Below are 57,671 nucleotides of genomic sequence, written 5' to 3' on the forward strand. Positions count from 1 at the left end.
TGCCGATGATGCCCGGAGTTCCCGAACGTCGCAGCCACGACTACGTCCGCGCCGGCACCACCACCCTCTTCGCGGCCCTCGAGATCGCCACCGGCGCGGGTCGAGGCTTCGTGCTCTGCTTCAGCAGGCGTCGTCGAGAACGGCGGCGATCTGATCGAGTACGTGGTGGGGCGGCGTGTAGGGGACGCGCAGATGGTGGAGGAGTGTGGCGTCTGCCGCGAAGCGTGGGCCTGCCGCGAGTGCGACCCCGTTTCGTTCTGCTCGTTCGACGACCGTGTCGGCGAGGGTGGTGGTCAGCTGAAGCCACAGGGTGAGCCCGCCAGGCGGGAGGGTGAAGTGCCAACGGTCCTTGCTGCCAGTGACGAGCAGGTTGCTGAGGTGGTCTCGCTGCTGCCGCAGCTCATGCCTGCGCCGATTGAGCACCGGTTCCAGGTCGCCGAGCAGTTCGGCTGCGACGAGCTGCTGCATGGGGGGCGGGGACAGTGGTCCGGCCAGAGGATGGGCCTGCAGTTTCCTGATGAGTGAGGCGGAGGCTCGGATCCAGCCGATGCGCAATCCGCTCCAGATGGACTTGCTTGTTGAACCCATCAGCAGTGCTCCGCGCATACGAGGGATGGGCACAGGCCGGTCGGCGAGATCGAGGTCGCGCATGGTCTCGTCCACCACGAGGGTCACCTGATGTTCGGTCGCAAGCCGGCTCACGGTCCGGCGGGCGTCCGGGGACATCAGCGCTCCAGTCGGATTGTGGAAGTCGGGCACCAGGTACGCGAGGTTCCCGCGCGCGGCGGCGAAGGCGTCCCGCAGTTGGTCCAGGTCCCAGCCCGAGGTGGTGACCCGGCAGCCGACCAGCCTCGTTCCGGTTGCCCGCAGGGCCCGGAGCGCATCGAAATACGTGGGGATCTCCACCACCGCCACGCGAGGCCGGAAATGCGCCGCGAGGAGGGTCAGTGCGGCTCTGGCGCCGTTGGTGACAAGGATCTGCTCGGGTCGTGTCGCGGTGCCCTCACGGCTGTACCGGGCAGCGATCGCGGTGCGCAGTTCCGTTATGCCCGGGCCGGGCTCACCGTGCTCAGCCAGCAGGGGTCCCGCCCGCTCGACCGCTCGCTTCGTCGCCTCCAGGTAGAGCTCCTGGGGCGCGGCGGGAACGGCGCGGCGCAGGTCTATCAGATCCCCGGCCTCGCCCGTTGCCGAGAGAGGGGCGAGGCGTTGTGCGGCCACGGCGGGGAGCTGCAAGGTGCTGGCGCTGCCGTGCCGGGTGCGGACCCATCCGGCATCGCGCAGCCGATCCAGGGCGGCCGTCACCGTGCCACGGCTCACGCCCAGAGCCGCAGCCAAACGGCGCTCGGCGGGCAGCTCGCTCCCGGCACGGACACGGCCATCGAGCAGCGCTGCCCGTACCGCGTCAGCCAGCGCTGTACTGAGCGGTGCCTTGGTACTCCGCCATGGGCCCACGGCCCGCACCAGCTGGTCGTCTCCTATCCGCACTGGTCCAGTTTCCCACAATTGGACCAAAAATCGGAGCAGTGGGTTCCATACAGTCGTGACCACACGACGAAGGAGACGTAGCATGCACCCGCTACTTGCCGCCGACCGCGACGGACTGCCGCTCCTGTTGGAGACTGTTCGTCAACACGCTGTCGGCCTGCTCAAAGAAATCTCCGAACGGGAGGTCGTCCCCTCAGCGTCGCTGCCGGATCCGGACCCCCTGCCCGCACAGGGGGCAGGGCTCCAGGCAGCGGTGGACGATTTTGCCGCCCGTTGGGAGCCGGCCCTCTCAGCAAGCGCCGGACCGCGCTATCTGGGATTTGTCACCGGGGGCGTGACGCCGGCCGCGCTGGCCGGCGACTGGTTGACCGCGACCTGGGACCAGAACGCGATGTCCTCCCTGGACGGGGCCGGACAGCACCTGGAGCGAGAGACGATCGGCTGGCTGCGGACCCTGTTCAGCCTCTCCGAAGACCACCACGGGACCTTTGTCAGCGGCGCCACCATGTCCAACACCGTCGGCCTCGCCATCGCCCGCGAATGGCTCGGAGAACAGCAGGGCATCTCACCGGCTGAGCATGGTGTGGGTGCGCTCGGGTCCGTACGGGTACTGTCAGGGGCCGTGCACTCCAGCGTGGCCAAGGGGTTGTCGATGCTGGGTCTGGGACGTCAGGCCCTCGTACGCGTGCCTACACGCACCGGGCGGGAAGCGGTCGACCTGGCGGCCCTGGAGCGTGCGCTCGCCGAAGGCGAGGGCGACGGCCCGTGCATCGTGGTCGCCAACGCAGGTACGGTCAACACCGTTGACTTCGATGACCTGCGCGGCATCGCCGCGCTGCGCGAGCGCTACTCGTTCTGGCTGCACGTGGACGCGGCCTTCGGCGCCTTTGCTGCGCTGTCCCCCGAACACGCCCACTTGGTGGACGGTCTCGACCTGGCCGACTCGATCTGCATCGATCTGCACAAGTGGCTGAACGTTCCCTACGACAGCGCCGTGCAGTTCACTCGCCGCCCCGACCTGCAGACGCGCGTTTTCCAGAACGCGGCGGCCTACCTCGGCCCGCTCGGGGACACCCCCGACATGGCCCACCTCACCCCGGAGAATTCCCGCCGGCTGCGCGCTCTTGCGGCATGGTTCACACTGCGGGCCTACGGCCGGGACGGCCAGCGCGAGATCACCGAAAGGTGCGTCGACTGCGCCCGTACGCTGGGCGACGCCGTCGAGAGCGCACCAGGCCTGCGGCTCCTGGCACCGGTCCGCCTGAATGTCGTCTGCTTCACCCTCGCCGACAACCCCACCACCGAACGGCTTGCCGCACTCGCCGAGCAGCTAGCCGCCGATGCCTTCCTCACCCCCACTGTCCTCGACGGCGTGCCCGCGCTGCGGGCTGCCTTCAGTAACTGGCGGACCACCGAAGCCGACGCGCGGCGGGTGGCTGCGGCATTGCACGCCGCACTGCCAGCGTTGTGAGGCAACTCCACATCCCGGCCCGACGCTCTCCGCCAAGCGCTGGTCCGGGGTGCACCGCATGGAAGATCACACTCAAAGGACGCCACCACTTATAACGAGCTGGTGCGTGATAGCGGGTGAGGTGTGTTTCTCCCGGTCGTGGCTGTTGTCAGCCGGTGGTGCGGTCGGAGACGAGGCTGGCGATAGCTCGGTAGGTGGCGGGCAGGGTCTCGCGTCGGTGGGTCCAGCGCGTCAGTTGTTTCCAGCGTTTGTGGTCGGCGAGGGCGTGTTCGACGGTGATGCGTTTCGAGGAGTGTCGGTGGCGGGCTCGCCGACGGGCTTCGAGGACCTCGGGCGGGCTGATCCTGTTGCCCTTTCTCGGCGGTGTCACCGCCTGTCCTGGGTGATCACGACGGAGCCCGAGATAGCCGTCGTCCAGAAGGACCTCGACATCGGGAAAGTGCTGGAAACAGATCCCGATACCTTCGTTGCGTGCGGCGGTCGCGTCATGCATCCGCCCAGGTCGCAGGGCATCGACCCATAAAGTGCGGCCCAGGTGGTCGGCGATGACGGTGGCCTTCATCGTGTTCTGTTTCTTCTTGCCGGAGACGAACGCTCGCCGCCCGCCGCGGCCGGCAGGCGGCCGAGGGACCTGGATCTCGGTGGCGTCCAGCCGCAGCTCGATGCCCTCGGCCTGGGCATAAGCGAAGACATCCGGCAGTGTCCGAAGACGCAGGCCGGGGCTGTCCGGGACCGCGCACCCCCGTTCGGCCAGGAGCGTGCGCACCTCTCCGATCGCGCGGGTGACGGTGGAACGGTCGACGCCGAACAGCAGTCCCAGCACCGAGTGCGGCAGGTCGTGCCGCAAATGGATCAGCGTGGCCACCAGCCGGTCGACGAACACCAGTTGGTGGCGGGCGCCGGCCCCTTCAGCCCGCTTCCGGACCCCACCTCGCGCGGCATGGCGACGACCCTCGACCCCGGCCTGCCACGGCACGGCCAACTCCTCGACCAGGCAAGCAAGATGACGCCGAGAGAGCCCCGTGAACAGCCGATGCGCCAACACCGACCGATTGACCGTGATCGCCACAGCCGGATCATGCCACCTGCCTGGCACGACACCTCACCCGCTATCACGCACCTGTGCCTCCACGATCACATGATCATCCGTGGGTGGTGCGTTGATCCCTTGAGGGTGCCATCGTTTGCCGACAGGCGGGCGACTCGTCCAATGAACCCGTGCAATCCGGGGGTTCGAGGTGGCGCGAATCCAATCAGGTCCGATGAGGATTGCTGACAGGGTTTGACGACAGACAGGATCCGATCCTCCGTATGGAAGGGGCCCACGAGTGGCGAACCTGGTCTACAACTGGGTCTCGACCGACCAGCAGTCCACCGCCCGGCAGAACCTCGTCCTGGACGAGGCCGGGATCGAAGACCCGGTCGTCTTCGAGGAGGACCCCGGCACCTCCAGCCGCCTCCACCCGCTCCAGCGCCCGAAGTTCCGCGAACTGCTCACCTACGCGCGGCCGGGCGACACCGTGCACATCTCCGAGATGTTCCGCCTCGTACGCGGCACCGGGCACATCCTCGACGTGCTCGACGTCCTCCACCGCGACCGTCTCGCCCTGCGCATCCACGACGGCGCGTTCTCCGCGATGGACCTCACTGCCCGCCACCCGCGCACCGGCGAGCTGCTGTCCACCGTGAAGTTCATGGTGCAGACCCTCGCCGCCGCCGGCGAACTCCAGCGCGACCTCCAGCGTGAGCTGACCTACGACGGACTGCGCGCCGCCGAGGCCAAGGGCAGCAAGAGCGGACGCCGCCCCGCCGTGGCGGCCGCGAAGACCGCCGACGTGCGCACCGCGTACCTGGAAGGCCGCTCCATCGCCGCCCTCGCCCGCGACCACCGGGTCAGCCGCGGCGCCATCCGCACAGCCGTCGCCGACCTCCTGCCCGACCACACCGCCATCGAGGAGGACGCCCCCGCCCCGGAGCTGCCGGTCACCCTCGACATGCCGGGCAAGGTCGCCGACTACCTCCGCACCACCGAGCTGGAGCCCGACGAACGAGCCGCGCTCGACCAGGGGGCGACCGTACGGCGCGGCCAGGGCTACACGCTGCGTGTGACCGCCGTCCCCGCGGTGCACCACCAGCTCCTCGCCCGGTGCCAGCCGCTCGACGGCACCCAGGGCATCCCAGCGGTACCAGCTCAGCGCAAGGCCCGCCGCGAGTACGAGAACCGGGTCAGCGCACTCACACCCTGACCATGATCGTTCTCGGCGCCAACCGCTGTACCGCTGTTCCCCGAGACCGGCTACCAGACCTGCTCCGCTCCGCGCTCGCCACACTCGAACCCGCACTTGACGCCGTCGAAGAACAGGCACAACAGCGCTTGCGCCAGTGAATCCGTTCCGCTGGTGGCTCTGACGTCGCGGTGGGTCCGGCGTGAGCCGCAGTGCCGTCAACGATCGGCGGCAGCGTTCCATAGGTGGTCCCCGTTTCAACACCGGGCACAGACGGCATCGCCGCAGGTCGATTTGTTTCATCGGTCGTTTCCTTCCTGTTGACCGGTGAAACGCATTCCTGAAACGATCCCGGCGTGATCACCGACCCGTACCGGCTCGTCGAGTCGCACGTCTGCCCGATGTCCACCTGCCAGGCCCCGGCGGGCTCTCCATGCCGCACCACCTCCGGCAAGGTCGCACTCAAGTACCACACCGCCCGCTTCCAACTCGTCCCCGCGCTGCGCTCGGAACTGCACGTCGCCACCCCGGCCGTACGCCATCCCGGCTCCGTCTGGACGGCCCTGCCGATGCAGAAGCTCGCCGCGCCGGCCGTGCCGATGGAAGTCCGGCTCGCTTACGCCCGCATCTCGACCCGGACGCAGGAAATCCAGTCCCAGGTCGACGCCCTCGAAGCCTCCGGTGTACACCGGCTGTTCCAGGAACAGATCAGCACCCGGGTCCGCGAGCGCCCCGAAATGAAGGCGGCCCTGGCGGCGGCCCGCGAATACCGCTCTCTGGGAGCGAAGGTCACCCTCGTGGTGCACGAGATGAAGCGTCTGGGTCGCGGCGCCCTAGAACTGCTGAAGGTCGCCGAGGAACTGCGGGGCGCGGAAATCGAGTTGGAGTTCCTCACCGGCCCCCTCGCCGGGAAGCACGACCCGTCCGGCCACGGGGCCGCCCTGTTCGCCTTCTTCGCCGCCATGGCCGAGTCCGAACGCGACTACATCCGCGACAAGACCCTCGAAGGACAGGAGACCGCCCGCAAGAACGGCAAGGCCATCGGTGGCGTCAAGGTCTCCGACGAGGACATGCTCGCCACCGCCCTGCGCCTGCGCGACGACGAACGCCTCTCGCTGCGCGAGATCGCCTCCCGCCTCGTTATCCGCACCGGCAAGAAGCGTGGCCAGCGCCCAGCGCCGGCCACCGTCATGCGCATGCTGCGCGAACACGACGAGCAGACAGCCACAGCCACTCTGGATCCCACAGCCTGACCTGGGGATCAGTCCTTAGCGTTGCTTTTTCGGCGAGAACTACTGGAACCCCGTCGAACACGCTGGCCCTCGCGATTCTGGCCGAGCACGGTCGCGCCATGAAGGTCCGTAACACCGCCCGGACAAGCGCAAAGTACCCCGGTTCCCGCTGGACCGAGATAGAAGGCCCCCGGCTCCTATCTCTGGCCCAAGGTGCAAAGTAGCGATCAGGGCTTCGTGGCCGTGGTCTTCTTGGGTTGGCGGGGCACGGTCTTGGCCTTGTCGAGGTGCCCGTACACCGTCGACCGCGGCACTCCGAACAGGTCGGCGATCTGCTGGACGGTCTTCTCGCGGGCGTCGTAGAGCTGCTGGGCGAGTGCGGCCTGTTCTGGGCTGAGGCGGGGGCGCCGGCCGCCGACGCGGCCGCGGGCCCGGGCGGAGGCGAGGCCGTCCATTGTGTTGGCCACGATCAGCTCGCGCTGGAGCTCTGCGAGTACCGACAGCATGCCGAACATCGCGCGGCCCTCCACGGTGGAGGTGTCGATACCCTGCTCGATGACGTGCAGGCCGATGCCGCGCTCGCGCAGGTTCGCGCCGAGGGTGACCAAGTGCAGGACGGACCGGGAGAGCCGGTCGAGCCGGGTGATCTTCAGCATGTCGCCGGGCCGCAGCAACTGCAGGACGAGTCCGAGCTTCGGGCGGGACGCCTTCGCGCCACTTGCGGTGTCGACGTGGATGTCGTTGCGGTCCACTCCGTGCCGCAGCAGTGCGTCGATCTGATGATCGGGGTTCTGGTCCGCAGTGGACACACGCGCGTAGCCGATGAGCATGTGCCGGAATCTACCTGACGGACCGTTCTCCGACATTGAATTCCGACGCGAGTTGCCGACACTTCCCACTTGCGGGTTCGTGATCGCAGTGCCGAGTGTCGGCAGACGGTCGTTTTCCGACACCGATGAGGCGACCATCCGATCATCGACAATTCGCCCTGCCGGATGCAACCAGCGGTCCAAGATGGTCTGCATTTGGGGCTGGTAGCACGTTCGTTCGCGGCATCTCAACCAGCCGCAGCCGAGGGGGTCCGGTCAGTACGTGTGGTCGGCGGTGACGTCGGCCGACAGGTCCAGGGCCTTTTCGGCGTCGGTGCCGCGGATGGTCAGCAGGGTCTGAGAGAGGGCGTCGACGACGGTGAGGTGGGCCAGGCGGGAGGCGACAGTCTCGAGTCCGAAAATGAGGTCCTGGCCGCCCGCGACCAGCGTGCAGGTGCTGGTGTTGCTCAGCGGGGAGTTGGCGTAGCTGGTCAGGGCGATGACGTCGGCTCCTGCTGCGCGGGCCCGGCGGGCGGCGTCGACCGTGCTGCGGGTGGAGCCGGTGTGGCTGATGGCCAGGCAGGCGCCGGACCTGGGCAGCAGGCCTGCGGAGAGCTGTGCGGTGATCGCGTCGGAGGGCGCATCGACGGCGCAGCCCAGCGCGCGCAGTCGGTAGGCGGCGTCCGCAGCCACGGCGCCGGACAGTCCCGCCCCGACGACCAAGACGCGTGGTGCCTGGTGGAGTGTCCTGGCCGCGGTGCGTAGTTCGTCCAGGGAGAGGGTGGAGGCCAGTCCGTCCAAGGCTTCCATCGCGGCTCGCACCGTATCGGCGAGCGCACGGGCGGCAGGGTCCAGATCGCGGGAGGGGCGCGGATTCGGGGCCTGGCGGGCCGCGGCGATCTTCAGTTCCTGGTATCCGCGGAAGCCCAGGCGCTGGCAGGCGCGGACGACGGATGAGGGTGCAGTCCCGGCGAGGACGGCAACATCGCTGACGCTGAGATGCACCAGTTCGGCGCCCTTGTCGAGGAGGACCTGGGCGACGCGGACCTCGGCGTCACGGAGTTGCGGCAGGTGTGCGCGGATGTGTGCCGCAAGCTGCTGGCCCGATGTGGAATGCGATTCCATGACCTAATAGTATCAGGGAATCACATTCCATGAGGGTGAGGAGGGCGTCGATGTCCTTGGCCATGTCGCCGATGACAGGTGCGGCGGCCGTGCCTGCGGTGGTGCTCGCCGCGGCACTGCTGCATGCGGTGTGGAACGCGCTGGCGCACGGAGCCAAGGACCAACTGGCAGTCTTCGTGCTGATGAACCTTGCCGCGACTGGGTGTGCCGCCGTCGTGGCGTGCTTCACCCCAATACCGGATGCGAGGGCTTGGCCGTTCCTCGCCACCTCAGCCGCCCTGCAAGTCACCTACCAAATGCTGCTCCTGCAGGCGTACCGACTCGGCGACTTCGGCCAGATGTACCCGATCGCCCGCGGCACCTCGCCCCTGCTCGTGGCGCTGGTCTCCACAACCGCACTCGGCCAGCCACTGCCCGCCGAGGAAGCCCTCGGCGTGCTGGTGATCTCTCTCGGCCTACTCGGTCTGGCGCTGGCCGACGGCCTACCCGGCCGCGCACAGCTGCCGGCGCTGGCGACCGCCCTGGGCACCGGCGTGATGATCGCCTCCTACACACTCGTCGACGGCAGCGGAGTGCGGCAGTCGTCGACGGCGGTCACCGGCTACATCGCCTGGCTCTTCCTGTGCCAGGGTCCGGTGCTGCCGCTGCTCGCCTGGGTGCTGCGAGGCCGCTCCCTAGCCGCTCGGCTCAGGCCAGAACGCCGGCGTGGCCTGATCGGAGGGCTGCTGTCCCTGCTGGCCTACGGACTCGTGGTGTGGGCGCAAGATCGTGGCAATCTGGCCACGATCGCGGCCCTACGCGAAACCAGCATCATCTTCGCCGCGCTGATCGGTTTGGTGATATTCCGCGAGCCCTTCGGGCGCCGACGACTCACGGCCGGCGCCGTGGTGGTGGCCGGTATCGCCGTCCTGGAACTCACCCACCCCTGACAGCCGTCCCGACCCCCGCCGCCACCTTGATGTGGACTGCTGCACTGTGCACTGTGGTGGCTCTCATCGCTGCACCTGTGACAGCCAGATGAGGGCGCCATACCTTCAGCCCGCCGGAGCTGCAGCTGAGCCGTCCCAAGCCGAACGCTGACCCGGCACAGTAGGCAGCGGCAGGTCGAGCCGCTTGTTCATATCGAGGTGGAATGTGCCGTAGGGGTTGATGTTCGACCAGAACAAAGCAGTCAAGCCGCGTCGGTCCTCGTCGCTGAGTCTGTCCGCCCAGGCCGGTTCGGCGAGGACTTGCTGAAGCAGCAGCGTATTCACGTACACGAGGGCGGACTGGAGCAGGTGCAGGGCGAGCATCGAGGTCTCGGCGTGCTCCTTGTCCGGGCCGGTCAGGGCGCCATCCTTGCCGTAGTGCAAAACGGTGTTCGCCGAGTTCCAGTTCTCCACGACCTGGAGCCCGCCGTGGATCTCCCGGCGCAGGCCGGGGCTGGCGAGGTAGTCGCAGGCGAAGACCGTGCGGACCGCGCGGCCCAGTTCTTCGAGCGCGGCGTAGGTGGGGTGTTTGGGGCCGCCGCGGGTGAAGCGCCGCAGCACCTGCTCGGCCTCTGCCGTGCCGAGCCGGAGCGCGGTGGCGTACTTGACCATCTGGTCGTACTGCTGCTCGATCAGCTCCCACCGGATCGGGCGCGTCAGCGAGGCTCCGAGGGCGGGCCAGCCGGGCGGGGTGTCGTCCGGGCGGTACAGGCGGATGCTGCCGATGTTCTTCAGCCGGGGCAGCAGCCGGAAGTTCAGCAGCTCAGTGAAGGCGAACCCGACCACGCTGGCGCCATGCGTGTCGACGTAGTTCGACTCGATCTCTGCATCTGTGCAGTGCCGCAGCAGGCCCTCGATCATGGCCGCAACCTCGGAGGAGGAACAGCTCTTGAGTTGGGAGTAGATGCAGACGTTCTTCCGTTCCACGTGCCAGTAGATCATCACGCCGTTGCCGCCGTAGCGGGCGTGGTACTCGGTCATGAAGTTCGAGGACCAGGACCCGAACTTCTTCGAGTCCGACGCGCACGCGGTGCCCTGGCCCCACCATGTGGTGTCGCGGGCGGTGAAGGTGGCGTTCACCAGCTTCGTCAAAGCGGCGCGCAGGTTATCGACGGTGATGAAGTGCCGGCGGATGTGCCGCAGCGCTGCCTCGCTCTCGCCGTGCTCGCCGGTCGCCACGATCGCGCGGATGCCCATGTTCGTCCCCAGCGCAAACAAGGCCAGTAGCAGACGGCGTTGCAGGGTGGGACGGTCGATGCGCTCGTACGCGGCCACCGAGGAGAACTCGCCGGTGAAGCCGGTGAGGAAGTCGGCGTTCTTCAGCACGTCCAGCAGATCGAGCACGCCCCATCGGCGTACGACCTCGTCTTTGAGGGCCTGGAGCCCGGTGGGCTCGTCCAGCGGCTCCAGCTTCGGGACGGTGATCCAAGGCTCGCCCTTGCGGGTGGTGACCTTCACCCCGCCCGCCGAGCCGTCCGCAAGCGCGCCGGACAGCCGGTCCAGGCCGTCCGTCATCCGCCGCTTCAACCCGGTGACGAACTCCTTGGGGTCCTCGGGCTGGCGGATCGCGGCGTAGTGCACGGTGCGGGTGGCCTCGAAGTCGACGGGCAGGTCGTCTTCCGGGTTGCGCCACCGGGCCGCGCCCTCGACATAGATCTCGCGCCGCCGGATCGCGTCCCGCAGCGCCACCAGCACGCACAGCTCGTAGGGGATGCGCTCGATGCGACCCTTGTCGTCGACGACTGCCTCGCGCCAGTCCTTGCGTACGACGCCGTCCATCGGCACCACATCACCGGCGTCGTAGAAGCGGGTCTTGCCGTCGACGTCGGCGTACTTGGCCAGCAGCGCGAGCGCGTCCATTACCGGACGATAGGCAGTGTTGTTGCACTTGAAGCCCAGCGTGTTCAGCAGCGGCGGCAGCATCTGCCGGTAGTACGAGCTGTACGAGGAGCGGAGCATGGTGCGGACCTTGGCCTTGAACGCCTTCTCGTTCGCCTTGGCCTCCGCAACCAGGTCACGCAGCGTCTTCTCACCCACCACCGGATACAGCACCGTGCGCACGGTCCCCTCCGGCTGGCCCACCGCCGCATCGGCGAGCCGGAAGAGGATGCCCTCCTTGCCTCTCACCTTCTTCAGCTCCGCTGTCAGCTGGCGTTCCACCCGCCGCTCGGCACGGGCGTTGATCTTGTGGACCAGTGCGACGAGCAGTTCCACAAGGGCATCGGTGATCTCCGCCTGACGGGACGCGCACAGCGCGGCCAACAGCGTAGTCCGCACGTCCTCTCCCGCGTCCCGGAAGTCCGAGGGGTACATCCTGATCGCCCGCGCCCGCCAGGCGGCCACCAACTTCTCCGAGTAGTCCGCGAACAGCCCCTCCGGCAAGCCAAGCTGGCGTACGCCGGTCAACTTGGTGATCTCCGTGAGGAGCGAGTCCAGGCCCACCGCACCCGGGTCCCGCTTCAGCGAGGCCAGCAGAGCGGTGCCGTCCTCATTGCCCTCCACCACCAGGTTCAGCAGGCGGCGGGCGCAGGCGTCGCCCAGGCGGGCGCCAGTCTGCGCGCAGAAGACCCGGTCGGCCCGAGCCCGAGCCGCGGCCGCGATCCGCTCGATACGGCCCGGGGGCTCGATGCGCTCGCTGCGGCACTGCACGAGCAGGGCCTCGCGCAGCCGGTCCTCTACCAGCTGCACCGGGCAGACCTCATCTGCGAGCCAGGCGGTCAGCCGTTCCTCGTCGACGCGGGTCGCTGGGCGGAACCCGAGGGCCTCGCGGATCTGCGTACGGTGGCCCTTCGCGGAGCGGGACGACAGGTCGTACTCCGCCAGGTCCTCGGCCGACACCTTGATCACGTCGGCGACGTAGTCGACCACGGCTGGCGGGAACTCCTCCACGAACTTGGGGAACCGGCCCTCCAGCTCGAAGAACTTCAGCATCAGCACGAAACCGAGCCGGGTCGGGCCGGACTTGTTCGCAACCAGGTCCCAGTCACCACCAACCGGCGTCCAGCACGCCACCACGTCCTCGGGCAACCACTCCTGACGCATGAACGTCCCACCCCTCCGTCGACCACTCGTTCGGCCTAACGAAGAGGTCGGGCACGAAGCAACGGGGAGGACAGAGGGCTGACAGCTACTTTTCACCGTGGGTCAGAGATAGGAGCCGGGGGCCTAGAAGGAGCGCCGTCGGGCGCGTGGGATATCTTCTTCCCCGGCCGGGGCTGTCCGATCAGTCGTCGCCCGCCGGTGCCTTCGCCAGAGTGACGGCGGCACGGATGGCATGGCCGAGGTCGATCCTCGAGCGCTCCCGGTCATGATGGACCTCGTACTGGATGACGAGGCCGTCCATCATCGCCACGGTCAGGCGTGCCAGTTCCGTCAGATCGATCCCGAGGGGCCGGCGTTTGGGCTCCTGGTCGAGGGCGCTCTGGAAGGCTTCCTGAGCGGTTCTCGAGTAGCGCGTGTACTGCCATTCTGCGAGCCGTTCGAGACCCGGGGTCCGGCGGCAATAGATGGTGAGTTCGTACTGCATGAGCTGCAGTCCGTCGTCGCCCACGGCATAGGCCCAGAAGGCGTGCAGCCCGTCGTGGATCGCCGCGTCGAGTCCTTTTGCGGGGTCGACGGCGTCGCGCAGCACCTGCTCGATCTGATTGGTGATCTCGCCCACGACGGCGGTGAGCAGTTCGTTCTTGTCGCGGAAGGCGTAGTGCACTGCCCCTTGAGGTGCCCCTGCGTACTCGGCGATGCGCCTTGTGGTGGCCCGGTCGAGCCCCTCCCGGGACATGACCTCGATCGCCGCTTTCACGAACTGCTCACGACGTGCTTCGACACTCATGCGGGCCAGCGGAATCGCACCTCCTCAGTAAAGGGCGGGGAAAGTCGCTCCGCGCCCCTTGACGTGTTCCTACTACCCTATTTCACTTGGGCAACTGACTTGGTCAACTAACCAACAAGGGGTTTTCATGATCGAGAACGAAGCTGACGTCGTAGTCGTCGGGGCGGGTCTTGCAGGGCTCTCGGCAGCCCGGGTGCTGGCAGAGGCAGGCCAGGACATCGTGGTGCTGGAGGCTCGTGACCGTGTCGGCGGGCGTACCTGTTCGGTCATCGAGGAGGACGGCAGGCTCGTCGAGTACGGCGGACAGTGGGTAGGCCCCACCCAGGACCGGATGCTGGAGCTGATCGAGCAGTTCGGGCTCGATACGTTCACCCAGTACGCCGACGGCGACAACCTGCAGCTCGTCGACGGCAAGCTGCTGCGCTACCACGGAGCCGTTCCGACCGGTGATCCGCTCATCGCCGCCGACCTGATGGACGCCATGGTGGACCTCACATCCGCCGCCCTGGAGGTGGACACGGCAGAACCGTGGAAGCACCCGCGAGCTACCGAACTGGACGGCCTCACCGTCGAATCATGGATTCGGCAGCAGCCGTACTGCGAAGGCGCCAAGGTGTGGCTGCGTGCCATGACACGTGCGCTGTTCCCGGCCGAGCCCGGGGAGATCTCCCTCCTGCACGCGCTCTTCTACATCAGCTCGGGCGGTGGCCTGGAGAAGATGATCGGCACCATCAACAGTGCCCAGGAGACCCGGATAACCCACGGGTCCATGCAGGTTTCCGAGCGACTGGCCGAACTGCTCGGCGACAGCATCCGGCTCGGCTGCCCCGTCAGTCGCATCGAGTACACGGACAGCGGCGTCACCGTCCACCACGACGGCGGCATCACACGCGCCCGCCGTGCGGTCGTGGCACTGGCCCCGACCCTCGCCGGACGCATCCGCTACAGCCCACCCATGCCTGGCCTGCGCGACCAGCTCACCCAGCGCATATTCATGGGCTCCTCCGTCAAGATAAGCGTCGCCTACGCGACGCCGTTCTGGCGTGAGGACGGCCTCAGCGGTCACATGATGGGCGACAACACCCTGGTCCAGGTCACCTTCGACCAGACACATCCTGACCGCCCCGAGGGTGTACTCGTCTGCTTCGTTGACTCCAACTCGGCCCGTCGAGCCCTTGCGATGACCGCTGAAGAACGTCGCGCCCACGTCATCGAGGACCTTGTGACCTACTTCGGCGAGAAGGCCCGCCACCCCGTCAACGTCCACGAGAAGCTGTGGATGGAGGAGGAGTGGTCGCGCGGCTGCTACACCGGGATCCTGTCCCCAGGCACCTGGTCCACCCTTGGCCAGGTCCTGCGCACTCCCGTCGGACCCATCCACTGGGCCGGTACGGAGTACGCCACCGTCTGGAGCGGGTACATGGACGGGGCAGTGCGCTCGGGCGAGACGACAGCAGCGGCGATCCTGGCCGAGGCCGGCCGATGAGCGCGGCGCAGAGCGTTGACGCAGCGGAGCTCCACGAAGCCCTCGTCGACTACGCGAAGAAGGCCAACCAGAGCCCGAGGGTGGCGAAGACACTGGCCGCCTGGTCGTGCCGTATCCACATCGAGGCGACCGACCAGCCGGACGCCCTTTTCACCTTCGTCATCGACAAAGGGCACACCTCGCCCGCGGTCCGCGGCGCTGAGGGCGTGCCGGACCTGGTCGTGCGCGGCAACAGCATGGACCTCGCCGAGATCTTTTGGGGAGACGCCAACCCCGTCTCCAACTACATGCAGGGAGCCATCCGGACACAGGGCAGGGCGGACGACGTCATGCGCCTGGACGCGATGGCCATGTTCATCTTCCTCGGCCAGTGACCCCGGAGTCATCATGAGCGAACCACCCGTCCTCAGCCGCGCGTTGGGGCTCGGAGGGGCATCGGCCATCTCCACAGGTTTGGCCTTCGCCGCCATCAACTTCCTGGGTATCGCACAGCTCCTCACGTACATCAGCGGTCCGCTCTCATGGATCGCGATCCTGGGCGCCGCTGTCCTCATGCTCGGAGTCAGGGCACTGTTCTCCGAACTCAACGGGATGCATCCCAGTGCCGCGGGTATCCGGCTCTGGATGGCACGGGCCATGAACGACCGCCTCGCCCTCATCATCACGCTGACGTACATGACCGCGATCGTGCTGGTCATCGCTGCGGACGCCTACATCATCGGCGAGGCCATGGCGTACGCCTTCCACAGCGGCCCTCTGGTCACGGTCGGTTATGTGGCCCTGCTGCTCGCCGTCGCCACTTGGCTCAACCTGCGTGGCATCAAACTCGCGGGCGCCGCCGAAAAAATCGTCACCACCGTCGTGGTGCTGGTCACCGTCGGCGTGGGCGTCATCGCGATCGCCAGCCCCGGCCATGTGTCACACCCGGGGGCGGGCACCCACAGTTCCCCGCTGCAGGCCCTGGTCCTCGGGATCTTCGTCTACACCGGCTTCGAATGGGTCACCACCAACGCCGAGGAGGTCACCAAGCCGAAGGCCGTACCGCGCGCGATGTTGGTCTCCGTACTGGTGCTGGCCGCCAGTCAGGCCGTATTCGCCGTGGCCATGGGCGCCACCCTCGACAACGCGTCGCTGGGTAGCGCCTACCCCCAACTCCTCGCCGCGCAGCAGGCGATGGGCCACGCCGGCATGCTGGTAATGCTCGCCGTCACCGCACTGACCGCCGTCAACACCTTCAACGGCGGCTTCGTAACCCTCTCCCGATTCATCTACGCAGTCGCCCGCGAAGGCAAGCTGCCCCGCCCTCTCACCCGGCTCAACGACCGGGCGGTGCCCGCCCTGCCAGTCTGTCTCCTCGGGGGCAGTTCGCTGGTCCTGGCGGTCGTGGTCGCTCTCACCGGGTCCTTCACCGTCATGGTCTCGGTCTGCGCGGCCCTGGAAATGATGATCTACGCGGTGGCGGGCTTCGTGGTCTGGCGACTGCGCCGCAGCGAACCTGACACCGACCGGCCCTTCCGCGTGCGGGGCGGCGCCCCTCTCGCGCTCGTCTTCACCGTCCTGTTCGGACTGCTCGGCTTGCTTGCCTCTGTGAGTGTCGGCGAGCGCATCCTCCCGATCCCCCTCGCTGTCGTGCTCGGCTGCGCCGCACTGGTCACGGTCTACGTCTTCACCGTCGTGCCGCGCCTCGAACGCCGGGAGGCCGAGGAACTCGCCGCCCGGCGTGCCGCCCGGGCCGTCGCACGCGCTCAGCGCAACACGTCGTCCGCCTCTGAAGGAGCCGCCTCGTGAGCACATCCCACACGCGGGTCTTCGTACCCGACGCCGACGCGACGAGGGTGCCGCTCGGCCAGCACGAGCGAGCAGCGAATAGTTCCGAAGAGCTCAGACGAGTTGCTTGTGCATGACGATGCAGGGTCGCCCGCGCTGGATGTCGGCGCGGCGGTCGCACTCCTCCCAGCCCAGGGAATTCCAGAAGGCCAGAGAGGTCGGGGTGGCCTCCAGGACGGCTAGCCGGATTCCGTCCCGGCCGTCGTCACGAAATCGGTCCTCGATGAGGCAGGCCAGCCGTCGGCCGACACCTTGGCGGTGAAGGCTGCCGTGCACGAGCAGCAGCCCAATCCAGGGATAGCCGTCCGCAGGATGCTGTTCAAGCACGCACACCAGGCCAACAAGCTGGCCTTGCCCGTCTCGGGCGACCAGGACCTCGCAGCTGTCGCTGCTGGCCTCTTCATACAGGTCTGCTTGAACCCGGTCGGGCTCTATGCACTCGGGATCGTATTCGCCGGCGGCGCGGCAGTATGTCGGGTTGCTCTCATAGAGGTCGACGACCTCGCGCATCTCGTCCGGGGAGAATCCGAGCGGGGAAAGAGACAACGTCACCTCAGCGGAGGCGCCGCCGAGCTGGCGTACCTCGGTGAGCGTGGCGACCTCGGTCCCTAGCGGTGCGTCGATCTGCGATGACGTACAACGCTTGGTGGTGTGTTCAGGGAGGTGGTCCATGCGTACCTTCCGTACGGGACAAGGAGAACCCTTGCCGGGCGGCTGACAAGGTGAGGTGATCGGAGGTGACGAGCGGGGTGGGTGCCGATGGTGGGCTCCGCGGGTGTGAGTCAGGTCGCCCAGTTGGGCAGAGGGGGGGGCGATGGTGCCGTGGTCAGTGAGCAGTCCACGGGCTGCTGCGGGGCATACAGGTGGCCGTGTCAACCAGCTTCCTCGCGGGGTCGACACGACCACCTGTTCGTTCGTGACGGTCCCGTCCCCACGGAGGCCGTCACGTAACCGGGGGCCCAGCCACCGCTCATGGCGGGGCCCTCGGAACCCAGGGCGTCAGACCGGAGAAAGACGACGCTCCTCGTCCGGATCTCCTGGCGCGATGCTTTCTGAGGCGGAACCCAGCCTCTCGCGGAGCCTCTCGCCTTCCACATCCATGTTGGGGAGCAGTCGATCCAGCCAGCGGGGCAGCCACCAGGCTTTGTGCCCGAGCAGGGCAAGGACTGCCGGAACAATCGCCATCCGGACCACGAATGCGTCCATGAACACCGCGATCGCGAGCCCGAAGCCGATCATCTTGATCATCGGCTCACTCGAGCCGATGAATCCGGAGAAGACCGCGATCATGATCACTGCGGCTGCGGTGACGACCCGGGCTCCGTGCTGGAAGCCGGTGACGACCGCGGCCCCCGGCTGTTCTCCGCCGACATACGCCTCACGCATGCGTGATACCAGGAAGACCTCGTAGTCCATGGCGAGCCCGAAGACCACGCCGATCATGAAGATCGGCATCATCGACATGATCGGGCCTGTCTGCTCAACGCCGAACAGGGAGCCCAGCCAGCCCCATTGGAAGACTGCAACGACTGCACCGAGCGCTGCCACTACAGAAAGCAGGAAACCGAGAGCGGCCTTCAGGGGGACGAGTACCGACCGGAAGACCAGCATCAGGAGCAGGAACGCAAGGCCCACGACCAGCGTCAGGTACGGCAGCAGTGCGTCGTTCATGCGCTGCGAGAAGTCGACGTTCATCGCCGTCGCGCCGGTGACGAAGACATTGCCGGCGGTGGTGTCCCGGATGGAGTGCACCAGTCTTTCGGTGGCGACCGAGGAAGGCCGATCCTTGGGGATGACGGTGATCATCGCGGTGTCGCCGGCCTCGTTGACCGTCACCGGGGTGACCGAGGCAACGCCGTCCAGGCCCTGGAGCGTTTCGCGGGTGTGAGACGCGGCGTCTGTGTCACCGTCGACGACCACCAGCAGGGGGCCGTTGTATCCCGGACCGAAGCTCTCGGACATTAGATCGTAGGCTTTGCGCTGAGTGGTGCTGACCGGCTGGGAGCCGTCATCCGGAAGGCCCACCTTCAGGGACGCGGCGGGGATGGCGATGATGCCGAGGCTGATCAGGCCCACGACCAACACAGTGGCCGGGCGACGCAGCACGAAGCGCGCCCACCGAACGCCGCCGTTGGGCTTTCCTGCGGGCCTGCTTGCCTTGCGGGGCGAGACCCGCCTGCCGGCGAAGCCGAGCAGGGCAGGAATCGCCGTCAGGGCAATGAGGACGGCGATGACCACCGTGCCGGCGGCGGCGAAGCCCATCTTCGTCAGCATAGGAACGTTGACGACTGCCAGTCCCACCAGGGCAATCACCACGGTCAGGCCCGCGAAGACGACGGCGGAGCCGGCCGTGCCGACGGCCCGGCCAACTGCCTCCTCGCGGTCGTGGCCCTCTGTGAGCTCGGCCCGGTAACGCGAGACGATGAAGAGCGCGTAGTCGATGCCGACCGCGAGCCCGATCATCATCGCCAACGTAGAGGTGGTGGAGCCGAGGTCAAAGGTGCTCGCCAGTGCGGTGATGGTGGAGATGCCGATGCCGACCCCGAAGATCGCGGTCAGCAGGGGCAGTCCAGCGGCGACCAGTGACCCAAGAGTGATGATCAGGACCACGGCAGCGATGACTACGCCGATCACTTCGCCGATGCCGGGCTCCGGCGCAGCCTGCAGAGCCGTTCCGCCTACTTCGACCGTCAGACCGCTCTTGCGAGCGTCAGAGGCAACGTCATCAAGTGACTTGAGTGTCGCGTCTGTCAGAGACCCCGGCGGTTTGTTGTAGGTGACGGAGACGAAGGCGGTTGACCCGTTCGGCGATACGCTCTTTCCCTCATACGGATCAGTGATGGCGGCCACCTGGTCCGACTTCGACCTCAGCTCTTTCACGAGGTTCCCGACCGTCGCCTTGGGGGCAGCGTCAGACACTTTCTCCGACGCAGGAGCCTTCAGAACGATCTGCGCCACGGCACCATCGGGGCTGCTCCCGGGAAACCGCGTTTCAACAAGCCCAACAGCCTTTTGGGCCTCGGTCCCTGGAAGGGAAAAGGAGGACGTGACGTTGCTGGAAGCCACGCTTGCGCCCACCGCGGCACAGGCTAGCAGCGCCACCCAGATTGCGGCGACGAGACGGCGGCGCCGGAAGGCGGCCCTGGACAGCAGGTAGAGGAACGTAGCCACGGAGGCTCCCGGTCGGATTGTGGGGACTGTCGAAGACGCGCCGTGGTGATTGCGTCCGCAGACGTGGTGCGAGCGGAACGCGGAGACCATCCATGTACACGTCCTCTTGCTACTTACGGTGGGCTGGTAGCGATGTGAGCACCTGAGTAAACGGTGCTCACTCTTCCGCGAAAGTCGTGCCGGCAGCCTCACCGCTACCCGTCTTGGGGGTGCCTTCGCAGGAGTCGGCAGGGGAGCGGGATGATTTCGCGCCGCGGCCTGACATCGCCGAATCCCCGCGGTCCCGAGTCGGTGACCTGGGCTGTGGTGCAGGCGATGCTCGGCTTCACCTCCGAGACGAGGCGGTTGCGTTTCGCACACAGCCCCTGGCGAGCGGCCGCCTGCCGATCGCCGTCGCGTCGATGGCGAAGTCCGACGAGTGCGAGACCCTACCCGCATCCTCGCCGCCACGGAGCCGGCGCCCCTGGCTGACCGTCCCGGTGGTCGCCGGTCGGCGACCAGAGCCTGGACGCCGGTGTGGTGGGCAATCACCGGCCTGGATGACTGATCGTCGGCTCGACAGTGGCGGAGGGCGCACGGCGGGGACGGGTGACGAGTTCTCCGCCGCAGTGAGGACATGTGTCCTGCATCGCGTCGCTGCAGGACACGCAGAATGTGCACTCGTACGAGCAGATGCGGGCGGACGTGGTCTGTATCAGAAGCGGACCTCCACATCGTTCGCAGCGGTCGCGCATTTCCAAGGGCATGGCTCTCCTGGTTGGTTGGGGAAAGACCGCTGCCGGGCGGGCAACGGACAGCATGCGACACACCTGGCGGACCAAGACCGCTCCCAGCGAGGTGGCCTCTCAGACTCGGCCAGATCACTGGACGAACTTGGATCGACAGAGCGGCCGACGGCTTACGCACATGCCCTTCTGGGCTCATCCGCCTCAGCGGCACCGGCGATCTACGCGCCCAGTCGCCGTACACCTGTGCTCGTCGGTTCCCACGGCTTGGTCTGTGGCCTGGGTGAATGAACGTTAGGGTTTGTTCAGTCCGATTTCGGCTTGGTGTAGTGATGTCATGGGTGATACATGGAGGGCAAGGCGCGTCCCGAAGCGACCGCTGAGCAGGCGTTGTACGAGATGGACCGCCTGATCGCGCTGGCGCAGTTCGGACAGCAGGACATCGCCGGACGGCTCGGACTCAACGTCACCGACCTGACCTGTCTCGGGTTCGTGATCGAGGCGTCCTTGGCCGGTGAGCCCCTGGGCGCGAGCGACCTCGCCGCGCGAGCCCGGTTGAGCACAGGTGCCGTCACCGGGGTGCTCAACCGGTTGGAAAAGTCTCGCTTCATCCGCAGGGAGAGCGACCTGACGGACCGTCGACGAGTCTGGGTCGTGATGGACGAGTCGGCCCAGGCACGTATCCTCGAGGTCTACGGTCCCTTCTACGAGCGCCTGCGCCTTCTGGTCTCCGACTTCACCCGCGACGAGGTCGCCGTACTGGCGGACTGGTTTGCCAAGGCCAGGACGGCGATGCAAAAGAGTCTGGACGACATGCGCGACGCCGCCCGGGCCGAGGGCCCGTCACCCGCACAGGACTGAGTGTCCGGGCGGGCTCAGTGCTCGCCCCCACTCTCGTTCCGTACCGCTGAAGCCCCTGCCGGCACAGCTGACCGGATGGGGAAGCTCCCTTGAGAGGTGCGAGCGGACGGAAGCGGCGTGCTCCAGGACGCGGCGGCGCCGCGGCGGGTGCCCGTTCGTCCGGCGATGCGGCAGCCGAGGCAGTTGGGGTGCCCCTGGGCGGCTTCGTGGTCTCTGACGCGCCAGTTCTGTTCACGGACGGGCCGGGGCCCGCTCGGTTTACCCCAGCCGCTCAGATGTAGCACCCAGGTCACCAGCCCGGCGACGGCGATGACCCCCGTGCCGAGCGCAAGACCCGGCGCCGAGCCCCTCGTCATAGCGACTCCCGCGACACAGCAGCCGATCACCGTGATGGCGGTGCCGGTCCATCCGGCGACGGTGTGGCCCAGGTCGTGCGTTCCGTGCAGACCGCTCATGAGTCTCCTCGAAGCGAGCGAGAAGATTTATCTCGCGAGCTAAAATATTTGCCATCTTAAGACCACTGAAGGGGGAGGGCAAACCAGGGGCAGGGGCGCGGGCGGCTTCTCGTGGCGAGGCGGTATACGCGGGCCCGACGCGCTCACGTCCTCAGATCCCTCCGGCGCAGGGACACCAGTCCCGCCGCGGTCAGTCCCGCCGCGATCCCGGTGAGGAGGAGGACCGGTGCCCAGGCCATGGTGCCGCCCGGCAGCTTCGACACGTGGCCGAAGGGGGAGAGGCGCAGGACGACCTGGGGCAGGTCCAGGGCAGGGCCGATCCAGCCGAGGAGGAGGGCGAGGCCGGCCGCGGCCCAGGCGCCGGGCGCGAGCCGAGAAGAGAGGCCGTACAGGAGGACCGCGAGGCCGCCGAGTGTCCAGACCGCCGGGACCTGGACGAGGCAGGCACCGAGGATGGGGCCGAGGTCCGATCCGTGGCCGAGGCCCAGGCCGAGCCCGCCGAGCAGCATGATGAGGACCGCGCCGCCGAAGGCGATGACAAGGTGTCCGCCGGCCCAGCGCAGCCGGCCGACGGCGGCGAGCAGGGGTTCGGCGCGCTGCGAGGTCTCCTCTGCGTGCAGCCGGAGTACGGAGGAGACGATGTAGAGGGCGGCGACCAGGCCCAGCATGTTCACCATGGCGGCGAGGAACGCGTCGGTGATCCCGCTCTGACCACCCATCCGCTCGATGATCTCGCGGGTCCTGGCGTTGTCGCCGACCAGGTCGGCCGCCCCCTTGGTGATGCCGCCGAACGCGGCGCCCGCGGCGAGGAAGCCGAGGCTCCAGCCGAGCACCGCGCCGCGTTGCAGCCGCCACGCCAGTGCTCCGGCCGCGCCGAGGCGGCCGGTCGCGGGCCCCGGCCGGCTGGGCAGGAAGCTCATGCCGACGTCCCTGCGTCCGGCGAGTGCATAGGCGGCGGCGCCCTGTGCGGCGATGGCCGCGACGAACAGCGCGAGGACCCACCAGCGTTCGTTCGCGAAGGCACGGATGTTCTCCAGCCAGCCGATCGGGGAGATCCAGGTCAGCACCGACGAGCCGTCGTCGCTCGCCGCGTCGCCCGCCGCCCTGAGGACGAACGCTGCGCCGAGCAGTGCGCCGGTCAGCCCCTTGGCGAGCCGCGCGCTCTCCGTGAACTGGGCGACGAGGGCCGCCATGGTCGCGAAGACCATTCCGATCCCGCCGACGGTCAGTCCGAGCGCCAGGGCACCGGCGCCGCCCTGACCGGCGAGGCCAGCCGCGACGAGCAGAGCGAGGGCGCCGTTCGCGACGAGTGCCGCGAGCAGGGCCGCGGTCAGCGGGGCGCGCCGCCCGACCATCGCGGCGGAGACGAGTTCCTGCCGTCCGCTCTCCTCCTCGTCGCGGGTGTGCCGGACCACGATGATCAGGCTCATCACAGCGGCGAGCACGCCGGCGAAGCCGCCGATGCGCCAGGCGGTGAGCCCGCCGAGCGAGTCGCTGAACACCGGCCCGTAGGTGGCGCGCAGGGAGCTGTTGGTGAGCATCTGCCGTGCCACGTCAGCGCGTTCAGCGGGGGTGGCGTAGACGCTCTTGAGCGAGCCCGGCAGGGAGAGCACCAGCAGTCCGGTCACGCCGATCCACAGCGGCATGGTCATGCGGTCGCGACGCAGGGTGAACCGCAGCAAGGTGCCGGTGCCGGCCAGTGGGCGCGTACCGCCGCCGCGGACGGTGAAGGTGCCGGCGGTCGTGGTGGTCATCGGGCCGCCGCCTCTTCGGACATGGCCCGGAGGGCGGCGTCCTGGTCCTCGCCTTCGTCCTCGTCCCGGTAGTGCTGCAGGAACAGCTCCTCCAGGGTAGGCGGAGCCGAGGTCAGAGACCGTACGCCGGAGTCGGCCAGCGAGCGCAGTACGGCGTTCAGGTGTTCGGTGTCGACCTGGAGCCTGACCCGGCTCCGAACGCCGTCGGGCAGGACGCCGGCGTCCTGTACGTCGAGGCCGTGGACTCCGGGCAGGGTCGCCAACGCGCCCGGTCCACCGCTGAGTTCGGCGGTGACGCTGGTACGGGTCAGGTGGCGCAGGTCGGCGAGGGAGCCGCTCTCGACGGTCCGGCCCTTGCGGATGATGCTGACGCGGTCGCAGAGTTCCTCGACCTCGCTCAGGATGTGCGAGGACAGCAGAACGGTGCGGCCCCGGTCGCGCTCCTCCCGGACGCACCGCCGGAAGACCTCTTCCATCAGCGGGTCCAGGCCCGAGGTCGGCTCGTCGAGGATCAGCACGTCGACGTCCGAGGCGAAGGCGGCGATGAGGGCGACCTTCTGGCGGTTGCCCTTCGAGTAGGTGCGCCCCTTCTTGGTGGGGTCGAGTTCGAAGCGCTCGATGAGGTCGGCGCGCCGGGCAGGGTTGAGCCCGCCGGTTCGCCGCCTCTCGGCTCGCCCGCCGCGGGTGCGGCCTGCGGCGTGCAGCCGCCCGTAGAGGTCGATGACCTCACCGCCGGTGAGGTTGCGCCACAGGGTGACGTCGCCGGGGACGTAGGCGATCCGGCCGTGCAGTTCGACCGCGTCGGCCCATGGGTCCATGCCGAGCATCCGTGCCGCGCCTGAGTCGGCGCGTAGCAGGCCGAGCAGGACCCGGATGGTGGTGGACTTCCCGGATCCGTTCGGGCCGAGGAAGCCGTGCACCTCACCGGCCTCAACCTCCAGGTCGAGGCCGTTCAACGCGTGCGTCCTGCCGAACCTCTTCTGTAGTCCGGAGACGCTGATTACCTTCGTCATGTTTCAGACACTATGCTTACTTCAGAAATTTGTGAAGTTAAGGAAGAGTATGAACCGCGTTACACTCGACGATGAGGCATGAGCAGGGGAGATGATCGACAGATGGCGGAAGCGACCACGGTGGAGCGGGATCCGGAGCCGGTCTCGCAGTTCGTGGAGGGATTCGCGGCGCAGCTCGTCGAGGCGGGGATGCAGCGGATGCCCGCGCGGGTGTTCGCGGCGCTACTGGCCTCCGACTCTGCCGCGATGACCTCGGCGGAACTCGGTGAACAGCTCCGGGTCAGCCCGGCCGCCGTCTCCGGTGCGGTGCGCTATCTCGCGCAGCAGCACATGGTCTCGCGCGAGCGGGAACCCGGCTCGCGGCGCGAGCGGTATCGCGTGCACAGCGACCAGTGGTACGAGGCCCTGACCAGCCGCGACGCGGTGCTCAAGCGCTGGGAGACCGCCCTGCGCGCCGGCGTCGACAGCCTTGGTCCCGCTACCCCGGCCGGGCGCCGGCTCTCTGAGACCCTGACGTTCTTCGAGTTCATCGACGGCGAGATCGCCGCGATGATGGAACGCTGGCGCACCCACCGCGAAACACTCCACGGCGACGACTGACAGCGCCCGGCGCCTCTGCGACGCCCTCGACGCGGCAACGGTCCAACACCGCATGCAGGTGGGGGGCTTGGGCTGCGAGGGATGTCGATGCCCTCGTGCAGGTACCGGCAGCCGGTCGCCTGGGACACCCCGGCGTCCCGGGCGAGGCAGACACACAGCCTCGCTCACCGAACCAGCGCAGCACCAGCACCGCCTGACGGAACGGGCCCAGCGCCCGCGCCCCCTTCGGGGTTCATCCGTCGACGGTGCACGGCCAACAACCGGGCCAGGTACTCCACGACGTGACGCGGGACGTCGAGTGTGGCGATGTAGGTGTCCAACGTGAAGCCTCTGGTGGTTACGGCAATGATCTTGTGGTGAGGTCTGCCCTACCAGGGGCTCTACGTGCGTCTGCGGTCGGGTGCAGTCCGTCCGACTCACCTTCGCCAGACGGTGGTTCACACCGTTCGCACAGGTCGCTTCGCTGAGAGAACGTCACTGGCCGGCCCGTTCTTCCCAGGGCGCGGCGGACCAGCCGGCTAACGCGCCACGCGGTAACGGAGGTAGACGACTCTCGAGCGGAAGGTGCGGAACTCGACGAGTTCGACATCCACCCGGCGCTCATGCCGGGGGAAGATACGGAATGCCGCCGCCGACCAGCACCGGGTAGACCCTGGCCCGGTACTCCTCGATCAGACCCGACGCGGCCGCCTCGGCGGCGAGAGCCGCGCTGGCGATCGCGATGTCGCCCTCACCCGGCTCGGCTCGCAACCGCTCGATCTCCTCCGCCAGGCCGCCGGAAGCCAGGCGGGCATTGCCCTGTACCGCCGACAGCGTGGTGAAAGAACACCACCTTCGGGAGCGCCTTCCAGATCGCGGTCCACTCCAGCATCGAGTCGTCGAGGGATGGATTCTGGTCGACGGCCTCCCAGTACAGCATCGTCTCGTAGAGCCGTCGTCCCAGCAGGTGGACGACGACCTCTCGCACCTCGTCGGTGGCGAAGCGGAAGACCTCCTCGTTGGGCGTCGTCCAGTCGAAGCCGTCGTCCGGCCCGACGATGTAGCCGTCCAATGAGACGCCCATCGAATAGGTCACGCCGCGCATCAGAAGCCGGGTCTGATGCAGGTTTGGGTGACAGGTTCGATCACGCGGCCTGGAGGGCCGGCGTAGTCATGACGGTTTCGTATTCGACAGGTGTCAGTCGGCCGAGCGAGGCCTGACGGCGGCGTCGGGTGTTAGGTCCGCTCGATCCAGGTCACGATTGCGATCCGCAGCTCCTCGCGGGTTGCCCAGCTCCGGCGGTCGAGGACGTTCTTCTGCAGCAGGCTGAAGAAGGACTCCATGGCCGCGTTGTCGCCGGCCGCCCCAACTCTCCCTATCGATCCGGACATCCTGTGGCGATCGAGGGTCCGGACGAACTTCCGAGAACGGAACTGGGCGAGTTCAACCAGTCGTTGCAACACCGGGCTGTTGCAGCGAGCGTAGCTGCTCTTCGAAGACCTCGGCCGGTGTCCGCCAACCGAGGACCTTGCGGGGCCGGTTGTTGATCGCCATGGCGACGGCTTCGAGGTCCGTGGACGACCAGCGGGAGAGATCAGTGCCCTTCGGGAAGTACTGACGCAGCAGCCCGTTCGTGTTCTCGTTTGTCGGTCGTTGCCAGGGCGAGTGCGGATCGGCGAAGAACACCTTCGTCCCGGTATCGAGAGCGAACTGGGCATGACCGGAGAGTTCCTTCCCGCGGTCCCAGGTGAGGCGGCGGCGGGACGCCCGGCTGCCGTCGTTGACGTCGGCCGCGGTGGTGACGGCCTGGAGCGGGATGCCGCGTCACAAGTCAAGTGGCGTCTGCCGCCCGTCTTCCCCGGCCGACCGGCGACGGACCGATGTCGGCTCCCCCTACCACGGAGCACTCGCGCCCTCCCGGGTGAAGCGTCCCATCGGCCCTGTCCGACCAGGACACCTCGACGAAATCGTTTTACGAGCTCTGAGCACAGACGTGCGGGTCCGCATCAACGGTGACCGGCTCGGCAGCCATCATCAAGGACGCCCAAATGCTCTCCGTGGCCTGTGGTCGAGTACGCACTACTCATCAATAGCCAACGATTCCGGGCCACAGTGGACACCATGAGAAACCATCGAATTGAGGCTGGCTAATGGCTCTCGTCACTTTCAATGACATCTACGCGGCCAGTCAGCGCCTGGCGCATGCGGTGTCCCATACATCGTTGCTCGAGGCGTCCTGGGCCTCGTGCGCCCACCGCTCTCTGCTCTTGAAGCCTGAGAACCTGCAGATCACAGGTTCGTTCAAGATCCGCGGCGCTTACAACCGGTTGTCAAGGCTGTCCGAAGCCCAGAAAGCCCGGGGGATCATCGCGCGGTCAAGCGGAAATCATGGCAAGGCTCTCGCCTACGTGGCGCGCCAAGAAGGCGTGAAGGTCACGATCGTTATGCCTGCTACTGCAGCCAAGGCCAAAGTCGACGCCGTTCTCGAATACGGGGCCGAGGTGAAGTTCGCCCCCCTCGAAGAGTGCGCCAGGGTGACTGACGAGCTGGCCGAAAAGCATGGCTTTGTCATCGTCCCGCCTTTCGACGACCTCGATATCATTGCCGGCCAGGGAACGGTAGGCTTGGAAATCGCCGAGGAGGCGGTTGCTCGGGGACTGGACGTTGACACGGTGCTGGTGCCGGTCAGCGGAGGCGGTCTGATTTCGGGTGTTGCGGCGGCACTGAAGCTCACGAGGCCCGGAGTTCGAGTAGTGGGCGTCGAACCGGAGCTGGCGGCCGACGCGCGGGAAAGCCTGCGCGCCGGCAGGCGAGTGACCTGGCCGACTCAGCGCGTCAGCAGAACCCTGGCTGACGGAATGCAGATGAGTACCGTAGGCGTGCATCCCTTTGAGCACATGCAAGTACTTGTTGACGACATCATCACCGTAACCGAGGAGGAGATCTGCTCGAGCGTAGCAATCTTGGCACATCAAGCCGGCATGATCGCCGAACCTTCCGGGGCAGTCACAACGGCAGCATATCTGTATCACGAGCGCGACCTCCCGGCCGGTGCTGCGCACGTAGCGGTAGTCAGTGGTGGAAATGTCAATTCCGACCTCCTCGAATTGCTTCTGAAAGAGCCCCCTCTCTCGTTTGCGGGCTGTTGCCATTAGCCGGCGCGCAGTCAAGGTGAGCGCAGAGTTCCAGTCGTAGGTCGTGATCATCGGAGTTTTTTCGTGGATACCTCAGGCTTCAGCCGGGGGAGGAAACGAAACTCCTGCGGAGCAGGGCAGGGAGCTGGGATTCGCCGTCAGGGCGGATCCCAGTGCGCTGACCGGCAGGTTTGATCTCTACGTGGTGGTCTGGCCAGTTTGTGGGCGTGGCCGGGGATCGTGTGAAGCGGGCGTTCAATACCGCTTCTATCCGAGCGATGTGCAGACGGCCGAGCTGGCGCGTACGTTCGGCTGTGTCCGGAAGGTGTACAACCTGGCGCTCGCCGCCCGTACTGAGGCGTGGGGGCGGCAGGAGCGGGTCAACTGCGGCCCGACGTCGGCGATGTTGACAGGGTGGAAGCAGACCGAGGAGCTGGCTATCTGGGCGACGTCTCGTCGGTGCCGCTCCAGCAGGCGCTGCGGCATCTACAGATAGCGTTCAGCCACTTCTTCGCGAAGCGGACGAAGTATCCGCGTTGCAAGTCGCGGAAGAGGTCGCGGAAGTCGGCGGAGTACACCACCAGCGGGTTCCGGTTCCGTGCGGGCAGGCTGACCCTTGCGAAGACGGCAAAGCGGCTGGACATCGTCTGGTCGCGTCCACTTCCGGAGGGGCGAAGCCGTCGACGGTGACCGTGTCCCAGGACGCGGCCGGCCGCTGGTTGGTCTCGATACTGTGCGAGGACCCAACCACCAAGCCCCGTCCTGCCACCGACAGTGCGGTTGGTATCGACGTCGGCCTCGACCACCTGCTGGCCCTTTCCACCGGGGAGAAGGTCGCCAACCCCCGGCATGAGCGCCGTGACCGCGCCCGGCTCGCCAGGGCCCAGCGGGAACTGTCCCGCAAGGTCGCCGGTGACGGAGCCAACCGGGCCAAGGCCCGGCGCAAGGTCGCCAAGGTCCACGCGAGGATCGCCAACCGGCACCGCGACATGCTCCACCAGTCGCCAGAGGAACGGCGCTCGGGAAGATCGGGACCTTGGCGGTGACATGAACGCCCAGGACGCCTTCACCCCGGAGGGCAAGCTGGCTGCGCGCTGATCGCCCGTCGTGCCACGGAGGCGCGGATGCGGGCCCTGGGATGGCATGGCAACGATGCTTTGCCAGAACATGAACCAGAAAACGATGAAATGGGGCAGAGCAGGACACGTATGCTGAGTGCGCCCCGAGCTGGCTCTGAGCAAGGTGCTCACCTGCCCTGCATGTGATGGCTCTGCGGGCCGTCGGCAAGGAAGGGCCGAGGATGAAGAAGATCAGTGTCGGACAGCGCCCGCTGGCAGGGCGCGATTCCGAACTTCACCTCTATCGAACTGCGCTGGCCAACCCGGAGTGCAGAGGTTTCGCGATCTTCGGACCGCAAGGCGTCGGAAAGTCGAGACTGGCAGATGAATGCCTTAAAGTAGGCGCAGCGGGGGGATGGAAAACGCTCCGGGTAACTGCCACGAGGGGGGCCTCAACCGTCCCCTTCGGCGCTATCGCGCACCTCATTCCGGTCGGAGTGGCTGCTACCGATATTGCCGCGGTGTTCACCGGAGTTGAGTCCAGTCTCGATGAGGAGAAGAGGAAAGGGACTCTGCTTCTCGTGGAGGATATTCCCCTGCTGGATCAGTCCTCTCTCATCATCGTTCAACGGCTTTCCGATGCAGGGAAGATATTTCTGATATCGACCATACGCGACGGAGAGCGTGAAAATTCAGACACGGATTCCCTTGCTGTGGGATACGGTTTCCGACAAGTAAACCTGAAGAACCTCAACCAGGACTCAATTCACCGCTTGCTCGAGTCCACTCTTGATGGAGCTGTGAGCCGTCGGACCTCGTACGAGTTGTACTTGAAGAGCTCTGGGAACCCGCGGGAGAAGCAGGACGCGGCCATGGCCAACTCGTTGAACTTCGGGGTCTATGACAGCGCAACCGGTGTTCAGCTGGGCTACGCCCGGGTGGTCACGGACCAGGCCACGTTCGCGTGGCTGTGCGACGTCTACATCGCTCGCGGCAGCCGGGCGAAGGGCCTGGGGCACGCTCTGGTCGCCGCCGTCTGCGAGTATCTCGCGCCCTATGGGCTGCGACGCGTGCTGCTGAAAAGCCCGAGAAGTGGATGACGCTCGGCGCACAGTAAAGGCCGCAACCGGTACGCCTGGCGGGTGCCGCCCACAGCGCACGCGGCCCGGCGGTGTGGACAGGGCGCCCAAGAGGCAGCGCTGCCACCGGTCAAGCGGGCAGTACGCCTGCTCGCCGCGGACACCGACTTCCGGTCCGACAACTACCTGGTGTGCACCCGACCGGCATGCCGATCCTGTGGTCCCTTGCGAACCCCCAACCCGACGAGCGCGAGTTCTGTGCTGCTGCCGCAGAACAGCCCCCGGCAGCAGCACACCAGGCAAAACTCCGCTGCCGGTGGAAAAGCGATGTCGAGGCCTACGACGGCGAATCCCCTGCCTCTCAATCACCATGCCGCTCATGCGGTCCGGTAGCATTTGTCTGACCGGTCGCCCCTTGAGGGAGCAGTCGAATGCAGGGCTGGGCAGACAGATGGCCGCTCATCGGGCGACAGCCATTCATGGATTCCTTCGCCCGGGACCTGTCCGACGGACACACCCGAGGCTGGATGATCTGCGGGCCGGCCGGAGTGGGTAAGACCCGCCTGGCTGACGAGTTTCTGGAACTGGCAACCGCCCAGAGCGGACGACGCACTGCGAGGGCCGTAGTCGGCAAGGCTGCCGGGCAGGTACCCCTCAGTGCGATCGCCCACCTGCTGCCCCCGGACGTCGACCTGGCAGACCCGGTCAGCGGCTTCCGAGCCGTCGCCCGGACCATGGCCGCAGAGCCAGGCAAGCCCACCGTGGTCTTCGTCGACGACATGCACCATCTGGACAGCTCATCAGCCGTCCTGCTCGGCCAGCTCCTGGACTCCCAAGTCATTGTCCTGGTCGGCACCGCCCGCACTGGTGAACCAGTCAGTGACGCTGTCGAGGCCCTACTGCGACGCGGGGACCGCGTCCGCCGCATCGACCTGTCCCACATGGACCGCACCCAGGTCGAGACACTCGTCCAGCGCGTCCTCGGCGGCCTCGTCGGCCGCCGCACCCTGCACGCCCTGTACACCGCAAGCGGTGGAAACGTCCTTTTCCTGAAGGAACTCGTCCTGGGAGCCGTCGAAGCAGGCACCCTCAGCCTCAACGGCGAAGTCTGGGAGATCCCCGATCACTGGCTCGCCGTCACCCCTCACCTCAACGATCTGATCACCGCCAAGATCGCGGCGGCGCCGCCCGCGGCGCTCCCGCTCCTGCAAGCCCTTGCCCTCTGCGGCCCCCTGTCCGTGACCGACGCCGCATCTCTCATCGACCGCGCTCACCTGGCCGAAGTCGAGAGCTCAGGCATCATCCGGGTCACCCCGAACGGACGAAGAATCACCGTCGCGCTGTCCCACCCCCTGTACAGCGAGGTCATAGCCGCTGGTATCTCACCCCTACAGCGCTACGACCTCGGTCTGTGCCTGGCCGAGCGTCTCGAAACCCACGGACTCAGACGCCGCGACGACGCCCTGCAGGTCGCCTCCTGGCGACTGGCGGCCATCGGCACCGCCGACCCCGCCCTCCTGGCCCAGGCCGCCGCCATCGCCATGAACGCCAACGACAGCGAACAGGTCATCCAGCTGCTCACCGCGATCAAACCGGACCAGCACACCCTGGAGACCCGGATCCTGCTGGGCAGAGTGCTGACGTACACCGGCCGCCTGGAACGCGCCGAAGCGGTCCTCGCCGACGCCGACGCCCACGCCCGCGACGATCAGGAGAAGATCACCGCAGTAACCGCCCGGAGCATGAACCTGTTCTGGTCCAGCCCGCGACTCGACCAAGCACTCTCCGTGTGCGCCGAGGCCCGCACAGTGCTGCGAAGCCGGATGGCGAAGCAACAGCTGCATTACTTGGAAGGAGCCTTCCAGGCTGTCTCCGGGCTGCCCAAGGCCGGGCTCCAACTGCTCGACAGCCTCCCCGGAGCCCCGCATCAGGAGAGCCCTGACATCTGGCTGCTGGCGGCGACCAGCAAATCCCTGGGCCTGGCCGCTGTCGGCCGCGTGGCACAGGCCAGGGCGCTGGCCGAGCACGGGCACACCATGCACCAGGCAATCGGCGGAGGAACGCTTCTGCCGCATCCCGCGATCCAACTGGCGCCGCTCGTGCTGGCGCTCTCGGAGGCCGGTCTGATCGGTGAGGCCCGCGAGACCTGCCTGAGCGCTTTTGACACGCTTCATGATTCGCCCTCCCCCCTCGGCCGCCAGTGGCTCGCCTACTTCATCGCGCGAACGGAGTGGCTGGCCGGGCGCCCCTCCAGTGCCCGCCGCTGGTATGCGGAAGCCGCCGCCATCGCGCGTACGCACCAGCACACCAGGACCACCAGGCTCTACGTATCGGGTTTGATCGCCTGCGCGGCACTGGCCGGCGACATCGACACGGCCGAGTCCCTGCTCCCGCAACTCGAACAACACGCACCGAGCGGGTTCATGGCCGGCGAGGAGACTCTCGGCACTGCCTGGCTGCACGCCGCCCAGGGCAAGCTCAGCCGCGCCCGCGACGTCCTGCGCACCGCGGCCGACGACGCTCGTCGCACCGGCCACACCCTGTCCGAGGTCCTTCTGCTCACCGACATCGCACGCCTCGGTGACGCCGTGAGCGTCCAGCACCGCCTCACCGAACTCGCGACCCAGTGCGACGGAGCCCTCACCCACACCCGCGCACGGTTTGCCACCGCCCTCGCCGACAACGACCCAGGCCGCCTCATGGAGTGCTCACACGCTTTCCAGCAGATGGGCTCGCCCATCCTCGCCGCTGAAGCATCAGCCGCATCAGCCGGCGCCTGGACCCACCAGGGCGACCCCCGCAAAGCCACCGCCGACGCCACTCGGGCCGCAGCCCTCGCTGCCCAGTGCGAAGACGCCCGGACCCCGCTCCTGTCCACGCTCGGCGCCCCCTCCGTCCGCCTGACCAAACGCGAACAAGAGATCGCCCTGATGGCCGCCGCCGGGAATTCCAGCAAAACGATTTCCGAACACCTCACGCTTTCCGTCCGAACCGTCGACAACCACCTCCAGCACATTTATCTCAAACTCGGCGTACGCACCCGGGCCGACCTCGCAAAAGCCCTTGAATACGAAGCGGGCCGCCAACAAAAATCACCTTGAGTGTGACCTACTGCAACTATTCCGCCAGTCAAACGGGAACGTCTTGTTCTTCAGGTGGAACGGCGGCCCCATGTCGGACCTATGGCTTCTCCGGAACTGAGACGGCCGAGAATCTGCACCGGAAGACCGTCCAGCAGTTGGGTGACGCCTGCTGTGTCGCAACCGGCACCCAGCAGCTCCCGATCTGCGATGAGTGCAACGCTTTGGCGCTGCGTTCATTCCAATTGCGCCGCCCAGGCTTCCCGAGCGGGGCCGCCTGGCCCACGCCACCGCCTACAGTGCCCGTGGTTGTTCCACGCTGCCGAGAGGGCCTCACGTCTCGCACTCAGCTGCTTCTTGTTCGAGGTCAGGATGATCGAGCCCTTCTCGTAACGCTTCGAGATGACCTGGAAGACCAGGTTCGCCTCGGCGCGTTCGAGGGGCTGGTAGCCGACCTCATCGACCACGAGAACGCCGGGCCGCAGGTAGGAGCCGAGTTTGCTGGTCAGCCGGCCTGCTGCCTCGGCGGCCCTGAGATGGCGGACCATGTCGTCGAGGGTGGTGAAGTAGACCGAGAACCCGGCTCGGCAGGCAGCGACCGCCAGGGCGACCGCGATGTGCGTCTTGCCCACCCCGGGCGGACCCAGCAGGGCCGCGTTGGCCTTGGCCTCGATGAACGAGAGAGTGGCCATGTCCTTGATCTTGCGCGGGTCGAGGTCGGGTTGGAACGAGAAGTCGTAGTCATCCAGCGTCTTGTGGTGCGGCAGCTTCGAGAACAGCAGAGACCGGCGGAAGCGGCGGTCGTCGCGGACCGCGAGTTCCTCGGACAGCACCAGGTCGAGGAAGTCGAGATAGCCGAGCTTGCCCTCCTCCGCCCGGCGGGCCAACTGGTCCAGCCCGTCGGCGAGATGGGGCAGGCCGAGCTTGGTGGCCGTGGTGCGGATGCGGTTGCCGGTCAGCTCGCTCAAGACGATTCCTTGCTCTGGGGAAGGGAGTTGAAGGGCCGGGTGCCGGTGAGTTCGTCATAGACCGACAGCGGCCGGAGGCCAACCTCGATCCGGGTGGCCGCGGCCCTGTTGAGCAGTGCCTGGAGCGGTCCGGCGCCCTGCCCGGAGGTGGCGTTCCGCTGCGGCGGGGAGAAGGACACTTCGGTCGTGGTCCGCCGGTTGTTCCCCTCGGGCAGTCCACTCCAGTGGCTCTCGTCGACGACGCGGACACCACGGCCGACAGCCCTCGCATGGACGGCCAGCAAACTGTCACTGCTGGCGGCCGCAGTGGCCGAGTGCAGGCTGATCTGCGACTTGGTGGCCCGGATCTCCACCAGCTGGCGGGGGCGGACCTTGCGTGCCGGGACCGAGTAGAGGTTGCCGTCGAAGGCGACGAGGCAGTCCTTGCCGACATGCCGCAGTTGCCGTTCGGCCACCAGATAAGGGGTGGGTGGCAACGGCTTGAGGGCCGCGTGGTCGCGGGCGGCCCGATGTCCGATGACCTCGTGGTGGGTTGCATGGGTGCGGGCGCGTCGCTGCGGCACCCAGGCCATGAACGCGGCGTCCATCTCCTCGGTGGAGGAGAAGGCCCGTCCTGCGAGCACGTGGTCGCGGACGATCAGGACCTGGCGCTCGACCCGGCCCTTGCCGGTGGGCCGGCAGGCGGCCAGCACGTCGATGTCAAAGTCGTAATGGCCGGCGAAACCCACCGCCTCCGGATGCAGCGGGACCGCTTCACCTGGCGCGACATGCCGGCGGACGACGGTTTTGGTCCGGTCGTAGATGATCGACATTGGCACCCCGCCGTAGTGGGCAAACGCCCGCCGGTGGCAGTCGAAGAAGGTCTGCAGATCCTGGCTGGTGGTGAAGCAGCAGAACGGGTCGCGGGAGTACGACAGGGTCATGTGGAACGAATAGACCTTGGGGATGCCCAGGTGGGCGAGGACCTTGCCTTCGTCGCCCCAGTCGACCTGGGCCTGAGCCCCGGGCACGACCTCGAAGCGGCGGTGCATGCCCGCCAACTCCCGCGGCGCGATGCCCAGTTCCTCGGCGACTCGTGGACGGGCTTCCTGCAGATAGAGCTTGACGCGCTGGTAGTTGATGGTGGAGCCGTAGTCCTTCACCAGGCGCTCGTGCACCACCGCACCCTTGATGAGGATCTCCGCCTTGAGCATCGCGTCGATCAGCGGCGCGACCTCGTCCACCGCCCTCTTGCGTGGCCGACCGTTCGACACCCTCCTCGGCGGCGCGGCCGGGGCCTGCCCGGACAGATACTTGCGGACCGTCTTCCTGTTCAGGCCCGTCTCCTTGGCGACCTCCGTCAGAGTCACCGCACCGGACTCGAACAGGGCACGGAAGCGCCGGAGTTCCAACCAGCGTTGCGGGTCCAAGACCATCGTCAGCTGCCCTCCGCCGCCCCTTACCAACCAGCAGCAGAGTGCCGAGCAACAGGACTCACCGCATCAACAAGCGGCCCTTTTCACTCGTACGTAGCTGGCCGCGTTCACACGTACGGCGACACATCTTGTAGACGCGTATCTGCTCGACCGCTCCGTCGCCCCTCTTGGGCACCGCGGTGGCACGTTCGCTGACCACGGCCTGGGCGGCGGCCTCCGCGTCGACGGTGTCGTTCTTGCCGCGCGAGCGGCGCTTGGCCCGGTCCGGGCGGTTGACCTCGGTCACCTGAACGCCCTGGCTGAGCAGGTACCGGGCCAGCCCGGCCCCGTAGGAGCCCGTTCCCTCGACGCCGGCACGCCGGACGTCGCCGAACTTCCTTGCCCAGCTCAGCAGCTCGGCATACCCAACTGCCGTCGCCGGGAACGGGGAACTGCCCAGGACACGGCCGAGCTGGTCGGTGACCGCGGCAACGTGGACGTCCTTGTGGGCGTCGATGCCCAGGACCGTCTCCGGCTGGACGGACACGGTGGGCAGGGACAGGACTGCGGCGGTCATCGGCACCTCGATCGGCAACAGGGCTGGGTGGTTGGTGCCGGACCGGACCTGCGGTCAGAACTGTGACGGTGCCTGTTGCGAGGCCCCTATCTGGACACGCGGGCCCGGTCCGGCACCAAGCGCTGACCCGCACCCGGCAGGCGACAGATCGGGACCAAGGCACGAGGCCAGTTGCGGGACAGGTCAGCCCGCCGAGAGGATCAGCACCCGCACATACTCACAGTTGCGGGAGTTGCCACTGCCCCGGCCGGCTGAGTCGTGCTTCTCATAGCCGAGGTGATCAGTGATCTCACCTTCCAGGGCGGACTCCAGGACCCGCTTGGTCAGCTGCTGCAGCAGCCCGCCCTGCCCGGTCAGCCGCAGTCCCTCTGACCGGGCCCGTTCCACCAGCATCGCCACCAACTGCTCGTCCGACACGGGCACGGGCGGCCCGGACAAGTCCTTCTCTACAGGCTCCACGGTCTCCAACTCCACGGCGGTGTCAGTCACTCGACGTCTCTCCCATGATCGTCGGATCCGCCGTTAGATTTACACTCCCGTCACCCTCCGACCGCTCGCTCCACCCCGCCTCACCAGCGGACCACCACAAATAGATCGACGGGGACACAGCCGGAAGCCTTCACCACACCGAGTGAAGATCACCAACAGCATCCCGAATGTGAGACAGAGCCGCCCGTTTGACAGACCCACCCCCCGAAACGGAGGTGCGCCTGCCGCTCGGCAAGCCGTGGCGTCTGGGCAAGCGGACCTACGGACAGGCCGCGCTGGGCATCAACAGCGAGCTCGGTTCGGCCCTGGATGAAGATCAAGAAGACGAGTTGATGATTTGTACGCCCCGGGTCGCTCCATCTGGAAATTTCGCCCGCTGGCGTCGAGCACCGTATGCCATGACCCCGATCGCCAATAGGCACCATCCCGCAGCGGTGAAGACACCGAGACGGAACTGGTCTTGGCCGTCGAACAGCTGGCTGGCGAAACCGCCACCCACTGTATTGTTAGTGGCGTGAAACAGCATTGCGATGAAAACGCTATCGCGTGCCGAATGAAATATTGCCGCGACTACGACACTGGCAGCCATGACCACAATGACATCTGACCACAGAATCTGCCCTGTAAGAAATAGGGGACCGTGCCAGAAGACCCATAGTAGACCTAGAACGAGAGGGCCTGCGAGCCGACCCGCACGTTGCTCAATCCGGCCCAAAGCAAATCCTCGGAATCCTGGCTCCTCCCATGCTCCGCCGAAGCCAGGGATTAGGAGCCCAATCAGCAGTGCGGTGGGAATTCCGGTCCACAGTGCGAAATCTGCGGCGGCTGGCCTTGCTGCACCTGTGGCTAGGTTGACTGCGATCGCACTTCCACTGATTAGCGAAGGCACGCTGATTGCAGCGAGGTAGCAGCGCGGCCTGACGCGCCAAAGCATCATCGCTCGAAACAATCGCCTGACTCCCTCGCGGCCCTCAGTCACGCTGAGCACCGTCACGGCTGCGGCGCAGGGACCAAATCCGGCGATTGGCTGTGGCGACCACCCTTCCGCGTACAGCACAGCCGGCCACCAAGACATTACGCAGGCCAAAATAAAGAAGCTCACCAGAGGAGCTCGCTTAATAGATGCAGCAAGAGATTTTACGCGAAAAAGTGTTGCACCTTCAGGAGAGCGCTGTCCAGGAGTTGGACTTACACGTGTCGACACTTTGATCCCCTCGCCAGTAAATTGATGACCCCAAAACTTGGCCAAAATCTCCGACCAGCTTGATGAGGCGACCATCCCGATGCAGTCCGCATCAAACGACGTCAGTGGTCGCTGCCCTGCCCGTTCGGGAGTAAAGAAGGTCCGGGCCTGGAGCGTCTCGGTGGCTTCGGCGCTGGCGCATCGCAGGGATGCCACGCCGTCGCGGCCGACCATCACAAGTCCGGGCGGCTGATCGGTGGCTCAACAGTGACGGCGGGGGCGGGTGACGAGTTCTCCGCCGCAGTTGGGGCAGGTGCCCTGCATGGCGTCGCTGCAGGACGTGCAGAATGTGCACTCGTACGAGCAGATGTGGGCGGCTGAGACATCTGCAAGGAGCGGACGTTCGCATCGTTCGCAACGGTCACGCATTTCCAAGGACATGGTTCTCCTGGCTCGTTAGGGAAAGACCGTAGCGAAGTAAGGCGCAGGGTCGGAATTTTGCGAAGTCGGAACCTTTATGCGTGTGCTCGTTTCGGCTACGGATGCTTTTGACTGGATTAGCCCTCATGTGGTGTCGGGCGGGTTTGCATTTCCGGGCCAAAGCCGCCGAGATCGAGGAGTCGAGAATTTTGAACCAAGTATTTGTATGCATCCGGGTCCCGTTGTCTGTCCACGTCTCCTGCAGGAGCGGACTTCCGAGGTTCAGTCCGCTCGCCCCCTGGCCTGGCGGCCTGGGCGGCCGAGACGAAGCTACGACGCGACTGGTTGCGCCGCCGGGCAGGGGGCCTGCAGACTCTCTGCGGTCGACAACCGTATGTCCGGGTCGGCTGCGGGTGTCAGGCGGCGGCAAGATCGGCCCAGTGGTCGATGAGGCCTTCGGGGTCCGCGCCGGCCCCGGTCTTGGCGGCGAGTGCGTTGATGATCGTGCCACCGCGGCCGTCGTGCTCGTCCGCGGGTCGAGAGGCCGCCCAGCCTGCAGGAGCGTTCCGGGGGCCACCGTCACTCACATGTACCTGAATGCCGCCTGAACTGTCAGCGGTGGTATTCGTCAGATGCAGGACCATAGGCGGAAGGGTGTGGGTGACGGCATTGGTGACGATCTCGGAGATCACCAGCAGGGCGGCGTAGATCTGGTCCTCGTGCAGCCCCCAGGCGGCCAGGACCGGTCGTGCCTCGTGTCGGGCAGTGGCAGGCGCAAGCGGAGTGTGTTCCAGGGGGAGACCGAACACGCGCTCACCGGCGGCAGCGGCCCGCAGTACCGTGCGTGACTGCGACGGGTGGGAGATCGTGGTGGTCGTCATCGTGCTCACTGCCTGATGCGGAGACTGGAACTGCTTTCCTGGTGCTTCCAGCACACTCCCTCCGGGTGCCGAAACCCTGAGTAGTCCATACCCAATGCAAGAGCGTGGAGCAGAGCAACACCCCGCGAGGACACCCTCCGTCGACCCCGCGCAGGTCATCGAGAACACCTTCGACCGCTTCCGACTCCCCGGCCACGGCGACATCTTCAACCCCGTCGGCAACGTCATTGCTGGCGTCCGGTACGCCGTCGCCGGCTGGGGAAGCATGTCCGAAATCTCTGCTGTTGTCTCCCTCCGCAAATGGGAGCACCACACCGGATACGACTGGCCAGGACAAGCTCTGGCAATGAGCACACACCTCACGCCCCGGCCAAATCTGTTACCAGTACTAACCCGCAGAACGACCTGCATCAACAAAGCCGGGGAGGTGCCCGAGAACGGTCCGAGGCCAAGGCCTTCGATCCAGCGAACGTTGTGTCAGCGAGGGCAGTGCCCGGGCCGAGGCGGGAGGGCCTATAGCTGACCGGAGAGGGAAAGCTGCAGCGGTTCCAGGCTGCTGGTGCCCGGCCCGGGAAGGCGACATCACGGACCGTCTCGGCTATGACAAGCGCGATGTGAGCGCGCACGAACGGCGATTCTCGCAAGGGTGTGCGTTCCCAGACTGTCCTCACTCTGGGTGCGAGGGTCGGGCCCTTGTTTTGGGAAAATGTCACGGCTTGTTCTCGTGCTTCCCTCAATGAGGGCTCGAGGTGGACAGCTCAGGAAAACTGGGTACCATCCGTCTATGGCTCAAAAAGTTGTGACCGTATACACGGATGACCTCACTGGCGCGGAATCGGAAGAGGTGCGGACGCACACCTTTTCCCTGGATGGTGTAAATTACGAAATCGACTTGGTCTCGGACAACTACGACAAGTTGTTCGAAGCGTTGGCCCCCTTCATTGAAAAGGGACGCAAGCTCGGCCGGGCAAAGCGGGCGGCTCGAACTCACGCAGCGTCGACCGACGGACCCAGCGCCGAGGAGCTTCGAGCGTGGGCCCGGGAGAACGATCATCCGGTCAATGACCGAGGACGTGTACCCGCCAACATTCGAGAAGCCTACGAGAAGGCTCACTGAGGTTGCGTCGCTTCAGGACCTGCCGCGATCTCTCCTCCAGTTGGGGACACTGGTAGCAGGTTTAACTGCGCGGACTATTGCATTCTGGGCAGTGCCAGCTGCATCCTGGCAGGTTTCCGCTTCTCGCGCCTGGCGATGCTTCAGTTGCTGATGTATGACCGCGAGTCCTCACGCTGTGCAGGGGGCTGTCGCGTGTATGCGGATGACATGCCGCGGGGAGAGTATCCTTGGGGTTACCTCTCTCCGAGGTAAAGCTGCCTTGTGTAGGGTTCTGAGAGTGCAATCAATGACACTTTGATCATCTCGGGGTTGGATTGCATAGTTTTCCGCTCGGATGAATATGCTCGTCACGCTAGCGTCTACGGGGTGTATCGCGCACTGGTGATGGACGTTGGCCACCTCAGCGAAACCTCGCTGCTGGCCACAGTTGCCGGGCTGCAATCACCTACATCGCAGCGCTCCGCGACCAGCTTGTTCAAGGACTGTTCGGGTGTGATCCCGTTAATTACCTGGTCATCGACACCTCGTCGTTGGTCTGTTCAGCTGGACCTGGTCCGGACTAGGAGCAGTGCCCGGGAAGCTGGCGCTCAACACGTAACCAGGCGTCGACGTTATCCTGGACGATTCACGATGTTTCCGCCTGCTCCGAAGCCGTGTCCACATCGCCCTGACTGAGTTCATAGATGGTGTCTGGCCGGCGAGAACACCTCTTCAACCAGCGACGGAGCCGTGCAGTGTGGTAGGACGCGATGAACCTTCCGGCAGGTAGGCAGCTGGAAGGAATAGCGGCTGAGCCTGATGTGGTGGCGGACGAACAGCGAAAGGCGGGTCACGTCCTCGTCGCGGATGTTGAACCCGTCCATGCGGAGCTGGGCAACGGCGGCGTCCATGTAGCGGGTGTGAACAGCACGAGGGCGCTGAGCACGAGGCCGAGGGCCTATCTCGTTTTCCATTGCGTCTTGATAGTTTTGGTGGGGCTGTCCGGAGCGGCCATGGAAATCACGGGCGAGCGCGTGGCGGCCTTCCTGAAGGTTGGCCTGCACCTTGGCGGCCGTACCCAGGCTCGTCCGCCAAGCGCAGGATGTGCAGAGTCTTGGCGATCCGCACGTAGTACGCGACCGCGTCCCCCAGCGGTATATGCCAGCCCTCGTGAGCGAGCATCCAGACGAGGTCGTAGGCGCGGACGGCTCTGTCCGATGCGGATGGGGGGTCCGGTCGGGCAGTTCCTCCAAACCCGATGGTGCTCGGCTCGAGCCCCGCGTTCCTGAGCAGCTGGTGCTTAATGTTCGAGGTCACCGGTTCGGACGACGCGCGTGCACACGCTGCAGTCGGATGTGCGAGAGGCCCGGACAATGCCAGCCTTGGGACCGTCTTGGGCAGCAACGTGGGCCTTGCAGCCGCCCGCATCAGCCGGGTGGTGGCCGCGCCGTCCCGTACCCGGCAGGTCGTCCCGTACCCGCCGCCGAGCGCGACCCTGCCGCGCTTGGCGCTATCCGGACGGCGCCTGTGGCGTGCCGGTGCCCAAGGGCCATCAGGCGCCATTCCGGCTCCTCGGATGTGATGGCGAGCTGTTCGCATTCCAGGCTGTTGGCGATGGCGCGGTCCCAGGCGCCGACCCACAGGTCGGAACCGGCCCAAAAGCTCAGGTACTTGGCGGGGCGACGCGTCCCTGAGTGCGAACAGCGGTGGTCGCGGCGATGGTGTCGGGGAACTCGCTGAGCAGTCCCTTGACGGCAACGGTGTACAGGAGGGCGGTGGCGGCGGGGAGGGCAGGGATGGATCAGAACTGGGTTTCCGTTTGGTGCTTCCGGATGTTCTGCCATCGGCGTTCGTAGCCGTGTGTGTGGTTGAGGATGTCGTCGGTGGTGATGGGCCTGTTGTATTGGGCGGTGATTCCGCGCTGGGCGCAGATCTGGGCCACGGTGTGCGGTGAGGGAACGGTGCTTTCGAGCCGGTGGTCCGCCCAGATCTCGTAGATGCGGAACGGCAGGAGGTACCGGCGCAGCGTGGAAGGGTTGACTGGGCTGCCGCCGCGCCCTGTTATGCCCTTGCCGGCGAGGTGTGCGGAGAGTTCCTTGCCGGAGGGCTGTTCGCCGTGCACCTCTTGGTAGTCCCTCCATGCGAGGTAGTACCGGTCGACCACAGTGAGACCACTGTCACTTCTCGCCTCTGGCTCCTGCTGCTCGTCGACGTCCGCGTTCACTTGTGTGCTGCGCGTTGCCTTGGCAGGGTGCGCTCTCGCGTCTGTGGGTGGTGCCGAGGCGCGGCCGTGATCCAAGCCGTCTCTGGGATGGGTGGGGTCGGCCGACGGTTCGTCGGCGGCTGACTCTCCATCGTCGAGGTTGTCGGGCTGTGCGTTTGCCGCGGCCTGTACGTCCTGTGCTGCGGGGAGTTCACCCGCTGCGGTGATAGCGCTGTCGTGCTCGAAGACGTAATGAGGCAGGGCGACCGCGTTCGGGAACCTGTCGTCCGTGAACTGGTCGATGCCGGCCGCGGCCAGGCCCACCGGGGCGGTCTCGGCGAGGGGGACGCCGTAGCGGGCCAGGCGCAGGGGCATCAGCGACTCCATGGGGGCTTTGCGGCGCCAGGAGCGGCCGAAGCGGGAGTGCAGACGGGCCTGGTAGACGAGCCGGTCCTGTTCGAGCTTGATGACCTGTTCGTAGGAGCGCAGCTCCCACAGCTTCATCCGGCGCCACAGCAGGAAGGTGGGGATCGGGGAGAGCAGCCAGCGGGTGTAGCGCACGCCCTCCATGTGCTTGTCGGCGGTGATGTCGGCGATGCGGCCGACCGCGTGCCGGGCGGCCTCGACGGAGACCACGAACAGCACCGGGATGACCGCGTGCATGCCGACGCCGAGCGGGTCCGGCCAGGCGGCGGCGCCGTTGAAGGCGATCGTCGCCACGGTCAGCAGCCAGGCGGTCTGGCGCAGCATCGGGAACGGGATGCGGATCCAGGTCAGCAGCAGGTCCAGGGCCAGCAGTACGCCGATGCCCGCGTCGATGCCGATCGGGAAGACGTAACTGAAATTCCCGAACCCCTTCTTGAGCGCCAGCTCACGGACCGCCGCGTACGAACCGGCGAAGCCGATTCCGGCGATGACGAGCGCACCGGCGACGACCACGCCGATCAGGAGTTTGTGCGGGCGGCCGAGCCCGGCAGGGAAGGCCGTTCCCGTGCCCGTGCGCTGCCGGTCTTTTCCGGCGGTCGCGGTCATGAGGCCGGCTCCTGTTTGTTTCTGCGGTGCAGGAGCTGGTTGATGAGCTGTTCTGTTTCGGTCTCCATCGAGCAGTCGAGGGCCGCGTTGACCTGTTGGATGCGGGCGATCGCGGTGTGTTGTCTCGCACTGAAACGTCCAAGATCTCTCTCACCGGAATGTCACCTGGAGAGCTCTGTTGAGCTGGCGTGTTGGTTCTATGACGTGACATTGCATGAAAGGTGATTGTGGCAAGTCGCGCAAATGCTCAGGACATTCCGATGCGAATCGCGTAGAAGATTTGATCTTGGTTCGTGTGTGAGCGTCACGGTCTTCGGTGACGGTGCGTTCTGCGTGTGCGCGCTGGCCTTCGAGGCGGGACGGCGGATCGCGTCCCGCCGCGGTAGGTCTCTGCGTGCACAGCCCGAACCCGCCCTGGTCGGCCGTGATGGGGGCGAGTGCTGCTGCACCTTCGCGTGTGCGGAATAGGCGAAATATCCCCGGGGTGTGCAGGTGCTGGTGACTGGTGCATCTCTGCGGGTGTGCGGACTGGACGCGCGTAGGCTCTTGGGTGCATCCGTCACGTCTGGTGCATCTCCGCGTGCGCGGAGTGGGCAGGGTGACGATCCGTGCGTTCGTTCCGTCGATCGGTGCATCCCTGCGTGTGCGGGCGGACACGCGCCAGCTGGACCTACCCCGCCTCACGGTTGGTGTATTGCTGCGCTGCGGGGTGAACTCGGCATCGCAACCAGCCTCGAAGTGCCCGAACGGTGCATCTCCGCGCGCGGGGTGGATCCGCATCTGAGGAAGCGGCAGGGCGGACGGACCGGTATATCTCGCGTGTGCGCGGGTGGGGCCTTCCTCGGCACGCTGGTAGGCCGCGTCGTACGGTGCATCTCTGCGCGTGCGGAGTGGACGGGACGGCCAGGAGGGCTCCCGGGGCGGTCATCGATGCATCTCCGCGCGTGCGGGGTGGCCGGTATGGGCGATGTCGATGACCCGGGCGATCACGGTGCATCTCCGCTCGTGCGGGCTGGACGCCGGAACCTACGAGGCGATGTGCGACACGGTCGGTGCATCTCCGCGTGTGCGGGACAGGCGCCGACACCACCGAGGCCGACTTCCTCGGCACCGGTGCATCTCCGCGTGTGCGGGACGGACTCTCTTTGACCTGCGCTTGTGTGGTGACTTTGCCGTTGTGTGATGTCGGTGTGGGCGGCGTGACTGAGGCAGTCTGTCCTATTTCCAGAGCCGATATTGCGGTCTTTGTGGCTATTTCACTCAAGAGGGCGGTTGTGGGAAGCAGTCGGCACCTGCCGGGGCGTGGCGGGGTAGAGGGCGACGTGTCCGGTTTCGGCAGCTGTCAGGAGGGGCGAGTATGGGGGTGGTGGAAGATGGCCGGATCGGCGGACTCACGTTGTGTCTGTGGGGTAAGTACTGTGCTCGGCACGGGCTGATCTATCCGGTGCTGTTCCACATGCTCGATACGGCTGCGGTGGCGGGGGAGTTGTGGGACCGGCTGCTGACCGGGCCGCAGCGCGCCGCTGTTGCGGCGGGGCTGGGGATGAGCCAGGCGCAGGCCCGCCGCGTGGTGATGTTCATCGCAGGCCTGCATGACTTGGGCAAAGTAAGCCGTTTCCAGGCCTGCGAGCCGGTTGCGTGGGCACGGGTCAGCGATGAGCTCCGGGCCGATGCGGGCCGCTGGAGATTGATGCGGCACGAGCGGGCTTCCGCGCATGCCCTGGTTGGGATCCTCGCGGAGATGGGCTACGAACTGTCCGGCGATGTCAGCCCGGCTGTGCGGATGGCGCAGATTGCCGGCGGTCACCACGGACGATTCCCGCAGCTCGATGTGTACGGAGCGGCCAGCGTGCGGCGCGTGCAGGTCGATCTCGGCGGCCGGTTGTGGCAGGAGATCCGTTACCGCTACGCCGCTCAGGTGCGGCATCTGACGGGTGCCGAAGCGGTGCCGGAGCGGGTGTCGGTCACGGCGGCGGTGCTGATGACCGGGCTGGTGATGGCCGCCGACCGGCTGGCCAGCCAGCGCAAGGTGTGGGCGCCGCGGGCGGATGCGCCCGCCTACGGTGCGGCCCAGCATTTCGCCTGGGCGCGGTGGAAGGCCCGTGAGGTGGTGGAGGAGTCACGGCTGGCACGTATCGAATTGCCGGTGCTGCCGTTTACCGCCGCGCATCCCCACCTGCGCGCCCCGAACCCACTTCAGGCATCAATCCTGGACAGCCTTCCCCGGCTGGCCGGTGCGCGGGGCGCCGGGATCCTGCTGGTCACCGACGGTACCGGCGCGGGCAAGACCGTCACCGCCCTGGAAGCGGCCCGCATCCTCAACGACGCGTGCGGCAGCCGGGGACTGTGCTTCCTGCTGCCCACCACAGCCACCGCGGACGCCGTCTACGACACGCTGTGCGGCTACCTTCATGCGCACCGACCTACCCCGGCCGTCCTCACGCTCGTGCACAACCACAGCTGGCTGAACGCCGCCTACTCCGATGAGATGCTCGCCCCCGGCGACGTCCCCGCCTGCACCGGCGACGACCCCCACACCGACGAAGACGATGACGACGACTGCCGGCCGACCGGCAACGGTGGGAAGAGCGGGACCTGGCGGCGGATCCTCCCGGACGGCTGGGTACGCGGCTGGGACCGCGCGCTGCTGGCCCAGTTCACCGTCGCCACCGTCGACCAGGCACTGATGGCCGCGCTCCCGGTCCGCGACAGCGCCCTGCGGATGCTGTCCCTGTCGGGCAAGTGCGTTGTCGTCGACGAGGCGCACGCGCTCACCGCGTTCAGCCGGCGCATCCTGCTGCGGCTGCTGCACTGGCTCGGTAGCCTGCGCACTCCGGTGATCGTGTTGTCGGCGACACTGCCGGGACAGACGGCACGCGAACTCGTGTACTCCTACCTGACCGGTGCCGGACACCGCAGACGCGATCTGATCGCGCGCGAGGACGAGTTCACCGTGCCCTACCCGGGCTGGCTGTTCGCCGACGCCGCCACTGCCCAGGCCGCCGTGATCCCTGCGGATGTGCGCACGCGGCACGCCGCCGCCCAGCAGCGCACCGTCACAATCCGGTTGGCCCCGGCGCGCTACCGGCGCCTCGACGTTCCGGCACGCCGGGCCAGAACGGGGGAGCGGCTGGCCCGTATTGCCGCGGAGGTCGGCCCCGTGGCACGGCTGGGCGGATGCGCCGTCATCGTGTGCGCCACGGTCGCCGATGCCCAGGACACCTACCGCTACCTGCAGCAGTTCCTTGAATGGCCCGCAGGCCCGCAAGACCTGCTGCTGGTACACGCCCGTTTCCCCGGCCACTGCCTCGAACGGGCACTGGCGCAGGTCCGTACCCAGCTCGGCCCGTTCGGGCCGCGCCCCGAACGGCTGGTGGTGGTCACGACCAGTCTGCTGGAACTCAGCCTCAACATCGACGCCGACCTCGTGGTCAGCGACCTCACCTCGCTGGCCCGGCTGATCCAGCGCGCGGGACGGCTGTGGCGCTTCGAACAGGCCTGGCAGAACGAACGTCCCCCCGGCATCACCCCGCGTCCGCCCTGGATCCAGGCCCGCGGCCCCCGCCTCACCGTCATGCACCCCGTCGACCACGACCGCACCACCCTGCTGCCCGACGCCTGGGCCACAACCGACCACCCCTACCTCCAGCACGCCAGCGCCCACCTGCTCACTCTGCCCGGCCCCCAGCGGATCACCCTGCCCGAGCACGCCCAGCACCTGGTCGAACTCATCCACCAGTCCGGACTGCCGGCCACCTGGTCCGGACCGCTCGCCTCCCTCCACGAGCAACACCTGGCCGCCGAGCGGGCCCAGGAGCACACCAGCAACACCCACCTCATCCCCCCGCACGACCGTGTCGCATCCCTGTCCGACCTGCACCGCCAGAACCTGACCGCTGCCCAGGCCGCCACCCGCCCGCACGACCGGCCCCGCCGCATCCTCGCCTCCTACCAGCGCCCCGGCCACCCGCCCACCCTCGACGCAGCAGGCCGCTTTCCCCTGCCCCAGGGACCTCACCTGCGCCCAGCCGCCATCCGCACCGTCCTGCAGCACACCGTGCCGGTCCCCAGCGCCTGGGCAGCCGCCGCCACCCAGGACCACCACGGCCCGGACGCCTGGCAACAGCACCCCCTGCTCGCCGACCTCGTCCTCCTCCCGCACGACCCGGACCGTCCGTGCCCAGTCCAGCTCGGCCGCCACCAGCTGCACATGGACGACGAACTCGGCCTCATCCACGGCGAATCGGCCCCCGCGGCGCACTGAGGCCCGCCGCAAGACAGGTCGCAGAACCCTGACACAGTCATGGCCGGCCTCACCCTGCCCGTGGAGGTCCGGCGCTGCTGAGGTACATGCGAACCGGGTACAGCGCACGGCGGAGCACACGGCGCGCAGCGTCCCCCGTCGCGCGCCCGGCCCGTACGCCAGCCGTTGATCACACTAGTTCGCAGGCTCTGTACGGCAGTTCACCGCGGATGTTTCCCTTGATCCATGTGACGGTGCGTATCGCTCGTCACGGAATGTTTCCTTCTGCCGTTTCTGTGATCCCTCGGATCTGCTCCCGCCCCAGGAACCCGTCATCCACGGACCCAGCCCGGGCGCGCCCCTCCACGCCGCATCCAGTCCGTAGCGCTCTGCCCGAGCGCGTCGTCCCGCCTCCTCGCCATGGCCCCGCACAGCCCGGCAGGAAGCGAAGAGGGAGTGTTGGTGATGCCACCGCCGAGTTACCGGATCGACCTGAGTCCCTGCATCCCGGTGCGCTGCGGCAAGCACATCGAGTACGTCGGCTTACGTGAGCTCCTCACGGACGCCCACCGCATCGACGACCTGGCCCTGCCCCTGCCGCCCGCCCAGTCCGCCCTCTACCGCCTCCTCACCGCGATATGCGCCCCCATCACCGAACTCGACGACCCGGACCAGCCCATCAAGGACTGGCTGGAGCACCGGACAGAACTGCTCAGACGCACAGACGGCTTTGACCCCGACAGGGTGCACGCCTACTTCGATGCCGACCCCGACGCCTTCGACCTTTTCCACCCCGTACGCCCGTGGTGGCAGGACGTGGCACTGGCCGTCCAGTGCTCCAAACGCAGCGGGATCAACTCCCTCATCTACGGCCGCGCAGCCGGCCGCAACCTGGTCTGGTTCAACCCCCGTCACACCGACACCGATCCCCAGCCCGTGCCCGCCAGGGAAGCACTGTGGAACCTGCTCGCCTACCACTACTACGGGCCCTCCGGGCGGGCCACCGTACGCACCGTCGACGGTGTGAGCGGCGGACAGCTGCAAGCCGGCCCGCTGCGCTCCACCGTCTCCTTCCACCCCCGCGGCCGCACCCTGTACGAGACCCTCCTGCTGCACCAGGTGCCCTACCGCGGCGACGACCAGGCCCCCGGCAGCGACGCCTGCCCCTGGGAACAGCCCGCCGCCGATCCGCTGCAGGCACCGCCGGAGGCGACCTGGCCCAGACGGCTGCTGACCGGCCGCTCACGGCACGCCGCACTCCTGGTTCCCGACGAGAGCGGCGAGCACGTCACTGACGCCTACCTGACCTGGGCCACCCAGCACCCCCCGCTGGAGGCCACCGACCCCTACCTCGTCTACGACATCAACCCCGCGGCACCCGCGGAGCGCCGACGCAGCCCGCGCCGCGCAGACGCCGACTACGCCAAGTTCCGGGCCCTGCCCGCGCTGGCACTCGCCGGTGACGAACACCGGCCGGGCTGCCGGCCCGAGGCATTCACCACGATCAACAGCCTTCCCCAGGACACCCGCACCAGCCTGCGCGTGTGGGTGTGCGGATTCGACCAGGAAGGCCAGGTCAACAACCGCATCTGGTACACCAGCCTGACCCCGCCGATCTGGCCGCTGGCCCAGGAGAACGACCCCGTCAAGGCCTCCCGCATCGTCGAATGCTGCGCCGCCGCGGAAACCCTGGGCGCCGCCCTGCGCCAGGCAGCCGACCAGGCCTGGAAGGACACCGGCCTCACCCGGCGCACGGCAGCCCGACCCCGAAAGGGCGCCGGGAAAAGGGACGCCAGTCTGTGGGCCAGCCAAGCACTCGCCGGCTACTGGCCGCGCGCCGAGCAAGCCTTCTGGCAACTCGTCGACGACACACGGCCCGCTTACGGGGTGTTCGCCGCCGCGGCCATCACGGCACTGTCCGAGACCACCCGCGACGCCCTCAACCGCCTGCCCAAGGCCGGCCCGGCCCTGGCCCGCGCCGCGCAGAGCCTGCGACGCGCCGGCACAGCCCCCGACGACACGCTCCGCCCGACCGGAGGACCGCATGCCCAGCCGTGACGAACGTCGCTGCCACTACGACGCCTTCGTCGCCCACGTCCGCGGCCTGTGCCGCACCCCGCGCATCCGCAGCCGCCTGGAGAACGGCCGCGGCCAGCCCCTCACCGAGTGCCCACGTATGGACGCCTACCTCGTCAAACCCTGCCAGGGCTTCGGCGCCCGCCGCGCCCACTACACGATCGCCTCCCTGATCGCCCTGGAACGTCCCGTCCCGGACTGGACCGAAACAGCCCCCTCCTTGCCAGCGCACCGTGGCCTCATCCTGGACGGCCCCCTGGAATCCGAATCAGCGCTGCTGGACGGCTGGTCGCGGCGCCCCAACCTCGGCCGGACCCTGGCCGACGCCGCCCGCGCACACCCCCACACTGCCGCAGGCTGGCAGCGCGAAGTGGAAGTGATGGGCGTGCTCTCCGCCGACCTGCTGCACACCCGGCTGCCCCACACGATCCGACGGCTGCTCAATCTCGGCCTGGCATGCGACTTCGCCCTGCTGCTCGAGGACCTCGCCCAGTGGGACTTCGACCCGCTGGAAGTCGCCGGCCGCTGGCGTCACGCCTTCTTCCTGACCGTCCCCGACACCCTCCTGGAGCTGTGATGCACACCCGCTACCTCGACATCCACATGCTTGAGCACAGGCCTCCGTCCTGCCTCAACCGGGACCAGCACAACGTGCCCAAGACCATGACCGTCGGCAACGCCAAGCGCATCATGGTCCCCGCCCAGACCCAACGACGCCCATTGCGCTTGGCACTCGAGGACACGCTCGAAGAGCCCGCTACCCGCACCCGCTACCTGCCCCCTCATGTCGCCGAGGCGCTGCGCGCAGCCGGCTGGTCCGAGGACCTGGCCCACTTCGCCGCCGGGCAGATCGCCCGCTCCGCCACCGCCAAGGGCCTGGACACCGACCCCAGGAACGGCCACCGCACCAACGTCATGCTCCTGGTCGCCGCCGACTCCATCGTCAAGGACCTCGCCGAGCTGTGCACCGATCACCGTGCCGACCTGGAGAAGGGCCTGGCCCGCCTCCAGAAGAAGCAAGAGCCCGACGACAGCGACGACACCAAGCCCGGCCGCGGCAAGCCGCCCGCCCTGCTGCCCACCGACAAGGTGGCCGCCTGCCTGAGCCGGCCCACGGCCACCATCCACCTCTTCGGCCGCATGCTCGCCGGCCTGACAGACGCCGACGTCCCCAGCGCCGTGCAGACCGCCCCCGCCCTCACCACGCACAAAAGCGATCTGCAGCCGGATTTCGTGACCGCGGTGGACGACTGGCTCGGCACAGGCGACCGCGGCAGCGCCTTCATGGACACCTCGTTCCTGACCAGCGGAGTGTTCTACCGGTTCACCACGGTCAACCTCACCGACCTGACCCGCAAACTCGACGGCGACCAGAACCAGGCGCTGCACCTGACCGGCCTGTTCATGCGCGCGGCCATCATGACCGTGCTCCCCGCGAAGCAGACATCCACCGCCCCGCACACCGTGCCCGACCTGGTCGCCTACGCCGTCCGCGACGGCCGCCCCGTCACCTACGCCAGCGCCTTCGAACAACCCGTGCAAGCCGCCCCCGGCGGCGGCTACCTCACCCCCAGCTACCACGCCCTGGACACCTGCGCCGGCATCACGCACCGGCTGACCGGAACCAGCGACCTCGTCGGCCATGGTTACGCCACCGCCCAGACCGGCGACGCAGCCCACCTCGGCACCCGGCACGACAGCTTCGACGCCCTCATCGCCGCAGCCCTCACCAACGCGGCCGCGCAAGCCACCGGCCAAACGCCGGCGGACGCCGCGTGAGCGCTCTGCTGCTGCGCCTCGCGGGCCCCCTGGCCGCCTTCGGCACCAGCGCCGCCTTCCACGACCGCGACACCGCCCCCCACCCCACCCGCTCCGCCCTGATCGGCATGTTCGCCAACTGCGCCGGACGCGCACCCCACCACGCCCTCGACCCCTTCACCGAGTTGCCCGGCCAGCCCTGCTACCAGGACCTGGGATTCCTCATTCGCATCGACCGGCCCGGCACGCCCCACACCGATTTCCACACTGTCGGCGGCGGCCACCCGCGCGACAAGCAGCTGCGCACCAGCGGCGGCCCCCAACGCCCCGAGGCGCAGTCCACCCTCGTCTCCCACCGCCGCTACCTCGCCGACCCGGTCTTCACCGTCGCCGTCACAGGCCCCACCCCACTCCTGCAGACCATCGCCGGCCACCTCCGCCACCCCCACAACGCCCCCTACCTCGGCCGCCGCACCTGCGTTCCCACCGAACCCCTCGTCCTGGCCACCGCCGTCACCGACCCCCTGGACGAACTCACCCACCGCACTCCGCTCAGCCTCGCCCGCCCACCCCGCCCCCACACCACCACCGTCAACGTCGACTTCATCCACGAAGACCCCCCACCCGACCCGTCCACCGCCATCGACCACTACGAACTGTGCGACCAGCCAGTGGACTTCACCCCGGGCGGCCGCCGCTATCACCCACGCAGCGTCTGGCGCACCCGCATCCCCCTGCCCGTAGCCCTCTACGCCGGCCCCGACCCCCTCACCACCCTCGCCGCCTACATGCACCCGGAGCAGCGATGACCCCCACCGCCACCCTCACCTGCATCCGCCTCAACACCGCCCACCACGCCGTACGCCGTGACTTGGCCGACCGCGTCCAGCTCCACAAAACGCTCATGCGTCTGACCCCCGGCACCCCCAGCCCCCACCCCCGCCGCGACGCCGGCCTCCTCTTCCGTCTCGACACCGACCACGACGCGCCCACTCTGCTCGTCCAGACCACCCAGCCACCCAACCTCGCCGGCCTGCCCGCCCGCTACGGCACCCTCGTCGCGGCCCGCGACCTCACCCCCGTCCTGCACGCCCTCACCCCCGGCCGCCACGTCCGCTACCGCATCACCGCCGTCCCCGTCCGCCACCTCCCCGGTCCCCCCTGCGGCCGACAACCCGACGGCCGCCTCCTGCGCCGCCGCGGCACCCCCACCGCCCTGCACGGACACGACGCCGCCCAGTGGTGGCAGCGCAGAGCCAGCCAGGCCGGCCTCGCCCTCACCGACATCAGCCTCACCCCCCGCACCTTCGAACGCTCCCCGCACACCCCCCACCGGCCCGGACTCGACCACCAGCTCATCCAGTTCGACGGACACGCCCGCATCACCGACGCCCGCCTCCTCGCCCAGAGCATCTGCCGCGGCATCGGCCGCGCCCAGTCCTACGGCGCGGGCCTGCTCAGCCTCGCCCCCGTCTGACCAGCACCACCACACCGGGCACAGCCATCCCCCGGGAAGGACACTTCGTGACCCCTGAACAGCCCCTGCGTGACACCCGCCTGCGCCGGGCAGCCACCAGTCGGCTCATGTACCTCGCCCAGCAAAACAGCCTCACCACCGACCACATCAAAACCGTCGCCGAGACTTTCGGAGTCCACCCGCGCAGCGTGCGCCGATGGATGGACAACGCCGCCCAGCACAACGACCGCTACACCCCACAACGCCCCGTCTCCTTCACCCTCACCCAGGTGATGCGCGACGCCGTCGCCCTCTTCTGCGGCAACATCGCCGCCGCCTACCGGGACCTGTGCAAAAGAGGCCACCTGGGAGACGACCCCGTCTCCTACGCCACCTTCCACCGCGCCGTCACCACCGCCTACACCCCCGGCTTCCTCGCCGGCCTGCGCGGCGGCGAGAAGGAACGCCGCAAATTCGACGTCCACTTCACCCGCGACATCGGACACCGCAACCAGGCCTGGGAAGCCGACCACGTCGAAGCAAGCGTCTGGGTCAACGTCAACGGACACCGCCGCAAACCCTGGATCACCTGGTTCATCGACTGCGCCAGCGACGCCATCTGCGGCCTGTCCATCTCCGCACAGACCCCCAGCCGGGAGAACATCCTCCTCGCCATCCGGGCCGCCGTCCTGCGAGGAGGCGACCACGGCCCCTTCGGAGGCAGCCCCGGCCTCGTCCGGGTCGACAGAGGCAAAGACTTCCTGAGCGACACCGTCGAAACAGCCTTCGGCATCCTCGGCGTCCGCGTCGTCGACCTTCCCCCCAGACACCCAGAGCTCAAGGGAACCGTCGAAGCCCTCAACCGCGCCGTCAAAAAGATGCACTTCCCCGGCCTACCCGGCTTCGTCCACGCCCCCCGAACCAGCCGCCGCACCAAAAAAGACCTCGATGAATGCCTCCTGACCTACGAGGCATTCATCCGCAGCCTCCTCGAATGGGTCCACGAGTGGAACCACGAGCACCGCATCCGCACCCGCGACAACCGCACCCCCTACGAGCTGTGGCACGACGACCTCACCCCCATCTACGACCCCGACCCCGGAGACCTCCTCTTCACCCTCGAAGTCCATCCCACCCACCTGACGATCAACTCAGACGGCGTCCACTGGGGCAAACGCCTCTACCTCGCCCCCTACATGCAAGGCCTCCGCGGCACCAAGGTCGTGCTGCGCTACATGCCCCGCCAGGAACGCACCGTCGAACTCTTCGACGCCAAAGACGGCACCTACCTGGGCCCGGCCGTCCTGCAGAACGCAGCCAACCCCCAGGAACGGAGTGCAGTACGGAACGCGGCCGACCGCGAAGCCGGCCGCCTGCGCACCGCCCTGGACAAGGCGAAGCGCCAGCGTGAGGAACGCTTCGAAGGCGACACCGTCCCCATCACCCCCCGCCCGGTCAGCGACATGACCCAGGAACAGGCAGCCGCAATCCTCGACGGTCATCGCCAGGACGAACACGCCAGCGAAGCACGCCCCGACCTCATCCCGCTGCCCGACCCCACCAACACCTGGAACAACACCCAAAGCCCCGCCGAAAGCCGCAGCGGCTCCACTGACCCCCTGCTCCCGCCGCTGCCCGACCCCACCGCCTCCTGGAACCCCGCCCCGCTGCCTACCCCGCCCGAGGAGCCCACCGATGAACCACACGATTGACACGACCGCCCCAGCCAACGACCACTACCTCGGTCTCGCCGGAGCCCGCCTCCTGCCCACCACCGCCTCGCGTCTGACCCAACGCCACCTGGCCACCGTCATCAAGGCCCGCGCCCTGTTCTGCGTCCACGGTGATGTCGGACTCGGCAAGACCTTCGCCGTCAACACCAGCCTGCGCGACCTCGCCCCCGACAACACCCTCTGGCTCGAATGCCGCAAAGGAGCCCCGCTCGGCACCCTGCGAGCCGCCCTCTATCGCGCGCTGGCGTTGCCCGGGGACCCTCCCGCCAAAGGCGACGCATTCGACCAACTCCTCGTGCAGGCCTTCGCCGAGCAGCACCGCGTCCTGGTCTGCGACGAAGCCCAGGGCCTGACCAGGAGCTCCCTGGAGTACCTGCAGACTCTCTGGGAGAACAGGCGCACCCAGCTGACCGTCATCCTCGCCGGCGGCGACAACTGCCTCCAGCGCATCCGCAGCTGCTCCGGCCTCTTCTCCCGCATCCCGATCTACCAGCAGTACCAACCACTCACCCCCGACGAAGTCCTGGCCCTGATGCCGACCTACCACGCCCTGTGGCAGAACGTCGCCCCCGACGACCTGATGTGGATCAACGACGCCGCCTGCCACGGCAACTTCCGCAACTGGGCCAAGGTCACCTTCCACATCCAGGACATCCTCGAACAGCACCCCGAGACCGCCTGGTTCAGCCGCGACACAGTCCGCATGGTCCTCAGCTTCCTCGACAGCAGCATCCGCAGCTGACCGGGCATTGTTCCTGCCCGGGGGCCTGTTCGAGGGCGACTGGACCGAGGAGGACGCCGCGCCCGCAGCCTAGGCATGACCGGTGCAGACTCACCCCTCAGCCGGTCCCGGTCTCCGCTGTGCGATCGACACCGGCAGCCCGTGCTGCCCGCGAGTTCGCGGGCAGCAGACGTGACCGGTTCGGAAGAGACCCAGCTGTCCCAGGCCAGCTCATCCGCGTGGAGAACCGTGGCCCAAGAGGTGCCGGGACTAACGAAGTAGCCGTCCGTGCGAGGCGGCCTCTCTGCAGCCGCGATGCACCGACGAAGACCGTGCCGTAGGTCCCGCATCTCCCGGACACGGCCGCATCGGCCTGCGCGATTGCTCGGCCGGCGGTGGCTCAAGGCCAACGCACAGGTCCTCCAGCCTCGCAGATCCCTCTTGCACCGTCGGTTCAGCGCTGGAGGAGGAATTCGGCGCCCGGCGAGCAGGCAGGGCAGGCGGTGAAGACGGGCGTCCCCACGGCAGCAGCCCGGACAGGGCCGAGATGACATAGCTCAGCCCCAACAGCGTCTCAGCAACATCTGCCCGCTCGGTTCGATTCAGCGCCGCAACAGCGACACCAGCGCACAGCACAACGATGACCACCACGGCGACAGCACCGAGAGCAGCCAACCAGATCGGTACTCCGGACGCGGCGGCGCCGACAGGAACGGACAGAGTGGTCAATGAATGGCCTCCAAAGGACGACGAAGGCCCCCGGCGATTTCCGGGGGCCTGTGACAGCGCATAAGAGAAAAGGCCCCCGCTCCTCGAATCCGAGGAAAGGAGAGCCCGACAAGCAGTTCGGGCGCTCTGGGCGCCCGATGGAGCAGTACTGTAGCACCTTCTCGATGAGGGTCAACTAGCCTGCTCAGCAAGCCTGTTGGCCTGCTCAGAGCGAAACGGGGGGAGCGCTCTGTGCTGCCGCAGCGTCGACGGCCGTGTCCCGCCAGACTGCTCCGCCGCGCGACTATCTGACTTCCCGCCACGGACGGGTGAGTTGCGGTCGGGAGCCCGGGCGGGTCGCCGAGTAAACGGCTACGAAGATCACGACAAGTTCTTGATCTTCGAAGGGACGTCTTATGCGTTTCCCCCGCACTGCCGTCGCCGCCCTTGCCGTGCTCATCACCCAGGCCGGCACCGCACACGCCGCTCCAGCGGCACCCGACCGCGCCGCGAGCCCCGGTGACACGATCACCATGCCGGTCCGCGACGCCCTCCAGGCGCTACCGGTCCAGGACGAGAGCCGTGCCGGGTATGAACGTTCCAAGTTTCGGCACTGGATCGACGCCGACCGGGACGGCTGTAACACGCGTATGGAAGTCCTCCTGGAGGAGGCGGTCGAGGCTCCGGAGCAGGGACCGAACTGCGTGCTCACCGGTGGATCCTGGTACAGCCCGTACGACGACGCCTACTTCGACAACGCCAGGAAACTCGACGTCGACCACCTCGTCCCGCTCGCCGAAGCGTGGGACAGCGGAGCCTCCGCCTGGACGGCGAAGGAACGCGAGGCTTACGCCAATGACCTCGACGACGCCCGTGCACTGATCGCCGTCTCCGCCGCGTCCAACCGCTCCAAGTCGGACCAGGACCCGAGCACCTGGCTGCCTCCCTTCGCGGGCTACCGCTGCCAGTACGTCACCGACTGGGTCGCCGACAAGACCCGCTACCAGCTGTCCGTTGACCCCGGGGAGGAAGCCGCTCTCTCCAGGACCCTCAGCATTTGCCCTAACGAGCCGATCGAGGTCACGCTCGCGCGATGACAGGAGTGCGATAGCGGCACTCTGCCCGCCCTCGTGAGCGCGGGCCGTGCCAGCCGTTCTGCCGACGGTTCACGCCCCCTCTTCATGGCCCTCCCTCTGAGCATCCCTGCGTTCCGTACCTGCTTCACTTCCAGCCGTCACTGCCCCCTCAATGGTCAGCTTTGGACAGTGGCGGCAGCCACCAGAAGAGCTCGTCGGACTCCCGGTTGTGCCGCCACGCGGTCAGGACGTGCGATGCCGCAAGGCGGTCGAGGAGTTCCGCGGTCTGC

The 57,671-nt window shown here is 67.4% G+C and carries 42 protein-coding genes and 7 pseudogenes (1 of these 49 running past the window's edge); 24 read left to right on the top strand and 25 right to left on the bottom strand.

All coding sequences use genetic code 11. From position 1 onward, the window contains the following. Positions 1-134, top strand: a pseudogene (locus ACZ4AA_RS34355) (IS630 family transposase); the annotation flags it as partial. On the opposite strand, the gene ACZ4AA_RS34360 reads toward ACZ4AA_RS34355, so the two are convergent. After that, entirely contained in the window at positions 121-1,485 is a 1,365-nt protein-coding gene (locus ACZ4AA_RS34360; protein ID WP_467611381.1) for an aminotransferase-like domain-containing protein, read from the bottom strand. The pseudogene ACZ4AA_RS34355 and the gene ACZ4AA_RS34360 overlap by 14 nt on opposite strands. 82 nt (positions 1,486-1,567) lie before the next feature. Between ACZ4AA_RS34360 and ACZ4AA_RS34365 the strand changes: the two genes are divergently transcribed. Beyond that, positions 1,568-2,956, top strand: coding sequence for a pyridoxal phosphate-dependent decarboxylase family protein (locus ACZ4AA_RS34365; RefSeq protein WP_467611383.1), 1,389 nt, complete (start codon positions 1,568-1,570; stop codon positions 2,954-2,956). Between the two features lie 148 nt (positions 2,957-3,104). On the opposite strand, the gene ACZ4AA_RS34370 is transcribed toward ACZ4AA_RS34365, so the two are convergent. Beyond that, on the bottom strand, positions 3,105-4,025 hold the full coding sequence (locus ACZ4AA_RS34370; protein ID WP_467611385.1) for a transposase: 921 nt from the start codon (positions 4,023-4,025) through the stop codon (positions 3,105-3,107). A 259-nt stretch (positions 4,026-4,284) separates the two neighbouring features. Here ACZ4AA_RS34370 and ACZ4AA_RS34375 point away from each other — a divergent pair, with 259 nt between their 5' ends. Together ACZ4AA_RS34375 and ACZ4AA_RS34380 are read left to right on the top strand one after the other, a co-directional pair. Continuing rightward, positions 4,285-5,202, top strand: a complete 918-nt coding sequence (locus ACZ4AA_RS34375; protein WP_467611387.1) for a recombinase family protein — start codon at positions 4,285-4,287, stop codon at positions 5,200-5,202. A gap of 335 nt (positions 5,203-5,537) precedes the next feature. Continuing rightward, on the top strand, positions 5,538-6,434 hold the full coding sequence (locus ACZ4AA_RS34380; RefSeq protein WP_467611389.1) for a recombinase family protein: 897 nt from the start codon (positions 5,538-5,540) through the stop codon (positions 6,432-6,434). 206 nt (positions 6,435-6,640) lie between these two features. On the opposite strand, the gene ACZ4AA_RS34385 is transcribed toward ACZ4AA_RS34380, so the two are convergent. Continuing rightward, a complete protein-coding gene (locus ACZ4AA_RS34385) occupies positions 6,641-7,243 on the bottom strand; it encodes a recombinase family protein (RefSeq protein WP_467611391.1) in 603 nt (200 codons plus the stop codon). 255 nt (positions 7,244-7,498) lie between these two features. Then, positions 7,499-8,347, bottom strand: a complete 849-nt coding sequence (locus ACZ4AA_RS34390; RefSeq protein ID WP_467611393.1) for a MurR/RpiR family transcriptional regulator — start codon at positions 8,345-8,347, stop codon at positions 7,499-7,501. Between the two features lie 50 nt (positions 8,348-8,397). Here ACZ4AA_RS34390 and ACZ4AA_RS34395 point away from each other — a divergent pair, with 50 nt between their 5' ends. After that, complete coding sequence (locus tag ACZ4AA_RS34395; RefSeq protein ID WP_467611395.1) at positions 8,398-9,276, top strand: EamA family transporter; 879 nt, start codon at positions 8,398-8,400, stop codon at positions 9,274-9,276. A 105-nt stretch (positions 9,277-9,381) separates the two neighbouring features. Here ACZ4AA_RS34395 and ACZ4AA_RS34400 read toward each other — a convergent pair whose 3' ends face one another. Continuing rightward, entirely contained in the window at positions 9,382-12,357 is a 2,976-nt protein-coding gene (locus ACZ4AA_RS34400) for a Tn3 family transposase (protein ID WP_467611397.1), read from the bottom strand. A 181-nt stretch (positions 12,358-12,538) separates the two neighbouring features. Further along, entirely contained in the window at positions 12,539-13,144 is a 606-nt protein-coding gene (locus ACZ4AA_RS34405) for a TetR/AcrR family transcriptional regulator (RefSeq protein ID WP_327188127.1), read from the bottom strand. Between the two features lie 127 nt (positions 13,145-13,271). On the opposite strand from ACZ4AA_RS34405, the gene ACZ4AA_RS34410 reads away from it, so the two are divergent. Genes ACZ4AA_RS34410 through ACZ4AA_RS34420 form a run of 3 tightly spaced genes read left to right on the top strand, consistent with a single transcriptional unit; the run spans position 13,272 to position 16,418 of the window. Further along, on the top strand, positions 13,272-14,630 hold the full coding sequence (locus tag ACZ4AA_RS34410; protein WP_467611399.1) for a flavin monoamine oxidase family protein: 1,359 nt from the start codon (positions 13,272-13,274) through the stop codon (positions 14,628-14,630). Then, on the top strand, positions 14,627-15,004 hold the full coding sequence (locus tag ACZ4AA_RS34415; protein ID WP_327188129.1) for an SCP2 sterol-binding domain-containing protein: 378 nt from the start codon (positions 14,627-14,629) through the stop codon (positions 15,002-15,004). Before ACZ4AA_RS34410 ends, ACZ4AA_RS34415 begins: the two co-directional genes overlap by 4 nt. 13 nt (positions 15,005-15,017) lie before the next feature. After that, complete coding sequence (locus ACZ4AA_RS34420) at positions 15,018-16,418, top strand: APC family permease (RefSeq protein ID WP_467611402.1); 1,401 nt, start codon at positions 15,018-15,020, stop codon at positions 16,416-16,418. Between the two features lie 93 nt (positions 16,419-16,511). On the opposite strand, the gene ACZ4AA_RS34425 is transcribed toward ACZ4AA_RS34420, so the two are convergent. From ACZ4AA_RS34425 to ACZ4AA_RS34435, 3 genes are all read right to left on the bottom strand, one after another. Then, positions 16,512-17,129, bottom strand: coding sequence for a GNAT family N-acetyltransferase (locus ACZ4AA_RS34425; protein ID WP_467611404.1), 618 nt, complete (start codon positions 17,127-17,129; stop codon positions 16,512-16,514). A 327-nt stretch (positions 17,130-17,456) separates the two neighbouring features. Next, positions 17,457-19,628 (bottom strand): MMPL family transporter, encoded by a 2,172-nt coding sequence (locus ACZ4AA_RS34430; protein WP_467611406.1) that lies wholly within the window; start codon positions 19,626-19,628, stop codon positions 17,457-17,459. Between the two features lie 527 nt (positions 19,629-20,155). Next, complete coding sequence (locus ACZ4AA_RS34435) at positions 20,156-20,428, bottom strand: DUF1272 domain-containing protein (protein ID WP_327188133.1); 273 nt, start codon at positions 20,426-20,428, stop codon at positions 20,156-20,158. A gap of 273 nt (positions 20,429-20,701) precedes the next feature. On the opposite strand from ACZ4AA_RS34435, the gene ACZ4AA_RS34440 reads away from it, so the two are divergent. Continuing rightward, complete coding sequence (locus ACZ4AA_RS34440) at positions 20,702-21,214, top strand: MarR family transcriptional regulator (RefSeq protein WP_327188134.1); 513 nt, start codon at positions 20,702-20,704, stop codon at positions 21,212-21,214. A gap of 14 nt (positions 21,215-21,228) precedes the next feature. Here ACZ4AA_RS34440 and ACZ4AA_RS34445 read toward each other — a convergent pair whose 3' ends face one another. The 3 genes from ACZ4AA_RS34445 to ACZ4AA_RS34455 all read right to left on the bottom strand — a co-directional run bounded on the left by ACZ4AA_RS34445 (position 21,229) and on the right by ACZ4AA_RS34455 (position 24,436). After that, positions 21,229-21,669 carry an HGxxPAAW family protein gene (locus ACZ4AA_RS34445; RefSeq protein ID WP_467611409.1) on the bottom strand — a complete coding sequence of 147 codons (441 nt, stop codon included), beginning with the start codon at positions 21,667-21,669 and terminating at the stop codon, positions 21,229-21,231. A 143-nt stretch (positions 21,670-21,812) separates the two neighbouring features. Further along, entirely contained in the window at positions 21,813-23,423 is a 1,611-nt protein-coding gene (locus ACZ4AA_RS34450) for an ABC transporter permease (RefSeq protein WP_467611411.1), read from the bottom strand. Then, complete coding sequence (locus tag ACZ4AA_RS34455; protein WP_467611413.1) at positions 23,420-24,436, bottom strand: ABC transporter ATP-binding protein; 1,017 nt, start codon at positions 24,434-24,436, stop codon at positions 23,420-23,422. The genes ACZ4AA_RS34450 and ACZ4AA_RS34455 overlap by 4 nt, the downstream gene beginning before the upstream one ends. Positions 24,437-24,538: 102 nt before the next feature. Between ACZ4AA_RS34455 and ACZ4AA_RS34460 the strand changes: the two genes are divergently transcribed. Beyond that, positions 24,539-25,036, top strand: coding sequence for a GbsR/MarR family transcriptional regulator (locus ACZ4AA_RS34460; protein ID WP_467611415.1), 498 nt, complete (start codon positions 24,539-24,541; stop codon positions 25,034-25,036). A 518-nt stretch (positions 25,037-25,554) separates the two neighbouring features. Here ACZ4AA_RS34460 and ACZ4AA_RS34465 read toward each other — a convergent pair. The 3 pseudogenes from ACZ4AA_RS34465 to ACZ4AA_RS34475 form a co-directional block, all read right to left on the bottom strand. Next, positions 25,555-26,120 (bottom strand): annotated as a pseudogene (locus ACZ4AA_RS34465) (dihydrofolate reductase family protein). Positions 26,121-26,160: 40 nt separating this feature from the next. Then, a pseudogene (locus ACZ4AA_RS34470) lies at positions 26,161-26,455 on the bottom strand (integrase core domain-containing protein); the annotation flags it as partial. A 4-nt stretch (positions 26,456-26,459) separates the two neighbouring features. Beyond that, positions 26,460-26,774 (bottom strand): annotated as a pseudogene (locus tag ACZ4AA_RS34475) (IS30 family transposase); the annotation flags it as partial. Between the two features lie 392 nt (positions 26,775-27,166). On the opposite strand from ACZ4AA_RS34475, the gene ACZ4AA_RS34480 reads away from it, so the two are divergent. From ACZ4AA_RS34480 to ACZ4AA_RS34495, 4 genes and pseudogenes are all read left to right on the top strand, one after another. Beyond that, positions 27,167-28,171 carry a threonine ammonia-lyase gene (locus tag ACZ4AA_RS34480; protein ID WP_467611417.1) on the top strand — a complete coding sequence of 335 codons (1,005 nt, stop codon included), beginning with the start codon at positions 27,167-27,169 and terminating at the stop codon, positions 28,169-28,171. Between the two features lie 206 nt (positions 28,172-28,377). Then, positions 28,378-29,151, top strand: a pseudogene (locus tag ACZ4AA_RS34485) (RNA-guided endonuclease InsQ/TnpB family protein); the annotation flags it as partial. Between the two features lie 929 nt (positions 29,152-30,080). After that, positions 30,081-30,287 (top strand): annotated as a pseudogene (locus ACZ4AA_RS34490) (GNAT family N-acetyltransferase); the annotation flags it as partial. Positions 30,288-30,766: 479 nt separating this feature from the next. Beyond that, positions 30,767-33,388 carry a LuxR C-terminal-related transcriptional regulator gene (locus ACZ4AA_RS34495; protein ID WP_467611419.1) on the top strand — a complete coding sequence of 874 codons (2,622 nt, stop codon included), beginning with the start codon at positions 30,767-30,769 and terminating at the stop codon, positions 33,386-33,388. Positions 33,389-33,603: 215 nt separating this feature from the next. Here the strand turns inward: ACZ4AA_RS34495 and istB are convergent, their stop codons facing one another. The 7 genes and pseudogenes from istB to ACZ4AA_RS34530 form a co-directional block, all read right to left on the bottom strand. Then, on the bottom strand, positions 33,604-34,335 hold the full coding sequence (gene istB, locus ACZ4AA_RS34500) for an IS21-like element helper ATPase IstB (protein ID WP_467611421.1): 732 nt from the start codon (positions 34,333-34,335) through the stop codon (positions 33,604-33,606). Next, complete coding sequence (gene istA / locus ACZ4AA_RS34505; protein WP_467611423.1) at positions 34,332-35,750, bottom strand: IS21 family transposase; 1,419 nt, start codon at positions 35,748-35,750, stop codon at positions 34,332-34,334. The genes istB and istA overlap by 4 nt, the downstream gene beginning before the upstream one ends. Positions 35,751-35,808: 58 nt before the next feature. Next, a complete protein-coding gene (locus tag ACZ4AA_RS34510) occupies positions 35,809-36,306 on the bottom strand; it encodes an IS110 family transposase (protein ID WP_467611425.1) in 498 nt (165 codons plus the stop codon). Positions 36,307-36,528: 222 nt separating this feature from the next. Further along, positions 36,529-36,699, bottom strand: a pseudogene (locus tag ACZ4AA_RS34515) (transposase); the annotation flags it as partial. Between the two features lie 412 nt (positions 36,700-37,111). After that, positions 37,112-38,212 carry a CPBP family intramembrane glutamic endopeptidase gene (locus tag ACZ4AA_RS34520; RefSeq protein WP_467611427.1) on the bottom strand — a complete coding sequence of 367 codons (1,101 nt, stop codon included), beginning with the start codon at positions 38,210-38,212 and terminating at the stop codon, positions 37,112-37,114. A gap of 27 nt (positions 38,213-38,239) precedes the next feature. After that, positions 38,240-38,419, bottom strand: coding sequence for a DUF1272 domain-containing protein (locus tag ACZ4AA_RS34525; RefSeq protein WP_467611429.1), 180 nt, complete (start codon positions 38,417-38,419; stop codon positions 38,240-38,242). A gap of 395 nt (positions 38,420-38,814) precedes the next feature. Continuing rightward, complete coding sequence (locus ACZ4AA_RS34530; RefSeq protein WP_467611431.1) at positions 38,815-39,333, bottom strand: ATP-binding protein; 519 nt, start codon at positions 39,331-39,333, stop codon at positions 38,815-38,817. 730 nt (positions 39,334-40,063) lie between these two features. Between ACZ4AA_RS34530 and ACZ4AA_RS34535 the strand changes: the two genes are divergently transcribed. Continuing rightward, on the top strand, positions 40,064-40,396 hold the full coding sequence (locus tag ACZ4AA_RS34535) for a histone-like nucleoid-structuring protein Lsr2 (RefSeq protein ID WP_467611433.1): 333 nt from the start codon (positions 40,064-40,066) through the stop codon (positions 40,394-40,396). Between the two features lie 677 nt (positions 40,397-41,073). On the opposite strand, the gene ACZ4AA_RS34540 is transcribed toward ACZ4AA_RS34535, so the two are convergent. After that, complete coding sequence (locus ACZ4AA_RS34540; protein WP_467611435.1) at positions 41,074-41,439, bottom strand: Tn3 family transposase; 366 nt, start codon at positions 41,437-41,439, stop codon at positions 41,074-41,076. A gap of 737 nt (positions 41,440-42,176) precedes the next feature. Beyond that, a complete protein-coding gene (locus ACZ4AA_RS34545; protein WP_467611437.1) occupies positions 42,177-43,610 on the bottom strand; it encodes a DUF2637 domain-containing protein in 1,434 nt (477 codons plus the stop codon). A 1,357-nt stretch (positions 43,611-44,967) separates the two neighbouring features. Between ACZ4AA_RS34545 and ACZ4AA_RS34550 the strand changes: the two genes are divergently transcribed. The 9 genes from ACZ4AA_RS34550 to ACZ4AA_RS34590 all read left to right on the top strand — a co-directional run bounded on the left by ACZ4AA_RS34550 (position 44,968) and on the right by ACZ4AA_RS34590 (position 57,402). After that, positions 44,968-47,874: a CRISPR-associated endonuclease Cas3'' gene (locus ACZ4AA_RS34550; RefSeq protein ID WP_467611439.1), complete on the top strand. Its 2,907-nt coding sequence runs from the start codon at positions 44,968-44,970 to the stop codon at positions 47,872-47,874. A 444-nt stretch (positions 47,875-48,318) separates the two neighbouring features. Beyond that, positions 48,319-49,911 carry a type I-E CRISPR-associated protein Cse1/CasA gene (gene casA / locus ACZ4AA_RS34555; protein ID WP_467611441.1) on the top strand — a complete coding sequence of 531 codons (1,593 nt, stop codon included), beginning with the start codon at positions 48,319-48,321 and terminating at the stop codon, positions 49,909-49,911. Then, positions 49,898-50,506: a type I-E CRISPR-associated protein Cse2/CasB gene (gene casB, locus ACZ4AA_RS34560; protein WP_467611443.1), complete on the top strand. Its 609-nt coding sequence runs from the start codon at positions 49,898-49,900 to the stop codon at positions 50,504-50,506. Before casA ends, casB begins: the two co-directional genes overlap by 14 nt. Continuing rightward, on the top strand, positions 50,506-51,708 hold the full coding sequence (cas7e, locus tag ACZ4AA_RS34565; RefSeq protein WP_467611445.1) for a type I-E CRISPR-associated protein Cas7/Cse4/CasC: 1,203 nt from the start codon (positions 50,506-50,508) through the stop codon (positions 51,706-51,708). The genes casB and cas7e overlap by 1 nt, the downstream gene beginning before the upstream one ends. Then, the gene (gene cas5e / locus ACZ4AA_RS34570) at positions 51,705-52,496 is read left to right on the top strand and encodes a type I-E CRISPR-associated protein Cas5/CasD (RefSeq protein ID WP_467611447.1); all 792 of its coding nucleotides are present in this window, start codon (positions 51,705-51,707) and stop codon (positions 52,494-52,496) included. Before cas7e ends, cas5e begins: the two co-directional genes overlap by 4 nt. Further along, the gene (gene cas6e, locus ACZ4AA_RS34575; protein WP_467611449.1) at positions 52,493-53,164 is read left to right on the top strand and encodes a type I-E CRISPR-associated protein Cas6/Cse3/CasE; all 672 of its coding nucleotides are present in this window, start codon (positions 52,493-52,495) and stop codon (positions 53,162-53,164) included. The genes cas5e and cas6e overlap by 4 nt, the downstream gene beginning before the upstream one ends. A gap of 47 nt (positions 53,165-53,211) precedes the next feature. Then, on the top strand, positions 53,212-54,855 hold the full coding sequence (locus ACZ4AA_RS34580) for a transposase (RefSeq protein ID WP_467611451.1): 1,644 nt from the start codon (positions 53,212-53,214) through the stop codon (positions 54,853-54,855). Beyond that, positions 54,839-55,618, top strand: coding sequence for an ATP-binding protein (locus tag ACZ4AA_RS34585; protein ID WP_356056594.1), 780 nt, complete (start codon positions 54,839-54,841; stop codon positions 55,616-55,618). The genes ACZ4AA_RS34580 and ACZ4AA_RS34585 overlap by 17 nt, the downstream gene beginning before the upstream one ends. 1,103 nt (positions 55,619-56,721) lie before the next feature. Further along, positions 56,722-57,402, top strand: a complete 681-nt coding sequence (locus ACZ4AA_RS34590) for an HNH endonuclease family protein (RefSeq protein WP_356056523.1) — start codon at positions 56,722-56,724, stop codon at positions 57,400-57,402. A gap of 148 nt (positions 57,403-57,550) precedes the next feature. Here the strand turns inward: ACZ4AA_RS34590 and ACZ4AA_RS34595 are convergent, their stop codons facing one another. Next, positions 57,551-57,671, bottom strand: partial view of a hypothetical protein gene (locus tag ACZ4AA_RS34595; protein ID WP_467611453.1) — the 3' portion only. 791 nt of this gene lie beyond the right edge of the window; 121 of the gene's 912 nt are visible here — the last part of the coding sequence; its start codon lies off the right edge, out of view; it ends in the stop codon at positions 57,551-57,553.

The organism is Streptomyces sp. NPDC024698, from assembly GCF_055559015.1.

Coding starts and splice junctions, on each gene's coding strand:
- cas6e (WP_467611449.1), top strand. CDS start 52,493: ATGACCCCCACCGCCACCCTCACCTGCATCCGCCTCAACACCGCCCAC.
- ACZ4AA_RS34450 (WP_467611411.1), bottom strand. CDS start 23,423: ATGACCACCACGACCGCCGGCACCTTCACCGTCCGCGGCGGCGGTACG.
- ACZ4AA_RS34405 (WP_327188127.1), bottom strand. CDS start 13,144: ATGAGTGTCGAAGCACGTCGTGAGCAGTTCGTGAAAGCGGCGATCGAG.
- ACZ4AA_RS34385 (WP_467611391.1), bottom strand. CDS start 7,243: ATGCTCATCGGCTACGCGCGTGTGTCCACTGCGGACCAGAACCCCGAT.
- ACZ4AA_RS34545 (WP_467611437.1), bottom strand. CDS start 43,610: ATGACCGCGACCGCCGGAAAAGACCGGCAGCGCACGGGCACGGGAACG.
- ACZ4AA_RS34390 (WP_467611393.1), bottom strand. CDS start 8,347: ATGGAATCGCATTCCACATCGGGCCAGCAGCTTGCGGCACACATCCGC.
- ACZ4AA_RS34510 (WP_467611425.1), bottom strand. CDS start 36,306: ATGACCGCCGCAGTCCTGTCCCTGCCCACCGTGTCCGTCCAGCCGGAG.
- casB (WP_467611443.1), top strand. CDS start 49,898: ATGCCCAGCCGTGACGAACGTCGCTGCCACTACGACGCCTTCGTCGCC.
- istA (WP_467611423.1), bottom strand. CDS start 35,750: ATGGTCTTGGACCCGCAACGCTGGTTGGAACTCCGGCGCTTCCGTGCC.
- ACZ4AA_RS34520 (WP_467611427.1), bottom strand. CDS start 38,212: ATGGTCGGCCGCGACGGCGTGGCATCCCTGCGATGCGCCAGCGCCGAA.
- ACZ4AA_RS34480 (WP_467611417.1), top strand. CDS start 27,167: ATGGCTCTCGTCACTTTCAATGACATCTACGCGGCCAGTCAGCGCCTG.
- ACZ4AA_RS34440 (WP_327188134.1), top strand. CDS start 20,702: ATGGAGGGCAAGGCGCGTCCCGAAGCGACCGCTGAGCAGGCGTTGTAC.
- ACZ4AA_RS34410 (WP_467611399.1), top strand. CDS start 13,272: ATGATCGAGAACGAAGCTGACGTCGTAGTCGTCGGGGCGGGTCTTGCA.
- casA (WP_467611441.1), top strand. CDS start 48,319: ATGCCACCGCCGAGTTACCGGATCGACCTGAGTCCCTGCATCCCGGTG.
- ACZ4AA_RS34435 (WP_327188133.1), bottom strand. CDS start 20,428: ATGCTGTCCGTTGCCCGCCCGGCAGCGGTCTTTCCCCAACCAACCAGG.
- ACZ4AA_RS34535 (WP_467611433.1), top strand. CDS start 40,064: ATGGCTCAAAAAGTTGTGACCGTATACACGGATGACCTCACTGGCGCG.
- ACZ4AA_RS34455 (WP_467611413.1), bottom strand. CDS start 24,436: ATGACGAAGGTAATCAGCGTCTCCGGACTACAGAAGAGGTTCGGCAGG.
- ACZ4AA_RS34495 (WP_467611419.1), top strand. CDS start 30,767: ATGGATTCCTTCGCCCGGGACCTGTCCGACGGACACACCCGAGGCTGG.
- ACZ4AA_RS34400 (WP_467611397.1), bottom strand. CDS start 12,357: ATGCGTCAGGAGTGGTTGCCCGAGGACGTGGTGGCGTGCTGGACGCCG.
- ACZ4AA_RS34425 (WP_467611404.1), bottom strand. CDS start 17,129: ATGGACCACCTCCCTGAACACACCACCAAGCGTTGTACGTCATCGCAG.
- ACZ4AA_RS34395 (WP_467611395.1), top strand. CDS start 8,398: ATGTCCTTGGCCATGTCGCCGATGACAGGTGCGGCGGCCGTGCCTGCG.
- ACZ4AA_RS34550 (WP_467611439.1), top strand. CDS start 44,968: ATGGGGGTGGTGGAAGATGGCCGGATCGGCGGACTCACGTTGTGTCTG.
- ACZ4AA_RS34590 (WP_356056523.1), top strand. CDS start 56,722: ATGCGTTTCCCCCGCACTGCCGTCGCCGCCCTTGCCGTGCTCATCACC.
- ACZ4AA_RS34420 (WP_467611402.1), top strand. CDS start 15,018: ATGAGCGAACCACCCGTCCTCAGCCGCGCGTTGGGGCTCGGAGGGGCA.
- ACZ4AA_RS34585 (WP_356056594.1), top strand. CDS start 54,839: ATGAACCACACGATTGACACGACCGCCCCAGCCAACGACCACTACCTC.
- ACZ4AA_RS34365 (WP_467611383.1), top strand. CDS start 1,568: ATGCACCCGCTACTTGCCGCCGACCGCGACGGACTGCCGCTCCTGTTG.
- ACZ4AA_RS34460 (WP_467611415.1), top strand. CDS start 24,539: ATGGCGGAAGCGACCACGGTGGAGCGGGATCCGGAGCCGGTCTCGCAG.
- ACZ4AA_RS34525 (WP_467611429.1), bottom strand. CDS start 38,419: ATGTCCTTGGAAATGCGTGACCGTTGCGAACGATGCGAACGTCCGCTC.
- cas7e (WP_467611445.1), top strand. CDS start 50,506: ATGCACACCCGCTACCTCGACATCCACATGCTTGAGCACAGGCCTCCG.
- ACZ4AA_RS34415 (WP_327188129.1), top strand. CDS start 14,627: ATGAGCGCGGCGCAGAGCGTTGACGCAGCGGAGCTCCACGAAGCCCTC.
- ACZ4AA_RS34445 (WP_467611409.1), bottom strand. CDS start 21,669: ATGAGCGGTCTGCACGGAACGCACGACCTGGGCCACACCGTCGCCGGA.